52 protein-coding genes, 2 tRNA genes and 1 pseudogene (1 of these 55 running past the window's edge) are annotated in these 57,671 nt (G+C 55.6%); 24 read left to right on the forward strand and 31 right to left on the reverse strand.

What is annotated here, in order from left to right; all coding sequences use genetic code 11:
* Positions 1-462: 462 nt before the first annotated feature.
* The 4 genes from AC2FJ5_RS04930 to AC2FJ5_RS04945 all read left to right on the forward strand — a co-directional run bounded on the left by AC2FJ5_RS04930 (position 463) and on the right by AC2FJ5_RS04945 (position 4,382).
* On the forward strand, positions 463-1,218 hold the full coding sequence (locus tag AC2FJ5_RS04930; protein ID WP_496786136.1) for a 5-oxoprolinase subunit B family protein: 756 nt from the start codon (positions 463-465) through the stop codon (positions 1,216-1,218).
* On the forward strand, positions 1,215-2,213 hold the full coding sequence (locus AC2FJ5_RS04935) for a 5-oxoprolinase subunit C family protein (protein ID WP_496700650.1): 999 nt from the start codon (positions 1,215-1,217) through the stop codon (positions 2,211-2,213). Before AC2FJ5_RS04930 ends, AC2FJ5_RS04935 begins: the two co-directional genes overlap by 4 nt.
* Positions 2,214-2,224: 11 nt before the next feature.
* Positions 2,225-2,986, forward strand: a complete 762-nt coding sequence (locus AC2FJ5_RS04940) for a LamB/YcsF family protein (protein WP_496700652.1) — start codon at positions 2,225-2,227, stop codon at positions 2,984-2,986.
* Between the two features lie 148 nt (positions 2,987-3,134).
* Positions 3,135-4,382: a hypothetical protein gene (locus tag AC2FJ5_RS04945; protein ID WP_496792649.1), complete on the forward strand. Its 1,248-nt coding sequence runs from the start codon at positions 3,135-3,137 to the stop codon at positions 4,380-4,382.
* A 95-nt stretch (positions 4,383-4,477) separates the two neighbouring features.
* Here the strand turns inward: AC2FJ5_RS04945 and AC2FJ5_RS04950 are convergent, their stop codons facing one another.
* Positions 4,478-5,851 (reverse strand): D-alanyl-D-alanine carboxypeptidase family protein, encoded by a 1,374-nt coding sequence (locus AC2FJ5_RS04950; protein WP_496701861.1) that lies wholly within the window; start codon positions 5,849-5,851, stop codon positions 4,478-4,480.
* A gap of 281 nt (positions 5,852-6,132) precedes the next feature.
* Complete coding sequence (locus AC2FJ5_RS04955) at positions 6,133-6,834, reverse strand: HAD family hydrolase (RefSeq protein WP_496792650.1); 702 nt, start codon at positions 6,832-6,834, stop codon at positions 6,133-6,135.
* A 93-nt stretch (positions 6,835-6,927) separates the two neighbouring features.
* Between AC2FJ5_RS04955 and clpS the strand changes: the two genes are divergently transcribed.
* From clpS to hemF, 4 genes are read left to right on the forward strand one after another with little or no spacing between them, the layout of a single operon-like run.
* Complete coding sequence (clpS, locus tag AC2FJ5_RS04960; protein ID WP_142635917.1) at positions 6,928-7,269, forward strand: ATP-dependent Clp protease adapter ClpS; 342 nt, start codon at positions 6,928-6,930, stop codon at positions 7,267-7,269.
* A 31-nt stretch (positions 7,270-7,300) separates the two neighbouring features.
* On the forward strand, positions 7,301-8,266 hold the full coding sequence (locus AC2FJ5_RS04965) for a class I SAM-dependent methyltransferase (protein ID WP_496792651.1): 966 nt from the start codon (positions 7,301-7,303) through the stop codon (positions 8,264-8,266).
* 37 nt (positions 8,267-8,303) lie between these two features.
* A complete protein-coding gene (locus AC2FJ5_RS04970) occupies positions 8,304-9,107 on the forward strand; it encodes an SDR family NAD(P)-dependent oxidoreductase (protein ID WP_142635913.1) in 804 nt (267 codons plus the stop codon).
* A gap of 4 nt (positions 9,108-9,111) precedes the next feature.
* Positions 9,112-9,996, forward strand: coding sequence for an oxygen-dependent coproporphyrinogen oxidase (gene hemF / locus AC2FJ5_RS04975; protein ID WP_496792652.1), 885 nt, complete (start codon positions 9,112-9,114; stop codon positions 9,994-9,996).
* Positions 9,997-10,036: 40 nt separating this feature from the next.
* Here the strand turns inward: hemF and AC2FJ5_RS04980 are convergent, their stop codons facing one another.
* The 4 genes from AC2FJ5_RS04980 to modA form a co-directional block, all read right to left on the reverse strand.
* Complete coding sequence (locus tag AC2FJ5_RS04980; RefSeq protein WP_496792654.1) at positions 10,037-10,444, reverse strand: hypothetical protein; 408 nt, start codon at positions 10,442-10,444, stop codon at positions 10,037-10,039.
* A 72-nt stretch (positions 10,445-10,516) separates the two neighbouring features.
* Positions 10,517-11,617 (reverse strand): molybdenum ABC transporter ATP-binding protein, encoded by a 1,101-nt coding sequence (modC, locus tag AC2FJ5_RS04985; protein WP_496792655.1) that lies wholly within the window; start codon positions 11,615-11,617, stop codon positions 10,517-10,519.
* Positions 11,614-12,306, reverse strand: a complete 693-nt coding sequence (modB, locus tag AC2FJ5_RS04990) for a molybdate ABC transporter permease subunit (RefSeq protein WP_496792656.1) — start codon at positions 12,304-12,306, stop codon at positions 11,614-11,616. Before modB ends, modC begins: the two co-directional genes overlap by 4 nt.
* 3 nt (positions 12,307-12,309) lie before the next feature.
* Positions 12,310-13,089 carry a molybdate ABC transporter substrate-binding protein gene (gene modA, locus AC2FJ5_RS04995; protein ID WP_496792658.1) on the reverse strand — a complete coding sequence of 260 codons (780 nt, stop codon included), beginning with the start codon at positions 13,087-13,089 and terminating at the stop codon, positions 12,310-12,312.
* A gap of 318 nt (positions 13,090-13,407) precedes the next feature.
* On the opposite strand from modA, the gene AC2FJ5_RS05000 reads away from it, so the two are divergent.
* Positions 13,408-13,483 (forward strand) — tRNA-Val (locus tag AC2FJ5_RS05000).
* A gap of 186 nt (positions 13,484-13,669) precedes the next feature.
* Here AC2FJ5_RS05000 and AC2FJ5_RS05005 read toward each other — a convergent pair.
* The 3 genes from AC2FJ5_RS05005 to AC2FJ5_RS05015 are packed head-to-tail and all read right to left on the reverse strand — an operon-like array spanning position 13,670 to position 18,794.
* Complete coding sequence (locus AC2FJ5_RS05005) at positions 13,670-14,998, reverse strand: HlyD family type I secretion periplasmic adaptor subunit (RefSeq protein ID WP_496792659.1); 1,329 nt, start codon at positions 14,996-14,998, stop codon at positions 13,670-13,672.
* Between the two features lie 2 nt (positions 14,999-15,000).
* Positions 15,001-17,091: a peptidase domain-containing ABC transporter gene (locus AC2FJ5_RS05010; RefSeq protein ID WP_496792661.1), complete on the reverse strand. Its 2,091-nt coding sequence runs from the start codon at positions 17,089-17,091 to the stop codon at positions 15,001-15,003.
* Positions 17,088-18,794: an ABC transporter transmembrane domain-containing protein gene (locus AC2FJ5_RS05015; protein WP_496792662.1), complete on the reverse strand. Its 1,707-nt coding sequence runs from the start codon at positions 18,792-18,794 to the stop codon at positions 17,088-17,090. Before AC2FJ5_RS05015 ends, AC2FJ5_RS05010 begins: the two co-directional genes overlap by 4 nt.
* Positions 18,795-18,974: 180 nt before the next feature.
* Here AC2FJ5_RS05015 and AC2FJ5_RS05020 point away from each other — a divergent pair, with 180 nt between their 5' ends.
* Positions 18,975-21,977: a PA14 domain-containing protein gene (locus tag AC2FJ5_RS05020; RefSeq protein WP_496792664.1), complete on the forward strand. Its 3,003-nt coding sequence runs from the start codon at positions 18,975-18,977 to the stop codon at positions 21,975-21,977.
* A gap of 224 nt (positions 21,978-22,201) precedes the next feature.
* Complete coding sequence (locus AC2FJ5_RS05025; protein WP_142635900.1) at positions 22,202-22,537, forward strand: hypothetical protein; 336 nt, start codon at positions 22,202-22,204, stop codon at positions 22,535-22,537.
* Positions 22,538-22,712: 175 nt separating this feature from the next.
* On the opposite strand, the gene AC2FJ5_RS05030 is transcribed toward AC2FJ5_RS05025, so the two are convergent.
* Entirely contained in the window at positions 22,713-24,452 is a 1,740-nt protein-coding gene (locus AC2FJ5_RS05030; protein WP_496691663.1) for an arylsulfatase, read from the reverse strand.
* Positions 24,453-24,595: 143 nt separating this feature from the next.
* On the opposite strand from AC2FJ5_RS05030, the gene AC2FJ5_RS05035 reads away from it, so the two are divergent.
* The gene (locus AC2FJ5_RS05035; protein WP_496792665.1) at positions 24,596-25,504 is read left to right on the forward strand and encodes a LysR family transcriptional regulator; all 909 of its coding nucleotides are present in this window, start codon (positions 24,596-24,598) and stop codon (positions 25,502-25,504) included.
* A gap of 29 nt (positions 25,505-25,533) precedes the next feature.
* On the opposite strand, the gene AC2FJ5_RS05040 is transcribed toward AC2FJ5_RS05035, so the two are convergent.
* From AC2FJ5_RS05040 to AC2FJ5_RS05050, 3 genes are all read right to left on the reverse strand, one after another.
* Positions 25,534-26,532, reverse strand: coding sequence for a formylglycine-generating enzyme family protein (locus tag AC2FJ5_RS05040; protein WP_496792666.1), 999 nt, complete (start codon positions 26,530-26,532; stop codon positions 25,534-25,536).
* Positions 26,533-26,714: 182 nt separating this feature from the next.
* Entirely contained in the window at positions 26,715-27,221 is a 507-nt protein-coding gene (locus tag AC2FJ5_RS05045) for a hypothetical protein (RefSeq protein ID WP_496792667.1), read from the reverse strand.
* Between the two features lie 409 nt (positions 27,222-27,630).
* Positions 27,631-28,581, reverse strand: a complete 951-nt coding sequence (locus AC2FJ5_RS05050) for a GlxA family transcriptional regulator (RefSeq protein ID WP_271948134.1) — start codon at positions 28,579-28,581, stop codon at positions 27,631-27,633.
* 154 nt (positions 28,582-28,735) lie between these two features.
* Between AC2FJ5_RS05050 and AC2FJ5_RS05055 the strand changes: the two genes are divergently transcribed.
* The 4 genes from AC2FJ5_RS05055 to AC2FJ5_RS05070 are packed head-to-tail and all read left to right on the forward strand — an operon-like array spanning position 28,736 to position 33,208.
* Positions 28,736-29,446, forward strand: coding sequence for a GntR family transcriptional regulator (locus tag AC2FJ5_RS05055; protein WP_271948135.1), 711 nt, complete (start codon positions 28,736-28,738; stop codon positions 29,444-29,446).
* 7 nt (positions 29,447-29,453) lie between these two features.
* Positions 29,454-30,371, forward strand: a complete 918-nt coding sequence (locus AC2FJ5_RS05060) for a dihydrodipicolinate synthase family protein (protein WP_496786113.1) — start codon at positions 29,454-29,456, stop codon at positions 30,369-30,371.
* Positions 30,372-30,374: 3 nt separating this feature from the next.
* Entirely contained in the window at positions 30,375-31,871 is a 1,497-nt protein-coding gene (locus AC2FJ5_RS05065) for an aldehyde dehydrogenase (protein WP_496792669.1), read from the forward strand.
* The gene (locus AC2FJ5_RS05070) at positions 31,868-33,208 is read left to right on the forward strand and encodes an NAD(P)/FAD-dependent oxidoreductase (protein ID WP_496792670.1); all 1,341 of its coding nucleotides are present in this window, start codon (positions 31,868-31,870) and stop codon (positions 33,206-33,208) included. Before AC2FJ5_RS05065 ends, AC2FJ5_RS05070 begins: the two co-directional genes overlap by 4 nt.
* Here the strand turns inward: AC2FJ5_RS05070 and AC2FJ5_RS05075 are convergent, their stop codons facing one another.
* The 4 genes and pseudogenes from AC2FJ5_RS05075 to AC2FJ5_RS05090 form a co-directional block, all read right to left on the reverse strand.
* The gene (locus AC2FJ5_RS05075; RefSeq protein ID WP_496792671.1) at positions 33,209-33,943 is read right to left on the reverse strand and encodes an SDR family NAD(P)-dependent oxidoreductase; all 735 of its coding nucleotides are present in this window, start codon (positions 33,941-33,943) and stop codon (positions 33,209-33,211) included.
* Positions 33,940-34,671: an SDR family NAD(P)-dependent oxidoreductase gene (locus AC2FJ5_RS05080; protein WP_271948145.1), complete on the reverse strand. Its 732-nt coding sequence runs from the start codon at positions 34,669-34,671 to the stop codon at positions 33,940-33,942. Before AC2FJ5_RS05080 ends, AC2FJ5_RS05075 begins: the two co-directional genes overlap by 4 nt.
* Before the next feature lie 67 nt (positions 34,672-34,738).
* On the reverse strand, positions 34,739-36,280 hold the full coding sequence (locus AC2FJ5_RS05085; RefSeq protein WP_142635980.1) for a trimethylamine methyltransferase family protein: 1,542 nt from the start codon (positions 36,278-36,280) through the stop codon (positions 34,739-34,741).
* Positions 36,281-36,402: 122 nt separating this feature from the next.
* Positions 36,403-36,552: pseudogene (locus tag AC2FJ5_RS05090) on the reverse strand (BCCT family transporter); the annotation flags it as partial.
* Between the two features lie 143 nt (positions 36,553-36,695).
* Between AC2FJ5_RS05090 and AC2FJ5_RS05095 the strand changes: the two are divergent.
* From AC2FJ5_RS05095 to AC2FJ5_RS05130, 8 genes are all read left to right on the forward strand, one after another.
* The gene (locus AC2FJ5_RS05095; RefSeq protein WP_496792673.1) at positions 36,696-37,601 is read left to right on the forward strand and encodes a LysR substrate-binding domain-containing protein; all 906 of its coding nucleotides are present in this window, start codon (positions 36,696-36,698) and stop codon (positions 37,599-37,601) included.
* Positions 37,602-37,692: 91 nt separating this feature from the next.
* Positions 37,693-38,847, forward strand: a complete 1,155-nt coding sequence (locus AC2FJ5_RS05100) for an aromatic ring-hydroxylating oxygenase subunit alpha (protein WP_496691671.1) — start codon at positions 37,693-37,695, stop codon at positions 38,845-38,847.
* A gap of 47 nt (positions 38,848-38,894) precedes the next feature.
* Complete coding sequence (locus AC2FJ5_RS05105; RefSeq protein ID WP_496792674.1) at positions 38,895-39,119, forward strand: hypothetical protein; 225 nt, start codon at positions 38,895-38,897, stop codon at positions 39,117-39,119.
* Between the two features lie 125 nt (positions 39,120-39,244).
* Positions 39,245-41,665, forward strand: a complete 2,421-nt coding sequence (locus tag AC2FJ5_RS05110) for a GcvT family protein (RefSeq protein WP_496792675.1) — start codon at positions 39,245-39,247, stop codon at positions 41,663-41,665.
* A 102-nt stretch (positions 41,666-41,767) separates the two neighbouring features.
* The gene (locus AC2FJ5_RS05115) at positions 41,768-42,742 is read left to right on the forward strand and encodes an alpha/beta fold hydrolase (RefSeq protein WP_496792677.1); all 975 of its coding nucleotides are present in this window, start codon (positions 41,768-41,770) and stop codon (positions 42,740-42,742) included.
* A gap of 82 nt (positions 42,743-42,824) precedes the next feature.
* Positions 42,825-42,901: transfer RNA gene (locus AC2FJ5_RS05120), tRNA-Met, on the forward strand.
* 515 nt (positions 42,902-43,416) lie between these two features.
* Positions 43,417-44,169, forward strand: coding sequence for an MBL fold metallo-hydrolase (locus tag AC2FJ5_RS05125; RefSeq protein ID WP_496792679.1), 753 nt, complete (start codon positions 43,417-43,419; stop codon positions 44,167-44,169).
* Entirely contained in the window at positions 44,166-45,110 is a 945-nt protein-coding gene (locus AC2FJ5_RS05130; protein WP_496792680.1) for an MBL fold metallo-hydrolase, read from the forward strand. The genes AC2FJ5_RS05125 and AC2FJ5_RS05130 overlap by 4 nt, the downstream gene beginning before the upstream one ends.
* Before the next feature lies 1 nt (position 45,111).
* Here AC2FJ5_RS05130 and AC2FJ5_RS05135 read toward each other — a convergent pair whose 3' ends face one another.
* The 14 genes from AC2FJ5_RS05135 to AC2FJ5_RS05200 form a co-directional block, all read right to left on the reverse strand.
* Positions 45,112-46,170, reverse strand: coding sequence for a YeeE/YedE family protein (locus AC2FJ5_RS05135; protein WP_496792681.1), 1,059 nt, complete (start codon positions 46,168-46,170; stop codon positions 45,112-45,114).
* A gap of 52 nt (positions 46,171-46,222) precedes the next feature.
* Positions 46,223-47,446: a 5-aminolevulinate synthase gene (hemA, locus tag AC2FJ5_RS05140; protein ID WP_496792683.1), complete on the reverse strand. Its 1,224-nt coding sequence runs from the start codon at positions 47,444-47,446 to the stop codon at positions 46,223-46,225.
* 1 nt (position 47,447) lies between these two features.
* Positions 47,448-47,882, reverse strand: a complete 435-nt coding sequence (locus AC2FJ5_RS05145; RefSeq protein WP_142635862.1) for a DUF302 domain-containing protein — start codon at positions 47,880-47,882, stop codon at positions 47,448-47,450.
* Between the two features lie 80 nt (positions 47,883-47,962).
* Complete coding sequence (locus AC2FJ5_RS05150) at positions 47,963-49,225, reverse strand: FCSD flavin-binding domain-containing protein (protein ID WP_496792684.1); 1,263 nt, start codon at positions 49,223-49,225, stop codon at positions 47,963-47,965.
* A 27-nt stretch (positions 49,226-49,252) separates the two neighbouring features.
* Entirely contained in the window at positions 49,253-49,957 is a 705-nt protein-coding gene (locus AC2FJ5_RS05155) for a c-type cytochrome (RefSeq protein ID WP_496792685.1), read from the reverse strand.
* Positions 49,958-49,959: 2 nt separating this feature from the next.
* A complete protein-coding gene (locus AC2FJ5_RS05160) occupies positions 49,960-51,285 on the reverse strand; it encodes a c-type cytochrome (protein ID WP_496792687.1) in 1,326 nt (441 codons plus the stop codon).
* Positions 51,269-52,531, reverse strand: coding sequence for a sulfite dehydrogenase (gene soxC / locus AC2FJ5_RS05165; RefSeq protein ID WP_496696175.1), 1,263 nt, complete (start codon positions 52,529-52,531; stop codon positions 51,269-51,271). The genes AC2FJ5_RS05160 and soxC overlap by 17 nt, the downstream gene beginning before the upstream one ends.
* Positions 52,532-52,555: 24 nt before the next feature.
* A complete protein-coding gene (gene soxB / locus AC2FJ5_RS05170) occupies positions 52,556-54,253 on the reverse strand; it encodes a thiosulfohydrolase SoxB (protein ID WP_496792688.1) in 1,698 nt (565 codons plus the stop codon).
* Between the two features lie 87 nt (positions 54,254-54,340).
* Positions 54,341-55,186 carry a sulfur oxidation c-type cytochrome SoxA gene (gene soxA, locus AC2FJ5_RS05175; RefSeq protein WP_496792689.1) on the reverse strand — a complete coding sequence of 282 codons (846 nt, stop codon included), beginning with the start codon at positions 55,184-55,186 and terminating at the stop codon, positions 54,341-54,343.
* 70 nt (positions 55,187-55,256) lie between these two features.
* The gene (soxZ, locus tag AC2FJ5_RS05180; protein ID WP_142635848.1) at positions 55,257-55,586 is read right to left on the reverse strand and encodes a thiosulfate oxidation carrier complex protein SoxZ; all 330 of its coding nucleotides are present in this window, start codon (positions 55,584-55,586) and stop codon (positions 55,257-55,259) included.
* A gap of 34 nt (positions 55,587-55,620) precedes the next feature.
* Complete coding sequence (soxY, locus tag AC2FJ5_RS05185; RefSeq protein WP_142635846.1) at positions 55,621-56,037, reverse strand: thiosulfate oxidation carrier protein SoxY; 417 nt, start codon at positions 56,035-56,037, stop codon at positions 55,621-55,623.
* A 46-nt stretch (positions 56,038-56,083) separates the two neighbouring features.
* Positions 56,084-56,560 (reverse strand): sulfur oxidation c-type cytochrome SoxX, encoded by a 477-nt coding sequence (gene soxX, locus AC2FJ5_RS05190; protein WP_142635844.1) that lies wholly within the window; start codon positions 56,558-56,560, stop codon positions 56,084-56,086.
* Between the two features lie 131 nt (positions 56,561-56,691).
* On the reverse strand, positions 56,692-57,270 hold the full coding sequence (locus AC2FJ5_RS05195) for a thioredoxin family protein (RefSeq protein WP_496792690.1): 579 nt from the start codon (positions 57,268-57,270) through the stop codon (positions 56,692-56,694).
* Between the two features lie 14 nt (positions 57,271-57,284).
* On the reverse strand, positions 57,285-57,671 hold the 3' portion of the coding sequence (locus AC2FJ5_RS05200; protein ID WP_496792692.1) for a cytochrome c biogenesis CcdA family protein. The gene runs 354 nt beyond the window's last position; the window shows 387 of its 741 coding nt (coding positions 355-741); its start codon lies off the right edge, out of view — the gene reads right to left on this strand; it ends in the stop codon at positions 57,285-57,287.

Raw genomic sequence — 57,671 nt, forward strand, 5'->3', positions numbered from 1 at the left:
GCGTCCGGCCGTCTCTCCAACCCGTCCCACCGTCTCTCCAGTGTGTCACAAGCGCCTCAGCAGCGCCGGTGAAGGGGGTTCTAAGCATTACAAACATACACCGCAAGCAGAAAATCACGCCCTGAGAAACTTTTTTGCACTTTCTTATTTTACTCAATAAATTCAGATAATTAAGGTGATAAATTCGACCGATGCACCCAGGAAAGCCCATTATCACGCCTAAGGTATCCACACTGCTTTCCGTACGAGCTATGCCCGATATCAACATATTGTTGAGCTCCCCACGTCTACTACAAGACTCGTATGAGTCGCCGGGTATGAAACACACCCGCACCGAGTCGGAATTTGCCTGCACGCGGTCTGAAACGGCGATGCACCGGCAAATACTTTGCACCCTCTCTTGCGAAACGCTCTGGATTGCGTTCAGGTCACCTGACTAGTTACATACTGGCACGCAGCGAGATGACACGAACACACGCCGCCATCTTCCCACGCATATGCACCGTCGGCTTTGACGGCCTGCTGGTCTCTTTCGCCGAAACCATGGCCGAGCCATCGAACAGGGCAGCATTGGCGTTTCGAGCTGCGGTGGATTCTGAACGGTGGGAAGATGTCATTGAAACCTCAGCGACGCTGGCGTCGACTTATATCCGATTTGAACCATCCCAGTTTGCCCTCGCAAACCTTCGCGACCGGGTCGAGCAGCTGCTGCGGCGGCAGGATTGGTACAAAGCGCCCCTCCCCCAGGGGCGCAGGTTATGGCGTGTCCCCACGGTTTATGGCGGCGCGCTTGCCCCTCAATTAGATGAGGCAGCGGCTGCAGCCAGGCTGTCCCCCGATGAAGCCGTTTATCGATTGAGCGCCACAACCGTCCGCGTCCTGACGATCGGATTTGCTCCCGGTCAGCCATATCTTGGCCCGCTCGGCCCCGAGTTCAACATACCGCGCCTCAAGAAGTTGACCCCGATGGTGCCCGAGGGCGCTTTGGTATTGGCGATTTCGCAATTTGTCCTTTTCTCGGGACCCACACCAACCGGGTGGCGACATATCGGCCAAACCGCTTTTCGCTGTTTTCGCCCTGAAGCACAGAACAACTTTGCCCTGAAACCCGGCGACGAAATGCAGTTCGTATCAGTCACGCGTGAGGAACTAGAGGCGATACGCGCCAATGACGTTGATGGATCAGGCGGCGCAACCTGTCAGGAGATCGCGGTTTGAGCCTGTCTGTCCTGCGCATAGGGCCTGCTTGTACAATACAGGATCAAGGCCGCCACGGGTATCTGGATCAAGGGCTTTCCCGATCTGGCGCAGCAGATTTACTGGCCCTGCACGAAGGCGCTGCATTGCTGGGACAAAGCCCAAAACTTGCCGCGCTTGAAATGGTCGGAATGGGCGGTGAATTTGAGGCCACTCATCCCATACAGATTGCACTGACGGGCGCACCGATGCGGGCCAGTATTGATGGCACTGCCATTTCGTGGAATGCCTCTTACCGCCTTGAAACCGGACAGCGGGTGATGATCGGGGCCGCCACACGGGGAACCTATGGATATTTGCACCTGGGCGGCGGTATTGAGATGCAGGAGTTTCTGGGGTCCCGCTCAACTCACCTTACTGCCAAAATCGGGCGCGCCCTACAGGCCGGAGACAGCTTATCCGCCGGGGCAGCGTCACAGCAGGCAGGACAGAAGTTGCGGGCTGAAGATCGGTTCTCGGGCGGTTCGCTGCGGGTTGTGGCCAGTTTTCAGACCGAACTGTTCGACCGGCAAACGCTGGGCCGCTTTTTGCGCACGACATTCACTCGCGGGTCCCGCGCAAATCGCATGGGAATGCAGCTGGAAAGCGACGGAGAGGGCTTCGCCGCAAAGGGGCAGCTGAACATATTGTCCGAGGTCATCACCCCCGGCGACATTCAGATGACCGGCACTGGCAATCCCTTTATTCTGCTGCCCGAGTGTCAGACAACCGGCGGGTATCCCAGAATTGCGACCGTCCTTCCCTGTGACCTGCCGCGGGCTGCGCAAACCCCGGCGGGCGTACAGCTTCAGTTCAGGCTGGTCGAAATGGACGAGGCCATTTCCCTGCAGGCGGCTTTTCAAAAAGAACTGGCCAACCTGCCATCCAAGGTCGAACCGCTGATCCGTGATCCTCATGACATTGCTGACCTGCTATCTTATCAACTGGTCAGCGGAATGATCTCTGCCACAGATTAAGGAGTTTGCCGATGCTCAGCGTAGATCTTAATGCCGATATGGGGGAAAGCTTTGGCCCCTGGAGCATGGGCGATGACAAAAGCCTGTTGCGGATTATCACTTCGGCCAACATTGCCTGTGGCGTTCACGCGGGCGATCCGGACGTCATGGCGCAAACGATGACCCTGGCTGCGGAAAACGGTGTCGGCATTGGCGCGCATCCCGGCTTTCCTGACCTACAGGGATTTGGCCGTCGCAATATGAAAATACCCCACGATAGCCTGCGAAATCTTGTTCGGTATCAGTTGGGATCGGCGATCGGTATGGCAAACGCCGTTGGAACGCAGGTCCGGCATCTGAAGCTGCACGGTGCATTGTCCAACATGTGTTCGGTCGATATCGACATGGCGCGGGCCTGTTATCAGGGCGCGCTGGACGTGAACCCAGATATCATCATCATGGTGCTGGCCGTCACCAAGCAGGAAGAAGCCGTTCGAGAATTGGGCTGCAAGTGGGTCGGCGAGATCTTTGCCGACCGCGCCTATAACGACGATGGCACTCTGGTCGACCGAAGCTTGCCCGGCGCCGTCATCCACGACCCCGAAATTGCAGGGCCTCGAATTCTGGAAATGGTCAGCGAGGGGGCCATCATTACCGAAACCGGCAAAAGGCTTAATACCGCGATCGACACGATCTGCCTGCACGGGGATGGACCAACCGCCGTTCAGATTGCGCATTCGGTCCGCGAAAACCTGATCGCGGGCGGTGTCGAGGTGACAAAGTTCCTGCGTTAATCCCGCGAGTGCAATGCGTCCGCCCGTACTCAGACTGTTGCCGAGGTTGAATTCCCTCCCTAGCATGTCAGCAAGCATATGTTCTGAATACCACAATCCCGGCAACGAACCGCACCTGGTTTGCCTAGTCTGGGCAAGGAGTTACTTTATGTCTTTTGATTTAGCGTCTTACGAACCACGCGGCGACAAGAAGAATTCGGACTTCTTCAACGAGTATTTGCCAAAAATTTACGAACGCCGTGCCAGCTCTGGTGTCGCCCAGCAGGTTGGGTCCATGCGCGCTGTCGTGCTTCAGGTCGAAACTGACGTTCTTTTCGACACTCTGGTCGAGCTATATGTGATGTCGCCATACCGCCACACGGCCAGCTATCTTGGACGGACGCATAAATACTCGGTCCTGCATTCACACCTGGACTACCCGGCGCTCATCGTGATGGCTCCGCTTAGCCCGACATTCGAAGACTTCATCCCGCGCATCAACCGCATGTACCCGTTGGCACGAAACACGCCGCAAACGCGCTATGTTGGCGAAGTGTTTAGCGCCACTGACCTGAACACGCTGACCAAAACGCTGGAGGATCAGAATATCCGGTTCGAATATTCCGGCGACACCGAGAACCCGTTTTACACGCTAAAGGGCCTTCGGTTCACCACCCCTTCTGATTTCACCTGCAACCGGGTCGGTTATTCAACGCTGGATTTCAACGATACCGACAGTTTGGGTCTGGGCGACAGGGTATTGCTCAGCAGCGCAGAACAAGCGCGACTGGATGAGGCTGCTGCCTTTGGTGCCGATAGCAATATCTCTTCACTGATGTTGGGCATCGACCATCTGGCGACACGCGTTCTGGCTGGTGAGCGAGAGGATGCGATCCTCGAATTTCTGACGATGGTGCCCTACTATTTCTGGGGGGCGTACAACATTTTCGACATGAATTCGTCGACCAATGTGAACCGCAATGCCGGTGTGGATGATGACAAGAAATCCCCGGCCAAGGTATTTACAGCCAATAATACGCCTTCGTTTGTAAACTCTTTTGCCAAACGGCCCATGCCAACCGAGGATTTCGTCCGCAATTTCGGACGTCGGCTGCATCACATGGCGATCGAGATTCTGGACGGCGATCACGGTGCGGGCGAAAAGAATGTGGATTTCGTTGTGAACACTCTGAAAGACCAAGGGGTGCCATTCCTGGCCCATGTGGTTGGAGAGTGCAAAGATGATCCGAACCTCAAGCAGATCTTCTCAAAACACTCGAAGAACACTCTGCTGATCACCGAGTATATCGAGCGCTGTCATAAGTATGATGGGTTCTTTACCAAAGATAACGTCGCGGCCCTGACTGCGGCCGCCGGTCAGGATGAGCAATATCAGCACGGCCACGTATTCGACTGACCTGATCCCTGCCGCCTACTACGGCACGCTCGCTCAGCAAAAAAAGGCCACGGAATTCCGTGGCCAGACCCATCCAGGAGAGTATATGTCGGGTCTTATGACGGCCCGATCATGAAACAGGTGACATTGCGGGCCCGAAGTCTGCGGCAGGCCAGATCGGCTTGCTCTCGGGTCATGCCCTGGAACGTCGCATCGAACCCGCGTGAGTTTTGATTGACCTTGCGCAGCGTGCCTTCCAATGTGGTCATTTCCGACAGGGCCGTTTTCAGTAGAACCTTTTCAGCCTCGTACCGGGTCGTATAGCGCCCCACATTCACGCCCCACAAATGACCGCCAGAGGTCGACAAGCGTGTGACGATTTCCTGCTCTGGCTCGGGCTGTTCTGCCGAGGCCAGCACCAGATCATCCGTGCGTACCGTCGGGCGCGTCGTTCCTTCGGTCGGCGTCTCTACACCTGCCGAGGCGATGGCTGCGGCGATACCGTCCTGAATCCGCGCGTCGTTCTTGGCTGCGGTTGCGGCGACGTTGTTCGCCACTAGAACGGTACTCCCCCGCTGGGGTCGAAGAACCGGTCGCAGGCTTCTGGTGGGCGCGCCGCTTACGCTGGCGACTTTCGCATTCAAACCTGCATTACCGGCATAGGCCGGCCGGGCTGGTTTGCGGATCGGCGCGCGCGACGGGGCGCGGCGGAAACCCATGTCCAACAGCTCGGCTACTTTGGCATTGCGCGATGCGCCGGATTTGCCACCAAAGACAGTCGCGATGATCCGTTCGTCCTTGCGCTTGGCCGAGGCAACCAGATTGAACCCAGCTGCACGGGTATAGCCCGTCTTGATCCCATCCGCACCGCGATAGGCCGCTAGCAGGCGACGGTTCGTATTGGGAACGGTTTTGATCCCCGCATTCGTGGATTGGCGCGAAAACAGGTTGTAATATTGCGGGTAATCATACAGCAGATGCCGCCCCAGCGTGGTCATGTCCCGTGCGGTCGACAGATGTCCGGCCTCGGTCAGACCATGTGCGTTCTTAAAGGTTGTACGGCTCATTCCCATCGCCTTGGCGGTACGTGTCATGCGGCGCGCAAAGGCGGCCTCGGACCCGCTGAGGGCAACACCAATGGCAGTGGCTGCGTCATTGGCCGACTTCACCGCCGCCGCACGGATCAAATAGCGGAAAGCAATCTTCTGCCCCGAACGCAAACCCAGCTTTGAAGGCGGTTCAGAGGAAGCCTTTTTGGTGATGGTCACCTGCGTATCAAGAGTGATTTCGCCGTTCCGAACCGCTTCAAATGCGATGTACAGTGTCATCATTTTGGTTAACGAGGCCGGATGGAGGCGTGTATCGGCGTTTCGGGAATGCAGCACTTCGCCCGTTCGCGCGTCGATCACCATCGCCGCATATGGGGCAGCAATGCCCTGCGCCGGAGCGAAGGAAAACAACAACAGGAATGCTGCAAGGAATACGCCCATAGGGGCCGGAACTGTCCGCCGTACCTGCACGATTTTTGCCTCTGTCTACCTCAGGCCGCCGGGTTTTCCCGGTCAGCTACTATTTATTTTATTACCCATCAGCGTAGCACAGCACCCCCGCGAAAGAAACCGAAAGCTCATATCTTTAACGCTTTCAGCGTATGTCAAAGACCCACTAGATGTGGCGGTGCAAGCGGCGGTGCACCGCTAAACCTGCCATTTCGTCAAGACTGTGTCGTCGGCCGGCCCCTATTTTCGGAAACTGCGACCAAATGGCAACATCAACTCAAAGAGCGAACCAGCGCCGTCAATCCACTAAGATCGGGCAATTCGTGGTATCTGGAACTGTCGGCCGGCGCGTCGGCCTGCTCGATCTCCCAGACCAGCCCATGCGGCACGTATACGCCCCAGCATCCGGCCTGAATCGGAGCAACCACATCGGACCGCATCGAATTTCCGACCATCATAGCCGCAGCGGGCCCCTCGCCATGCTGCGCGAAGATCTGGCGATAGATTTCCGGGGTCTTTTCAGACACGATCTCGACCCCGTCGAAAAGATCGCCCAAACCGGATTGCGCAAGTTTGCGTTCCTGGTCTATCAGATCGCCCTTGGTGATAAGGATTACGCGGTGGGTGTCGGCAGCGCTTTCGATGGCCTGCCGGGCATAGGGCAACAGCTCGATCGGATGGGCCAACATCTCTTGCCCCGCTTCGATCAGTTGGCGAATGACCCCTGCAGGAACACGGTCTTCGGTCACTTCGATCGCCGTTTCGATCATGGAGAGGGTGAAGCCTTTGATTCCATACCCATAATGCCGGATATTGCGTTTTTCGGCAGCCAGCAATCGGTCCATCAGGTGATCCGATTCGGCATGATCTGATAGCAGGTCGACAAAATGTGCCTGCGTCAGCTGAAAGAACCGTTCGTTGTGCCACAGCGTGTCATCGGCATCGAACCCGATTGTGGTTAGTTTTTCGCCCATTTGGATAACGTCCTGCTGGCTCTTTTATCTGACGCATTGGACGTTATATAAGCGCACAGATAAACCGAAGCCTGAATCGGACGTTTGCGCCTAATGTTTGAGAACCAATGGATGATGTCTGACAAACCGGACGACGATGCAGATTCGTCGATCCTGGTACAGACACGCCCCAAGACCAAACGCCCGCCGCTGTACAAAGTGCTGCTTTTGAATGACGACTACACCCCGATGGAGTTTGTCGTTCACGTATTGGAACGTTTTTTCGGCATGACCCACGCAGAGGCGTTCGAGATCATGCTAACCGTCCACAAGAAGGGCGTCGCCGTTGTTGGTGTCTTCAGTCATGAGATTGCCGAAACCAAGGTCGGGCAAGTCATGGATTTTGCTCGCCGCCATCAACACCCCCTGCAGTGCACTATGGAACGCGAAGAGTAAGGCGACGCCTGACCTCTTTTCGGAAATGCCAATGTCCCCTCGCCTAGATCTTGCCTTGCAAAGCGGCCTTGAAATCGCGCAACCCCTGTCTGTGATTGGGCCAACGCCCGAGGAAGACCTCGCTGGGCTGGCCTCAGAGACGCAAGTGGTTCAGCCCTTCAAGCCGTTTCACGACCATTTTGCAGACCATGGGTTCACGGCCACGCCCGAGGCCGATGACCTGTGCCAGGACGCCATCCTTTTCCTGCCGCGTGCCAAGGCTTTGGCCCGCAGCCTCGTGTATCAGGCTTGCAAGCGTTCGGCCGGATTGATTGTGGTCGACGGCGCCAAGACAAATGGCGTCGACAGCCTGTTGAAGGATATTCGCAAACGCGTAACCGTGCAGGGGCCCATCGCGAAAGCACATGGCAAGATCTTTTGGTTCCAGTCCGACGTAAACGCGTTCGAGGACTGGGCCGCACCCGCCACCCAATCCGCCGACGGATTTCAGACAGCGCCCGGAGTATTTTCTGCAGACGGGGTCGACCCGGCCTCATTAATGCTGCTTGCCGCCCTGCCTGAAAAACTGGGCGGTCGGATCGCCGATCTGGGGGCTGGCTGGGGATACCTGTCCGCAGGGCTAATGGGTGCAAAGGGGCTGCAGGAATTGCATCTGGTCGAGGCCGATCACATCGCCCTGCAATGTGCTCGTGCAAATGTAAAAGACGACCGTGCACAGTTCCACTGGGCCGACGCGGTCACCTGGCGCGCGCCTGAGCCGCTGGATACGGTCATTATGAACCCGCCGTTTCACACATCGCGCAGTGCTGATCCCACGTTGGGTCAGGGATTCATCAAATCTGCTGCGCGCAGTCTGACACGGGGCGGTTCCCTTTGGATGGTCGCCAATCGACACCTACCCTATGAAATTACGCTGAACGAGGCCTTCGCCCAGGTGAAGGAAGTGACCGGGGACAATCGTTTCAAGGTCTTCCACGCCTCTCGCCCTCGGCGGTGATACCCGCTAACCTGCACCGCACATCAGGAGAACACGCATGTCCTTTTCCATAGCCGGCAAGACCGCGATCGTCACAGGTGGTGCAAATGGTGTCGGATTGGCCATCGGACGTCACTTCGCGGATGCCGGGGCCAATGTCATGTTCGCCGACATGGATGAAAAACGACTGGCCAATGAACTGGGCGAGCAGGCAGATGACAGCAACATCCGTTTCTTCGCCGGGGATCTGCGTGAAAAGCTGACGATTGCGAACCTGCTTTCGGCCACGATTGACGCTTTCGAACAGGTCGACATCCTGATAAATGGCTCGCGACAGGTTATTCCGTCTGATCCATTGGACATGGAAGACGACTCGGTCCGCACCTTGTTGAACCAGAACCTGATGCCTGCCTTGCGACTGAGCCAACTTGTTGCCAAACGGATGATCAAGCAATCCGGTGATGATGAAAACGAAAACCCTGCGGGATCCATCATCAATTTATCTTCGATTGCTGCCCGTCGCACCCATCCCGATCTGATGGCCTATTCGGTGTCTACAGCAGCGCTTGATCAGTTGACCCGATCCCTGGCCGTTGCCCTTGCCCCAAACCGCATCCGCGTGAACTCGATCGCGCTGGGATCGGTGATGAGCGCTTCGCTGCAATCCACGCTCAAGGAAAATCGCACATTTCGGGATGATATCGAAAAGCACACCCCCCTTTCCCGGATTGCCGCGCCAAACGAACTGGCCGAAACCGCACAGTACCTTGCCTCGGACGCCGCAGGTTTCATCACTGGACAAATCCTAACCATTGACGGTGGACGCACTTTGCTGGACCCCGTCGCAGCCCCGGCCCATTAAACAGATGTTCGATACTGAAAAAGCCACCGCCGCAGCCTGGTTTCGTGACTTGCGCAATGAAATCGTAAACGCTTTTGAGCAGCTTGAGGATTCCCACGACACCGGGCCTTTTTCCGATGCTCAACCCGGTCGTTTCGAAGTCAAAGAGACCAAACGGCATTCCGATGACGGGGCGGACGCTGGTGGCGGTTTGATGTCCGTGATGCGCGGCGGCCGCGTGTTCGAGAAAGTCGGCGTCAATGTCTCGACCGTATTCGGCCAGCTCGGGGAACGGGCGCAACAGGCAATGGCTGCCCGAAAAGGCATTCCCGGAATGACCGAGGACCCGCGGTTCTGGGCCTCGGGTATCAGCTTGGTTGCCCATATGCAGAACCCGCACGCTCCTGCTGTTCACATGAATACGCGCATGTTCTGGACACCTCACGCCTGGTGGTTCGGCGGCGGATCAGACCTGAATCCCTGTATCGAATATGACGAAGACACTGCCCATTTCCACGCAACCCAGAAGGCCCATCTGGATCCCCACGGACCGGGCCATTATCCGCGTTTGAAAGAGTGGGCCGACGAGTATTTCTTTATCCCGCACCGCAAGCGCGCCCGCGGTGTCGGCGGTATCTTTCTGGATGACTATTGCACCGGGGACTGGTCATCGGACTTTGCCCTGACACAGGATATCGGGCGGGCCTTCTTGCCAGCCTTTCTGCCTTTGGTTGAAAAGCGCAGGCATCAGAGCTTTGACGCCGCCGATAAGGATACCCAACTGATTCATCGCGGGCTCTATGCCGAATACAACCTTGTCTATGACCGCGGAACCAAATTCGGGCTAGAGACCGGGCACGACCCGGACGCAGTGCTTATGAGCCTGCCGCCCTTGGCCAAATGGGTCTAACGCCTGACCTGCCCCTGCGGTGCTTTTTACTTCCGGGGTTTCAGAACCCGAAATCCATGAAATTGTCAGAGCAATAGCGCTGCGCCGATGCCGCTGACATGTTCTCGCCAACGCGTTTGACAGTAACCGAATAGCCCGGCGTCGTATCAACCCCTTCGGGCGCAGTCAGCGAGAATTGCACCGTCCGTGTCTGTTTGTCATAGGCCCGGGTTATGTAAATACGCTGGTTCGATTTGGTTCTAAGCGTGCGCATCGCAAAATCCCCGATCCCGCACCAATAGGCCACTGGCGCAGAACTGCCGCTGGTTGAGACCTCGTAAACGCCATTGTCACGTGGTGTCACTGTCGTTCGGAATGCGGGGTTTATACCGACCCCGAACCCAACAGCCTGGGCCATGGCAGGCACCATCATCAGCGTTAGAATACATGTTGATACAAAGTATTTCATGGTGCTCGACCCCGGACAAAATGGTTTCCTTGGGAAATCATAGAACAGATGCGCTTTCCGTAAAGCGCCGTTTCAATTCTCAAAGTGCAGCCGCCCACCAACATCCTGCGGTGCCAGCGCCACGGTTTTGATCACCGCAAAGCAAGGTTTGCCCGCCACAAGCCCAAGGGTGTCAACCGAACGTCGCGTGATCCGAGCCAGAATCGTCCCCGCCGGTGTAATGACAGAGACGATCGCACCGGGGCCTTCCCCCGCTCGGATCGTATCAACCCTGCCCTCCAGTACATTCAGCGCTGACAGGCCCTCGGGCCGCTTACTGGCAAGGATCACCTCTTGTGCGGGGATCCGAATACGCAGGCTTTCACCGACCTTATGGGGAATACGCGGCAGAAATAGGCGCGCCTCTTCGGCTGCCAACTCGGTCAACCCGTCTGCATGGTGAGCTGATACCTGCACCTGAAGCACCGCACCAACGGCTCTGACACCGAGCGGGGCCACAGAAGGATCAGCCATCACTTCGGAAGCCGGGCCTTGCCGAACCACCTTGCCGTCCTGCAGGGCAACGACAGAAGTTGCCAGCCGCGCAACTTCGGCTGCCGAGTGGGTCACATAAAGGATCGGCACCGAAATCTCATCCCGAAGCCGTTCGAAATAGGGCAGTATCTCGGCCTTCCGCGCATCATCCAAAGCGGCCAGAGGCTCATCCGCGAGGATCAGACGCGGGCTGGCCAATAAGGCGCGGCCTATGGCGACACGCTGCTTCTCGCCACCTGACAAGCTCAGTGGACGACGGTCCAGAAGATGCCCGATCCCCAACATTTCAATCACCTTATCCGGGTCTTCGCGCAGCACGCTTTTGGGCGCAAACCAGCGCCCATAGGACAGGTTCTGGCGCACAGTCAGATGCGGGAACAGCCGGCCTTCCTGAAAAATATACCCCAAGCGGCGTTTATGCGGAGGCAGCCAAAGGCGCTTTTCCGTATCGAACAACGTCCACCCGTCCACGGATACGCGACCAGCTTTGGGCTCCAGCAATCCCGCCACAGCGTTAACGATTGTCGTCTTACCGGCGCCGGACCTTCCATACAGAACCGTCACCCCGGCAGGCGCATCAAATTTGGCATCCAACTGAATACCTGGCAGATCATGTTGCAGATTGACGGAAAGGCTCATGTCCCCGACACCCTTGCCGCGGCGCGACGACCGACAAACTCTGACAACAGCAGCGCCCCCATCGCGATGATGACCGATATCACCACTAGCCGCATCGCCGCCGCCTCACCACCCGGAACCTGCAGAAACGCATAAACGGCCGATGGCAACGTCTGTGTCTGTCCAGGTATGTTCGAAACAAAGGTGATCGTCGCGCCGAACTCACCCATGGCTTTTGCAAAGGCAAGGATGGTCCCGGCGATCACCCCCGGCAGAATCATCGGCAAGGTTACGGTGACAAAAACCCACAGACGCGAGGCTCCCAGCGTGGCTCCGGCCTGTTCGAGCTTAGGGTCGACGGCTTCGATCGAAAGGCGAATAGCACGGACCATCAGCGGAAACGCCATGATCCCAGCGGCCAGCGCCGCGCCGGTCCAGCGAAACGCAAAGACAATTCCAAGCCCCGCCAGAGGTCCACCAATCGGGCCCTGAATACCAAAGGTCAATAGCAGCAGATATCCCGTAACAACGGGCGGCAGGATCAATGGCAAATGCACCAACCCATTCAACACTTGTCGCCCGGGAAAGCGCCAGCGTGCCAGTGCATAGGCAACGAATACACCAAAGGGCAAAGTAAACAGCGTTGCCCAGAAAGAGACACGCAGCGACAATTTCAGCGCCTCAAGTTCTTCCGGTCCCAGCCAACCCATCGGCTAGTCGCCCGGCAGGGCAAATCCCTGCTCTGCAAAGACCGCCATCGCTGCGTCCGTCTGTAGGTAGCTTAGGAATGCATATGCCTCGGCTGAGGCTTGCGTTGTTACAGCGGCCGGGTAGACAATTTCCGGGTGAAGATTTGCAGAGAAAGAGGCCACAACCCGCACCCGATCCTCGGCCTGGGCATCCGATCGGTAGACAACACCCAAGGGGGCAGCCCCCGCGGCAACCAAAGCCAGAGCCGCGCGTACATTGTCGGTCTGCGCCACCTGCTGCTGAACACTATCCCAAAGACCTAGGTTTTGCAGCGCCGCTTTGCCGTAAATTCCTGCAGGCACGGCATCGACCAGGGCCATCGCAAGATGCCCACCTGACAAAGCGGCTGAGATGTCCGTCTGCGGGGAAAGCCCCTCAATTTCAACGGCCGTCGGCCCACCGATCAGGACAAGCCCATTTCCCAAAAGGTTAACCCGCGATCCAGCATCTATCAGCCCATTCTCCTGAAGGACATCCATCCAGTCAATGTTGGCTGAAATATATACATCCGCCGGGGCGCCCTGTTGAATTTGACGCGCCAGTATAGAAGACGCCGCATACGATATGACAACCTCCTGACCGCTTTCCCGTTCAAAACCCGGTACAAGTGAATCCAGAGCATTTTTCAGACTGGCAGCAGCAAAAACCAAAACATCGTCGGCCTCTGCACGCTGCGGAGTCGATATCAAACTACCCAAAACAATAGCAGCAGCCAGAAAACGGCTTGCGGATGACAGGGTCATATTGTTCCCGTCTCGTAGGTTAAGGTTCCATCAGGGGATATCTGAGGCGGCGGGGGGCGCGCAAGCATCGATAGGACGCATCGTGAATAAGAACCTTTGAAACGGGCAATCCATAGCCGCTACAACACCCAAGATATTTTGAAGGTGCCTGGTCCGAAACGACCGGTTCAGATTTCGTGATCCCTCAGAAAGCCTGATAAATCGGAGCCCGGTTGGCTGTGATATCACCCCAGATTCCCGCCTTGTCTAAATTCAGTGAAAGAAATTGTGCCGGACCCTCTTGCGCCCGCGCGCCGGCTTGGCTAAATGCAGCCTCACGGGTGATTAGCTCAGTTGGTAGAGCGCTTCGTTTACACCGAAGATGTCGGGAGTTCGAGTCTCTCATCACCCACCATTTCCCGCTAGTTTCTAATATCCTTTCTGTGGCCAAATCGACACTGAATGCCCAGTGTTTTGGATGTTTGTATGCTCTGTTTTACGAAACCGATGCTGTTGTAAGCCGGCCCTTGGGAAAACGAATTCAGGCAGGATTCCGGCAGTTACATCTTCATTTCCTCTGGCTCTGAGATGCGCCAAAAATCTAGCGCTCTTTGAATGCCCCCTCGATAGTCTGTTGAACCGGCTTCAATAGGTATGACAAAAGAGTCTGCTCTCCGGTTGTCATTTCGGCCACCACGGTCATGCCTGCACTCAAAGGACGTTGGAACGATCCCGATCCGATTTTGTCTTGGGACAGGGCAAAGGCTGCGCGGAAATAGGTCTCTCCGGTCTGCTCATCTGTCAACGGCAACGGATAGACCGATTGCAGACGCGCCGGGACTTTCCCAAATCGACGCACATCAAAAGTATCAATGCTGACGGCGACCGGCTGATCAGTGCTTACATGCCCAACTTCGGAATTGGGTATCCTCGCCTCGACAACCAGTTCCTGTCGTGTCGGCAATAGTTCAAATATCGCCTCTCCGGGGGCGATGACCTCACCGGGGCTAGGGTGTGTGACCGCCTGGATGATGCCACGAGCCGGAGCAGAAATGCGCAGGGCGTCCAGCTTGGAGGTTACCACGCCAACCGATACACGCAGGCGCGCATCTTCCTGTTCCAATTCGGAAAGCCGAATAAGCGTTTCTTCGCGTAACGAAAGGGTTTCCCGGGCCAGAGATGCCTTTGCCAAAGTCAGGGCGTTCCTGAGTTCCGCAACCCGGACCCGCGCGTCAGAGACGGCAGCGCGCAATGCATCAACCTCATCCTCTTCCTCCAGAAAATCGCTTAGGGATTTGAGGCCTTGTGACTGCAACTGCGCGTATCGCTGGAGGGCAATCTCTTTCTTGTCCACCCGTTCCTGAGCGACCGTGGCCGCCTTGGCCAGGATAGAAAGTGTCCCCTCCTGCTGGAAAATAGACAGGCGCTGGATACGCTGACTTTCGGCATACAGCTCCAGCGCCGCCGAAGCGCTTGTTAAACCGCTCAGGGCAAGAACCTCGATTTCCGACTGGGCCAACGGTTCTGAACTGCCCAGTTTTGTCAGCACGGCGCGCGCGTTCGCCAATTCCTGTCCGACCGCTGACATCTGCCCCGCAAGTACATCGCGCTCATGAAACAGGTCTGGGTGTTGAAGCTGAATCAGGACATCGCCCTCTTCGACAATCTGACCGTCATGGACATGCACAGACTGAACGACACCGCCCTGCAATGTCTCGATCTGTAAATAGTCTCCGAAAGGGATGATTGTACCCGGTGCGCGCGTGATTTGCGGGATCGCCGTTTGCGCTGACAGAGCAATCAGGCCAGCGATCATCCCCAAAGAGGTCAATGCCAAAAAGGCTGCCAGGCGCGGTTTCTGCCAGCTGCGATTTCGGCTGTTCACTTCCGACGCCTCTTGCGGGATTGGGTTATTCAAGAATATGGCCATGGCTATCCTCCGAGCGCTTTCAACACAGCTTGCAGCTTCTTCCGGCCAGCCTCTCCGGTGGCATTCACAGCAACCTTGTCGCCATTGAGAAATATGAAGCGGTCGGCGATCTGCATGAATGAGCGGTCGGCGGTTGCGATGACTACAGTGCATTTCCCCCGCTTGTCACCAACCCAGTGCTTAAACAGGTGACGCCGACGATCCGAAAGACCATTGGTCGGTTCGGAAAACAGAAAGAGCGAAGAAGGCCGCGCCATACAGCGAGCCAGAGTCAGCGCTTTGACCGCCTCTTCAGGCAACTGCGACAGCACTGTGTCGGTCAGTCGCGTTTCCTGGCCTTCTGGTAAAAGTTCGAGATCATGCAGCAGGTCCATCCTGTCCAGAGCCTCGGCAACCTGGTCCGGAGAAAGGCTGGGCACCGCCAGGCGGAAATTTTGCGCGACCGTGCCGTAAAACAAGGATTTCTCATAGGTTGCGTATGTGACAGATTTCCGTAATTCGTCACGGGCGATCTGGCGAATATCTATCCCATCATGCTCGATGGTGCCGCTCAGGGGGCTATACAGCCCGTCTATCAGGTCGAGAATGGCAGTGCGACTTGCCGTATCACTCCCCATGACCAGCACGACCTCACCCGGATTGCACTGGAAACTGACCTGCGAAAGGATCGGAGGATTCAACGGATCGGGACGGTACGTCACCCCCGAAAAACAGACCCAACCGCTAAGCGTCTTCTGATGCGATTGCTTGAGCCCCATTTCCAACTCTTCGGGCAGTCCAAGAACTCGATCGGCTTGTGTGCTGCTGGACCGGAACGACAGAATTTGAGGGAAGCTGGTGTACAGAGATTGAATCGGAGCCAGCACTTTGGACACCAACGCGATGGAGGCGATCATTGCGCCAAAGCTCAATGAGCCATTCAGGGCCCCATATGCGCTTAAAACGATTGCCCCGACCGTCGCCAATCCACAGATTGACTGTACAAGCGACTGGGTAAATGACTGAAACAAACGCGCACGTGCTGTCGCGCGTTCGCCGGCTTCAGCAAGGGGCAGACTGCGTGCCAGCCATTGTTTCTGCATTCCCAGATTGACCATCACCTGTTGATGCAGCACCGCGTCATGAATGGCGGTTTGACTGGCCGCATTAGCCTCGGCCGCCGACTTGTCCAATCGTTGTTGAAAGGCAGTGGTAAAGATACCAAGGCCGACAAGGAACAGGATCGAACCCAATGTCAACAGACCGACAGATGGCGCCAGATAGCACAAAACCGCAAAGAAAATCAGAACGAAGGGCAGGTCAAGAAAAGCTCCCATTACCGGACCGGTAAACATGTCGCGCAGGGATTCGAATTGTCTGAACCGGGACAGTTGCTGATTTATGTCAGACTTCTGAAGCTGGCTCAGTGGAAGGGACATCAACTTGCGAAACAATGCCTCCATCATCTGTCGTTCGCCATTCCAGCCAATGTAAGCAAGCGCTCGGGTGCGAGCGTGACGAAAACACAGGTCGGAGAGGCCGATTATGGCCACACCGAAAGCCAATGAAATTAGAAGATCGACTGATCCTGACGGAATCACGCGATCGTAAATGGCCATAACCAACAGGGGCGCGGTCAGCCCCAGCAGGTTAGTTAGAAACGACGAAATAATCAGCCATGGCATCATCGCCCGCAAGCCACCAAATGCTGCTCCTACAGTTATTGGGCGGTCGTCTTCGTGTTGATGATCAAACCGGTCGATCCTGATAACCCTGCAAAAACGATGTGTTGGCTGTAATAAACGCAGATCGGGATTGTGATCGTCGCTGACCTGGATGCCGCGCCCTGTTCGTCCTATTGCAAGATAGCAGCCTCCCTGATCTGGAAAGACCATGGCCGGGCATTGCCAATCAGATATCTCGTTTTCGCGGCACCTCAACTGCGTATGGGGAAGACCAAGGTTGCGGAGCGTCTGAAGAATATCCTCTACCCGAAACCATTCGGACATGTGTGGCGTAGCTTCGATGATCGCATCTGGACGGTTTCGCCATCCGCCCTGAACCAGAAGCTGCTGTAACAACTGCGCTGCAATTTCCGCGTTCAAAGCGATCATGCCGCCCCCTTTCTGATAAGCTTTGCCGCTGTTTGCTCTAAAGTCGTGTCGAGTTCCCATTCCGCATACACACCCTCGGCAGAGGACCTGAGGCGAACTGTCTCTTGTGTGAGATTCTTCATTCGGGGATCGGGGCTGGCAATAATCAGGGTCAGTCGCGGAGAAACAGACATTAGATAGTCAGCCAGCGCTTGCCTTTCGGCGGTGTCCAAAACTGCCGTTGGCTCATTCATAAGCAGGATGCGCGGCTGCAAGGCCAGAGCCCGTGTCAGGGCGATCATCTGCCTGTTCACCGGGTCTTTTTCAAATGCTGTCCCGGTGTTCAGCGGAGTGTTATAGCCCAGAGGAAGACGATCAATGCGTTTCTCCAGCCCTAATGCTGCAGCTACTGTTTTTGCTCGCTCGACCATCGCGGCATCGCCAAAAGCACTGAGGTTTTGCAACAGCGTGCCGGACAGGATCGCTGGCTGAGCCTCGAGCATGACCATGGCGTTCTGCCCACGCTGTGCCGCACGTTGGACTGCGGACCGTTCGTCGATCCAAACTTCCCCTTGATCGGGCATTCGTTGCCCGGACAAGGCATCGAAAAGCTCGTCTACCATCCAGCTTTTCTCAGCTTCAATCAAAACCCCAACAGAAGGCGCGCCCCGAAATCTGATAGGGCCGAAACTATGCCCAGAGCCATTCAACCGCTTCATCGAGACATCATTGATCTCGATCCTGCCGGTCAAGGCTGGCTGATCAGAGACCGCACTGGAAACCGTCTGCAGACTGTCCATTTCGCCGAGCCTGCTGCGCGAGATCGCGACATTCTCGGACTGGACCCAAAGCGCCATCAGCTTGGTTAACGGCTGCACAATCCGGCCGTTCAGCAACATGCAGGCAGCCATTTCAGCGATGCCAATCAGATTGCTGATTACCAGATAGGCTCCAAGCAGACCCATGGCCGCCACGGTCATTTGCGAAAAGATCGCTCCGAAGTTTTGGGCCAGACCGGAAAAATGAATCAACTTCCGGCTCATATCCACTGTCTGGCTTTCAAGCATCTCGAAACGGCGGGTCATTTGCGGCTCCATCCGGTTGGCCTTGACCGTCTGCATGCTGGTCAAAATCTCGGATAGAAACGCATAGCGGCGCGTGTCGATTGATTTGCGACGGCGGAACAAATGCCATTGCGCACGCTTCATGATGGCCGCGAAAATGGTGACCGTACAAAATGCTCCAAGCGGGACCAAAACAAGCCAACCCCCGATCAACCCGATCAGCACCGCAAACAACAGGGTGAATGGCAGATCAATCAAAAGAGTTTGCCCCTGCCCGGCCTGGTGATCTCTTAATTGGCCGATCGCCCCGAAACGTTCCGCGTAAGTGCTTGCCGGAACCTTGGAAAAGCTCAGCGTATTCGCTGTGATCACCGTGGTCATAAACCGCTGGAAATTCGATACAGCGGCATCCTCAGCTGCAGCCGAGAGCAAAATTGCACGGCATTGACGCAAAATCAGCTCCAACACTGCGCTGACCAATAACACAACTGTCAGGACCCGCAGGGTGTCGACCGACTGAAACGGAATGATCCGATCAAAGATCAGCAGGATCGAAATTGGCATCAGCAACGAAAGCACATTCAGCGAAATGGATGCGGCCCAGACAGGGATATCGCTTTGTCCTGCCGTCATTCGCCCGGATAACCCACGCGGTTTCATCGTTCTCTTCACCCAGTTGGTTGGCCTTCAGCTTTGGGGACGTAAAATTGAAGAACAGTAAATCTGAGCGCCGTGAGAGAGGATATTTTCTCCTAAAATTTAAAGGTTTAATTGACCTTCGCTGAACACCTGCATGGTAAAAGGTGACGTGAATCAACAAATTTCCTGAGGTGTCACGCGATGAGCGATATGAAAGACGATCCGGAGTTTCGGGCGAAAACACTGCAGGCCGAACACGACGAAACGCATGAAATCGCCGCTCATCTATCGCGCAATACCATCAACACCTCTGACGATCCCAGCCGCAGTACATTGCATACCGGCGAGCAACAATCCGGCGCGCTGGAAGACCGCGCGCGCTTTGAAGAGTCGATTGAAACGCTGAACGTAACCGCGCCAACCGCGGTTGAAAGTTTCGAGGCACCAACCGACCAGAGCCTATCCAATTTCAGCGAAACTGGATCCTCAGGTGCCGCGCAGCCTTTGCAGTCTGAGGACACAGCGGGCACACCTGCGGTGGATACCCCGCCTCTCGAAGGGAACATGCCCGCCCAAACTCCGTTCGAGCTGCAACAGGCCATTGAAATTGACCCACTGGCTCTGCAAGCGGCGGAAGCAAGTCAGCCGATTTCATTCCAGAAAACTGCCGGACAGTCTCCAGATTTTTCGGAGCCGGACGTGAACAACGCCCCCGAAGAAATCTTGTTGGACGGCACAACTATAGCTGAAAATGCAGTGGGCGGCGTGGTCGGAACCCTTTCGGTTGTGGACCCGAATGACGGGGACACACATACATTCGAAATATCGGACGACCGGTTCGAAGTTGTCGACGGTCAGCTACAACTAAAACCCGGCCTCTCGCTGGATCATGAGGAAGCGGCGCAGGTCGAGGTAGATGTCACAGTCACCGATGCCGGCGGGTTGAGCCTGACGGAAAGATTCACGGTTGATGTTCTCGACGTGAATGAAGGCCCAGTAGGTATCGCGCTGAACGATACCACAATATCGGAAAACGTCACCGGTGCGATTGTTGGCCGAATCGAGGCAATCGATCCGGACGCGGAAGATGCCCACGTATTCGAAGTGTCAGATGACCGGTTCGAGCTCTTCAATGGAGAGCTTCGCGTGAAACCCGAGATGCAGTTTGATCACGAAGAGACCGCTCAGATCGACCTGCAGGTCACCGCCACCGATTCTGAAGGGCTGAGCGTGACCGAGTCTTTTGTCATCAACATCAAAGACATCAACGAAGGACCCACAGATCTTAGCCTTGGCAATGACACCGAAAACCTGATCCGTAACGGTAGTTTCGAAGAGTTTGACCTTGATGAAGGTCGCTGGCGGGGATTTGACGGCGACGATAGCGGCGCTTGGACCGACGCAAATGGAATCGAAATCTGGGACCGTCTTGGCGGCACTCAGGCCTCTGAAGGGGACCAACTGATGGAAATGGACCATGCGCGCGGCGTGGACAGCATCTCTCAGGTCGTCGAAACCGAGGCAGGCCAGCTTTATGATCTTGGCATCGACCTGCGCGAACGCCTTGCAGGTGGAACGGACACGGTTGAGGTCTGCTGGAATGGCAATTTGGTCGCGGAGCTTGATCCTCAATCCGCCGAATGGCAAACATTCGACCTTCAGGTGGTTGGAACCGGTCAGGACAACCTGGAGTTGAGGGAAGCTGAAAACCAAAATGACAGCTATGGCGCGCTTGTCGACAACATTACTCTGACTGCGGCCGAGCTAACGGTGGCCGAGAATGTTGAAGGTGCCGTTGTTGGAAAAATCTCTTTTGACGACCCTGACCTTGGCGGCTCGCATCGGTTTGAAGTCTCTGATGACCGGTTCGAGGTTGTCGACAACCAGTTGCGGCTAAAACCTGATGTGGCGCTTGATCACGAAGAGGCCTCATCTGTAACGGTGGATGTAACTGTCATTGACGAGGGCGGTCTTACTCTGACCGAAAGCTTTACCGTCAATGTCGCGGACATGGTCGATCCCCGTATTTCCGCCGGCACAGATGGGGACCAGCCCCAAGTCACCGAGAGCGAGCCTGACGAGCCTGAACCAGATGCAAAACTCTCTGATGGGAGTGATGCCCAAGACCCCATTTCGGAAAAGGCAGAGTTTCAGCCAGATGGTCTCGGTCCGGTTCAGCCTGAATCGCCTGCTGATCCAAACCAACCTTCGGCACCATATGAGAGCGGAGCACAGCCCCCTGCCCCAAGCGCCGAGATGCAAACTGGTTTTCGTGCAAGTTACTACGATGTGGACCACAGACTGACCCGAATGGATCAAATCGACTGGAACTCAGCCCCGACTCATCAGGAAGTTGTTTCCGAAATCGACTACGAACTTGGAAAAGACTCATTCTGGGAAGGCGGATCCTCGGACACATTCGGTACCAGGTTGGAAGGGTCATTCACTGTCGAGGAAGGGGGCAGCTATACTTTCTTTGCCGGGGCAGATGATGGGATTGCTGTTTTCATCGATGGAACAAAGATCATCGAGTACGATAAGCCACATGGGTTTCGCGCGTATTCAGAAGAGGTCAACCTTGAGCCTGGGACTTATGGCATCGAAGTCCGATATGTCGAGAACCACGGCCATGCGGGGCTGAAGCTGGAATGGGACGGTCCGGATACCGATGGCCGTGAGGTGATGCAGGCCGATCCCGGTTTGTCGGTTCCCAAGGACGACGCGATCCAAGTTGGCATCCAGTTGTCGCATGCGTCTGATCAGGCGAATGTTACACTGGAGGGGTTACCGGCAAATACCCTGATAATCAGTGGTGAGCATGCGGTGATCACCAATGGTGATCCGGTGGATTTGTCGGGTTGTAACCTGAACCACCTGGAGCTTTCCCCGCCAGTAGGTTTCGAGGGCGTAATTCATGGTCAGATCGTTGTGTCAGACATAGACAGCGCCGGCACTCTCATCACTTCGGAAAACCCATTTGCCCTGACCGTCGGTGACGACCCTGTCAGCCCAGGGAATTCTTTGGACGAAGAACTGGCTTACGAAGCGCTGTACTCGAGTACTCCTGGAACCCTGCCTTGGGATGCTATCCATTCGACCGACAATGCCCCAGAGGTGGATGTTCTGGACGAGCCGATCTCAACCCTCGGAGATGCAAATATTACTTGTATTGAAACAGATACTTATGAGAGATTTGATTGGTAGTGAATGCAATGCTCAGTGGAGCCGACCTGCATTCTGTTCTGGGATGCGATCTTTGCCACAGGCTTCTTGCCGAGACGCTAGAATCTTGATTTTGCAGACGGTCCAACACCTATATTTTCTTTGGTTGTGCCCAAGGCACAGTCTGGCCAGAATTTCAGCAAATTTATGACAGAAATCGCACCTAGCTGCGGCGTTCGAAACGAATCTGCTCTAGGTGAGATCAAATGAAAAAGTTGGCCATTCTTCTTATATTTATGCCCTTCACGGCGCTTGCAGAAGAGCGGGTGTTTGAATGTCAGTCGCCAGACGAACAGCATCCCGAAATGGCTGCGAAACTGATCAAATATGAAGATCAAAACAAAGGTCGTATCAAGATCGGTGACATCGACAAAGAGGTCGATGTTTTCCCGGGGCTCGATACCTTGACCTACCTGTATATCGGCGAGGATCACACGCTGAGTTATAACGTCCACCCCCAGAAAGGCACGTTCGATTTCTCTGCCTCTGGTAGTAGAACCGGTTGGGGCAAAGGAACTTGCACGGAAATCACAGGGCAATAACCCGCATCTCCTCCTAACAATGCACCGGCCTGTTCCATGGGCGTGTGCTTGCGGCAAACAGTGGCTGCACCCGCAGTAGCGCCACATATCTATCGGCGGACCAACCAGCACTGTGCCTTTTTCAAATATACGCATCGCGCCGTTTCCGTCCCGAAACGGCGCGATGACATTTCAGTTAATGCGCGCCACTGCGCTTGGCGTTGACGACCGTCTGCTCCAGAGGGTTATAGCCTTCTGGAACAGGCACAAGATTTACCCTTTTTGCATAGTCCTCAAAATAGGCCTGCATCGCTGCGACACGCTCGGGCATCTGGTCCGCCAGATTGTGTAATTCCGACGGATCAGCTTCGATATCAAACAGCTCCCATTCGCCTGTGCCTTTAGGGGCCAGATTCTGCATCAGTTTATATTTTCCCTGGAATACTGCCGAGGACCCTGCAAGCTCATATCCGACCGGGTTGTTATCGTCGCGCACGGTTTCCGTCTCACCCTTCAGGACCGGCATCATACTGATACCGTCTGGCGTATAAATTTCGCGACCGTCATAGACCGGTCCGGGAACGTCTACGCCGGCAACGTCAAGAAGTGTTGGAACGATATCGCGAACAAAGGCAAATTTATCGACTTGCGATCCGGGCTCGACAACACCCGGGAATTTCACGATCAAAGGGACACGCAAACCACCCTCGGTCGAGAATGTCTTAAAGTAGCTGCCCGGAACCGCTGCGGCTGCCGCCCAGCCTGGGCCGTAATCAGCATAGACACCCTGCTGCCCCATATCCGAATAATCGCCGTCAAAATCCTCGATATAGACCTTGTCGTAATGGGCTTTGTACCAATCACGATAGGCTTCAGACAGCGGCAACTGGTTCGGATCCGGGCCGTTATCCGCAAGGAAAATGACGATGGTGTTGTCCGCAATACCTTTTTCATCCAGATAGCTCAGAATCCTGCCGATATTGACATCCATATTGTCCAGCATTCCGGCATAGGTCTGCATCCGTCGCGCGTTGAATGCTTTTTCTTCGTCGTTAAGCTTTTCCCAATCCGGCATCTGCCACGGTTCATAAGAGGTTTTCGCAAACTCCGGGTCCAATTCCACATCCGGAGAGATCAGCCCAAGTTCCTTCTGCTTTTTCAGACGCGAAACCCGCAGGGCCTCGAACCCTTCGTCATAAACGCCGTCATATTTGTCGATGAATTCTTTTGGCGCCTGATGAGGATAATGGACGGCCTGATACCCGACCCAGGCCAAAAATGGCTTACCGTCATCCAGGTTGCTGTCGATGTAATCGATCATCGTTTGGGTATAAAAATCGGACGAGAAGTAGTCGTCCGTTGGCAGGCTGACAAGCTTGTCGTCCTCGTAATAGTGCACCCGCGTATAGAACGGGGCATAGGGCTGCTCGACCCAGTTATCCGCACCGCTTTCGCCCAGCATAAAGGATTTCTCAAATCCGCGGTCATAAGCGATCGTGCCAGGCTCATGACCTAGGTGCCATTTGCCGGTCATATAGGTGTGGTATCCTGCGTCGCGCAACAGACGCGGCAACGCAACAACTTTGTCGTTCAAATGACCTTCATAGCCAGGCTTGCCGAATTGGTTATCGGCCTGAATCTCTAACATATTGCCGAGGCCTGCGAGATGGTTGTCGACACCGCTGATCAGCATAGTCCGAGTGGGCGAGCAAGACGCTCCGACGTGGAAATTGGTGAACAGCATACCGTCATCTGCCAGTTGGTCGATCGAGGGCGTTTCGATTTCACTGCCAAATGCGCCAACATCGGAAAACCCCATGTCATCTGCGATTAGAATAAGAACGTTTGGGCGTGTATCCTCAGAATCGGCAAGTGCTGCAGTCGTTGATAACGCCGAAGCGCCAAGCACAGCTAATATATTCCTTAAAGGAACCATTGAATCCTCCGTTATGTGGGAAGTCCGGGGCGTCGTGCCACGGTCGACAATAATGTCGCAGGAAACGACAATTCCGGCTACAGAAAGAGACGACCATTCCATCATTTGGTATGAGCGTTCTGAATATTGGAACGAGGGTGTAAATGATTGATTCCAAAGCCATAGATGCGGTGCGCTCATTGGCCAGACACGGCAACTTTCGCGTGGCAGCGGATGCAATCGGAACCTCTCCGGCAAGTTTCTCACGCTATATCGGCCAGGCAGAAACTTATGCCGGTCAGGCGCTATTCGAACGGACAGGCCGCGGCGCAACCATCAGACCGGCGGGAAAACGCTTTCTGCAACTTCTGGACGCGTTGCACAATGCGACCAGCCAGTTTGAAGCAGGAGTCGAACGGCTGCGTTCGGTCGGCCCGGAGGTGCTGAATATCGGCTGCGGCCCCCTGACGACCCGGACGATCATCACGCCGCTTCTGGCAGAGCTACTTGATACCTGGCCAGATCTTCGCGTCCGCGTTGATGTGCGGGCCACCAAGGAACCCCTCGAAGCATTGCGGATAGGGCGTCTGGACGTGGCGGTTTGCGATCTGACACACACGCCCAACCTAAGCGATCTGGACATTCAGGTCGTTCGAAAGGAACCCGTTTTCTTCTGCGCTCGCCCCGACCATCCCATTCATCAGGCTACTCCGGTCTCAATCGCTGAGGTGTTTCGGCATCCGTTTATAACCGCGCATATGCATCGCCACTGGCGCTCTGCCATTGCCGCCACTTTGGGGAATGACGAGAAAGCCTGGCATATTGTTGACCGATTGCCCCAGATCGAAAGTGACGATTTCTCTTTAGTTGCCGATATGGCCTGCAGAGCAGACCTGATTGCCGGAGGAATGAAGGAAGATTTTGATCAGCACCTGAAATTGGGGATGTTGAAAGAGATACGAACCACGCAACCTCTGACCTGGAACATATGCGCTGCCCGTCGCAAGGGCGTTAAATTTGCCGCGCTTGATATGTTCTGGAATCGATTGTGCCACCAGTACGGGGCGGAATAAGCCCGCCGCATGACCGGAATGCCCGGCGGTTAGTCTACATCGCGGACAACGCGAAATCCGACATGATTGCTGCCCAACGACATCTCAACCGGCTGCCGCGCTGCAGGTCGGTAACGCAGACAGAAATTCGGTGCGCAAAGCAATGAGCCCCCTTTGACCAACCGCATTGCACCCATCGATGCGCTACCGAACTGGGCGGCAAAGGCCTTTTCCGGGCCGGTAGGATCAATTTGGTCGCCAGGAATGTGCCCCGGCACCCACCAGTCGGCCACGTGCTCCCAGACATTGCCCGCCATGTCATACAGGCCGTAGCCATTGGCCACATATGAAGCTACGGGTGCGGTTCCGACATGGCCATCGTCAGCCAGGTTTTCGCTTGGGAACTGTCCTTGCCAGGTGTTTGCCTTCCACCCATTGCTGGGATCATAGCTGTCACCCCAGGTGTAGTCGGCGCCTTCGATCCCGCCGCGAGCTGCAAATTCCCATTCGGCCTCGGTCGGCAGACGACCTCCGATCCACTCTGCAAATTCTGCGGCATCCTCGGGTGACACATGCACCACCGGATGGTCGCCCAGTTCCGCAATCGAACTGCCCGGTCCTGCCGGGTGTTGCCAGCTTGCACCTTTGACATAGCGCCACCATGCGTTGGGATTATTCAGCGACACCGCTTCCTTAGGCTGGGCGAAGACCATCGATCCAGGCTCAAGCAAATCTGCAGGCAGACCCGGGAAATCCTCCGCCGACAAGCCACGCTCTGCCGTTGTCTGATACCCGGTTTCTTCGACAAATTTCGCAAATTGGTCGTTGGTAATTTCTGTCCGCGTAATGTCAAAGGACCCGACATTCACTGGATGGACCGGAGTCTCTTCCGCTTGAAAGTTTTGCGAACCCATCAGGAATTCTCCACCATCCAGCCGGACAAACTCAGGACCTGGTTTGGAACCGATACTGGTATACCAAACGGCAAAGCATACAATCGCAACCACGGGAACCGAGCCATAGGCTAGCAATCTTCTTGAAAGGGGCATGTAGCATTAACCTGTTGGATCTATCAGGGGTGAATGTAGTGATTTGGTACGGTTTTCAATCCCCTACTGTGAATGGGCAGCATTTCCCCCTTCGACCTGAGCTTCAACGAAAGGCGCGCGCCTGCCTGCTGCGAAGCAAATCCACCTACACTTGTAAATTCATGTCAAATTGGGACCGCTGTTCAATTCAAACGATCCACAGCCGCCAAAGCACCTGACAGAGCGACTTTGATCTCTGAGGGCATGCCTCTGCCCTGTTTATGTTGATTGGCCGCGATCCAACCTGCCTTGTGACCCCGCGCGCCGATCGCCTTCATCCGTGCATCAGCCGCAGAATCCGGCATTTTTTCAACCAGGTTTCTCGAATACTCGATCTCATCGCGGGACAAAATCATACCAACCGCACTGTATACATCCATGCCAACTTGCATCGTCAAATGATCCAGCCGATGCGTTGCCCCAGACAACATGCGCGTGCAAAAGGCCGCCAGAAAATACCAGCGAAAGATCGCAAGTATGCGCTTCTGAGTATCAGTGACTGTATCCACCTCAAATAATACCGTGGCGGAGATCTTTTCAAATGCTGCACTGGCCGCCTGTGAGGCCTGAATAATCTGATCCTCGCGCACGTCTACGGGTATGACTGGCGGGACAGGTGTCACGACCGGCTGGTAAGTTTCGAAATTCATGCATGGCCTCCGGCTTTGGTTGCTGAAGGGAACATGGGGGTTCGAAAATGCATCCCGATGTGAATCTCTGCCATAGTTTGTAAGTATACCCGGTATTTTGGCTAAACTTAAAAGCCATTTTTCATATGTAACGCAAACTCAAGGACAAACTTGGCTAATTGAGTTATTAATTGTGTAGGATTTGGGCCGCATTTTTTGCTGAAATCCGGGCCTTTATATCGCCCTAAACCCCCTTACATCTGACACGATCTTGCAGAATTTGTGCCCTTTTTACCAAATACAAACAGTCAATCCTGCTGATCAGTTTACGAGTTTGAATTTAACGAGGGGGTACAAGCGGGACTAGGGGGTGAGCGCCTGCCGGGCCGGGCTCGCCCTAGGGCAGAGCAGCTCCCCCCGCCGCCTTCCGTCAGTCGATTTTGCTTTTTTGCGAATGCGGTGTGACACCAAAACTGGATCGATAAACCCGCGAGAAATGACCGGGATTTTCAAAGCCACAAGCCAAGGCGACCTCAGTGACGGATGCTTCGGTCTGAAGCAAAAGCTTTTGCGCGCGTTCCAGGCGTAATTCCATAAAGTATTTTTTGGGCGAAGTGTTGAGATACTTACCAAATAACCGCTCTAACTGGCGCGTGGATATGCCAAGATCATCCGCGATCTTTGACGGAGAAACCGGTGCTTCAAGGCATTCGCGCATGGTATGGATAGCCCGAGCCAGATGTGCGTTACGCATCCCGTTGCGCGATTGCAATGATACCCTTTGTTTGGCCGTTGCGTTGCGGGCAGCATTATACACCATCTGATCTGCAACCGCGATCGCCAGCTCCTCGCCGTGATCGCGTCCGATCAGATGCAGCATAAGATCGGCAGTTGCCGTCCCACCCGATGCCGTGATGTGTTTCGCGTCTGCCACGAAGACACTGCGCACAAGGTTCACCTCTGGGAACGCTTCCATAAACGCATCGTGATATTCCCAGTGGATCGCAGCCTGAGAGCCATCCAGAAATCCAGCCTCTGCTAGAAGCCAAGCACCAGAACACAATGCCCCGATCGGCGTGCCCCGCGCACGTTCGCGTCGCAACGTCGCCAGAAGGTCGCGTGAGACATGGTTGCGCATGTGGATGCCCGACAAGACAAACAGCTGATCAGTCTTTGGAATATCGCCCAACCCGCCATGCACAAGTGTCACCACCTTATTGGAACATACTGCACGCTCTGCGTCCTCCGATATCAGCGTCCAATCATATAGCGTTTCCTCACTGACCAGATTGGCGATCCGCAGTGGTTCGACGGCGCAGGAAAAGGCGAGATGCGAGAACTCCTCGATCAGAACAATGGTGATGTGCCGCATCTGAGGCATAGGGCTTTCCACTTTGTTCGGCCGGATTGGCTGAGTCTTTGTCGTTGGATTATGCTGCACGAAATTTCTATGTATACAATATGTATTTTGTTCGGATACAAAAAGGAGGCAATCGAACCCAATCGATTCTTGCTGGCTGGGCTGGAGGATCCGGATGAAGGACGTCGCAAAAACCCGCAAAACGCAGCTGGCCGAGCACTTGAAGGTCTCGATCCTGACTTTGCGCCTGCAACCCGGCACCGATCTGGACGAGGTGCATCTGTCCGATGCGTTTGGCCTGTCGAGAACGCCTTTACGCGAAGTGTTCCGACAACTCGCCGGAGAAGGGTATCTGGACCTGCGCACAAACCGCAGCGCGCGCGTGTCTGAAATGTCGTATACCACCTTGCGCGATTTCTTTCTGGCCGCGCCGATGATTTATGGAGCAATCCTGCGACTGGCAGCGGCGAATGCAAAGCCTGTGCAGATTGAAGCCCTGAAAACCGCACAGCAGGCATTCAAGGCCGCGCTGCGGGATGGGGCAGCCGAAGAGCGCGCCCTGGCCAATAACCGCTTTCACGAAGTGACCGGCGAAATGTCGGGCAATGTCTATCTATTGCCCTCTTTCAACCGTTTGCTGATTGACCATGCCCGTATCGGCATGACCTTCTACCGGCCACAGTCGGGCAGGATGGTCGAAAACCTGTCCGAGGCAAGCCAGCAACACGACGCCATCATCGACGCCATAGAGGCACGCGATGAAACGGCTGCTGCGCAGCTGGCCGAAGATCACTGGAACCTGTCACGCGATCAGATCGAACTGTTCGTGATGCCCGATGCGCTGGATGTCCCAATGGGCCTCCCACCGCTTTCGAAACCTGCATGAGGACGGAATGAACCCAATTTTCCGATTTGAGGGGGTCTATACCCCGGTGGTCACGCCCTATCAGGCCGACGACAGCGTGAACTGGGACGCGCTGGCGCAGGTGATCGAGCTTCTGATCAAGAACGGCGTGCATGGTCTAATCTCGGGCGGGTCGACAGGTGAGAATTATGCGCAGACCGTGGAGGAACGGCTCGAATTGGCGCGGTTCACCCATGTGCGTCTGAAAGGCCGTTTGCCTCTGGTTGTTGGCACGGGCGCGATGTTGACGTCGGACTCGGTTGCGCTGGCGTCGGGTGCAAAGGAAATTGGGGCGGACGCGATCCTGTTGGCCAGCCCGCCCTATTCGGTGCCCACCGACCGCGAAAATGCGCTGAATGCGCTGGCCATCGACAAGGCCGCCGACCTGCCGGTAATGCTGTACAATTATCCTCACCGCACAGGCACGATGATGGGCGAAGAATTCCTGGACCGCGTCGGACGCAGCAGGAATTTCTGCGGCATCAAGGAAAGCTCGGGCGATATCAATCGGGTGCATCTTTTGGCGCGGGACTATCCGCATATCCAACTGGGATGCGGTATGGACGATCAGGCGCTGGAATTCTTTGCCTGGGGCGCGCCGTTCTGGGTCTGTGGCGGCTCGAACTTTCTGCCTGCCGAGCATGTGGCGCTATACCAGGCCTGTGTAATCGAGGGCGATTTTGCCAAGGGCCGCCGGATCATGTCGGCGCTGATGCCCTTGATGCGAGTATTAGAACAGGGTGGCAAATTCATCCAGACCATCAAGCATGGTGTCACAATGAATGGGATTGACGCGGGCACCGTTCGACCGCCGCTGAAATCTTTGAACAAAGATGACAAACGCGCGCTAGAGCAAGTGACGCGCGTGCTGAAACAGAAAATCGCTGACATCATGGCAGAGGGGTAAGGTATGACATTGCTGACGCAGGACGAATACGACTCCATCGCCGCGGGTCTGACCTTGCCAACCGGCGCCTTTATTGATGGCGCGTACCGCCCGGCGATTTCCGGGCAGTCCTTCACAACGGTTAACCCGGCGACCAACAAGAAATTGGCCAACATTGCCGCCTGCGGTGTAGCGGACGTGGATTTTGCCGTCGAGAAGGCGCGCGAAGCGTTCGAAGATGGCCGCTGGTCGAGGCTGCACCCATCCGAGCGCAAAAATGTGCTGATCCGGTTGACCAAACTGATCACACGCAATGCACGTGAACTGGCGGTGATGGAAAGTCTCGACAGTGGCAAGACCATCTTTGACTGCGAGACCGTCGACCTGCCCGAGACCATTCATTGCCTGAAATGGCACGCCGAGGCGATCGACAAGATCTATGATCAGGTCTCGCCCGCCAGTGACGACCACATCGCTTTGGTCGTGCGCGAGCCGATTGGCGTTGTCGGGTTAGTCCTGCCCTGGAATTTCCCATTGCTGATGCTGGCATGGAAGATCGGGCCCGCTCTGGCTGCGGGCTGCTCGGTGGTGGTGAAGCCGGCCGAGGAAACTTCACTGACGGCATTGCGGCTGGCCGAACTGGCGATGGAGGCCGGTCTGCCACGCGGCGTCCTAAACATCGTCCCCGGCGCAGGTGCCGAGGTGGGCGAACCTATCGGACGGCACATGGATATCGATATGGTGTCCTTCACCGGTTCAACCGTGACTGGCAAACGGTTTCTGAGCTATTCGGCGGAAAGCAACGCCAAAGAGGTGGTGCTTGAAATGGGCGGCAAGAATCCGGCCATTGTGATGGAAGATGCGGAAAATCTGGACCGCGTGGCGGCACATATCGTCAATGGTGCGTTCTGGAACATGGGTGAGAACTGCTCGGCCACGTCCCGCCTGATTGTCCACAAGGCCGTAAAGGCCGAGTTGCTCGACCGCATCGCCCATCATGTAAAGCAATGGAATGTCGGCGAGCCTCTGAACCCGGAAACACGATTGGGCGCAATGGTCAGCGAAGCTCATTTCGATAAGATCTGCGGATATCTGGATCAGGCCGAAAACGTGGTGATCGGAGGCAAAGCGGACAATGGCTTTGTCGAGGCCACCGTAGTCGAACTCCCTGGCAATGAGGCCATCCTGGCACGTGACGAAATCTTTGGTCCTATTCTTTCGGTGATCACGGTTTCCAGCTTTGATGAGGCCATCAAGATCGCCAACGATACCGAGTATGGTTTGTGTGCGTCGATCTTCACAGCCAATGCGAAACGCGCCATTCGCGGGGCGCGGATGATCCGGGCGGGAACGGTGACTGTAAACAGTTTTGGAGAGGGCGATATCACTACGCCCTTTGGCGGTTATAAACAGTCTGGCTTTGGTGGGCGCGACAACTCGATCCATGCGCATGACCAGTATACCCAGCTAAAAACCATCTGGGTCGACCTGTCCGACGATGCGGATGAGGCCGTGGATTGAGCAGCTATGCCACCCGAACCCTGCCAGTCCATCGCGGACCTGCGGCCTGGAGCGTCATATTAGGCGATCCACCCCCAGCCCAAGAACTGGATGGTGATCTGACGGCGGATGTCGTGATTGTTGGTGCCGGTTTCGCAGGCCTGTCAGCGGCACAGCGTTTGAGGCAGCTGCAAAGCGACGCAAAGATCATCGTGCTTGAGGCTGGCCGCGTGGCCGAAGGGGCTGCTGGGCGCAATACGGGTTTTATGATCGATCTGCCACATGACCTCGCCTCGGACAATTATTCCGGGCCGGGGGATGATCGCACCATGATCACACTAAACCGACTTGCAATTGATTTTGCCCGATCGGCGGTCGAGCAATATCAGATCGACCCGAATTTCTTTGATCCGGCTGGCAAGGTTAACGGAGCGGTGAGCGCGGCGGGACATGCACATAATATCAGCTATGCGCATCATCTCAGCACTTTGGGTCAGACCAGTGAAATGCTCGACCAACAGCAGATGCACGCCCTGACAGGGTCGCGCCACTATCGGTCGGGGCTATACACACCCGGCACGGTTATGTTGCAACCAGCAGGCTATATTCGCGGTCTGGCTGCGGGACTGATCAAGGATGGCATTGCATTGTACGAGGGCTCTGGCGTGACCGGGTTTGAGAAGCAAGGCGGTGCGTGGCTGGTAAAAACCGCGCGCGGTACCGTCAGCACTGGTACAGTCATCCTGACGGTGAACGGGCATCTGGAAAGCTTTGGGATCGAGCGCGATCGACTGATGCAACTGTTCCTTTTTGCGGCAATGACCCCTGAGCTGGACGCCGAAGTGCTGTCGCGGCTTGGGGGGCAACCCCGCTGGAGTGTCACACCATCTGATCCGTTGGGTACAACGATGCGGCGCATTGATACGGCGCAGGGCGGCAATCGGATCATAACCCGTACCTGCGCGGCCCTGCGCCCGGGCATGACCTCAACTGCTGGTGATCTGGCGCGCGCCTCGCGGGTGATGCAGCGCAAATTCGACCAGCGATTTCCGCAGTTGGCGGGGCTGGACATGCAATATCACTGGGCCGGTCATCTCTGCCTCAGCCTGAACGGCGTTTCCGTCGCGCGAGAGGTCGAACAGGGCGTGATTTCCGGCTGCGTCCAGAATGGGCTAGGCACGGCGCGCGGCACCCTGACCGGTATCGCGGCAGCAGAACGCACCTGCGGCCACAGCTCGAATATCACCCGGTATTTCGACGCCCAGGATCAACCCAAACGCCTGCCCCCAAAACCATTCCGCGAGATCGGTGCCAATGCAGTGCTGCGCTGGAAAGAATGGCGCGCGCGGGACGAGTGATCAGGGCAGGCTCAGCTTGGCCATGCGGCCTCCGTCGACTGTGTAGACCTGCCCGGTGATAAAGCTGGCATCATCCGACGCCAGGAAGGCGACCAGCGCCGCAACCTCTTGCGGGCTTCCGGTTCGCGCAACGGGGTGTATGCGCTTGATAACCTCGTGAAATGTCTCAGGGTCCGGCATTGAGGCGATGAAATCCACGTTCAACTCGGTGTCGATCCAGCCAGGGGCCACGGCGTTGCAACGAATGCCCTCTGCCCCATGATCCACGGCCACCGCTCGTGTCAGGCCATGCAACCCGGCTTTGGATGCGCAATAGGCAGCATGGCCGGGATTGCTGCCCAGCCCCTCAATCGAGCCGATATTGACAATCGCCCCGCCCGCCCGCCGTAGATGGGGCAGCGCCGCCTTGATCAGCAGGAACGGGGCCGTGAGGTTGACTGTTAGCGTGCGCTGCCAGTCTGCAAGGCTCATCTGCTCGACGCCGGCTTCCTGCATCATGCCTGCATTATTGACCAGAATGTCCAATCGCCCGGACAGATCAACGACCTGATTGACTACCGTTTGCGGGCTGAGGGGATCTCTGAAATCGGCCTCGAACCCTTCGAATTCCGGATCGCTCCCACGTTGCGCAGTAAAGACCCGTGCACCTTCGTGTTGCAAACGTTCCGCGATGGCGCGTCCGATACCGCTGCGCCCGCCCGTGACCAGCGCGGTTTTGCCGGTAAATCGCGTCATGAAACCGGTTTTCCTCCGTTCACTTCCAGCAATGCCCCGCACACATAGCGCGCGGCGTCCGAGGCAAGAAACATCACCACATCAGCAATATCCTCGGGCTCGGCGATACGCCCCAAGGGCACCGTCCGGCCCAGCTCGGCCACGGCAGTATCCGGATCGAAGCCGCGTTTTTCAAACCCCGACCGCAGCATCGGCGTGTTTACTTCATTCGGGCAGACGGCGTTAATGCGGATGCCCTGATGCGCGTGGTCCATACCCATGCATTGTGTCAACGACGCAATAGCTGCCTTGGTCATGCAATAGACCGCGTGGTTCGGCCCAGGGCGCAGCCCCCAGCATGACGCGGTGTTCACGATCGCGCCACCACCACGCGCCGCCATGATCGGGATTGCGGCGCGACAGATGCGAAAGGGCGCCTCGACATTCACGCCCAGCGACAATGCCCAGTCGGTATCCGAGGTCTCGGTCACCGCTCCGCGGGTGATGACCCCCGCATTGTTAACAACGATATCCAGCCCGCCCAGCGCATCCGCCGCATGTTGCGGCAATGCATCTGCATAAGCACTCTCGCGCAAATCGCCGGGCAAATGGGCGTCGGCTTCGATACCCTCAACCGAAACGTCCGCAACCGCAACTCGTGCCCCTGCCTGCCGCATCCGCTGTGCAATAGCAGATCCGATGCCGCCCGCAGCCCCTGTGATGAGCGCTGTTTTGCCCGTCAGCTCCATTTTCCCTCCGAGTGCTAAATAGAAACCCACCCGACAATGCAGTCGGGATAGGTCCAAGGCGAAATCTTTAATAGGTTTGGTTCAGCTCGTCAGCGGCGGGAATTTCCCGTTCACGCCGGGCAATATAGTCCAGCAGGGCCTCGTTTTTGGCCACGTCCAGTGTCGGTTCCTGGTATTCGGCCAGCAACTTGCGCGCGTGCTTCAACGCGCGCTCAGTGATCTCAACCCCGCCTTCTGCCACCCATTGCTCAATCGAGTTATTGTCGAACATCTCGGGCATGAAAAACGCCGTTTGAAAATTGTCCTGCGTGTGCGGATGACCCAGATAGTGCCCGCCTGGACCGACCTCTGGAATGGCGGCAAGAGCTTGGTCGAAATCATCCCATTGCGGGCCTTCTGCCATGCGATAAGCCATCGCACATTGTTCAGCATCGACAATGAACTTGGCGGTGGAACAATGCATCCCGGCCTCATTCCAGCCGGCCGAATGCCAAATATAGTTCGCACCGGAATGAAGAACGGCCTGTAGCGTCGTGGCGGATTCGTACCCGGCCTGCGCATCAAATGTCTTGGCCCCACCCAGCGTATTCGAGGTGCGCCATGGAACGTCGTAGAACCGGGCCATCTGCCCGATCATAAAGTTCATCAGGCTGATCTCGGGCGTGCCGGCCATCGGGGCACCTGATTTCATCGACACCGTCGACAGGTAGTGCCCGTAAATCGCCGGAGCACCTTTGCGAATGACTTGGGTATAGGCCAGCGCGCTCAGTGCTTCGGCGTTCAACTGCGCCACTGTGGCGGGAACCGATGCGGGCGTATTGGCCCCGCCCAGCACAAAGGGCGAGCACAAGACAGGCTGATTGCGGCGAGAAAAGGCCCGCATCGCGCCCAGCATCGTTTCATCCCAGACCAGCGGAGAGTTTCCGTTGCAGTTTCCCGTGGTGACCGGGTGATCTTCAATGAAATCTTCCCCGAACAGGATCGCACACATCTCAATGACGTCTTCGGCGTTTCTGGGCGAGGTGGTCATACCCATGAACGTCTTGTCCGAATGTTTCATCGACGAATAGGTAATGCGCAAATGTCGCTGACTGATCGGGTGGTCGTAAGGTTCGACAATGTGATGCGCCGAGGAATGCATCGCCGGCAGCATGTGGCTTAGTTTGTGGAACATTGCCAGATCATCGAGCGTCGGATTACGCCTCACGTCATCGAGATCGCGCAGAAAGGGCGCGCCGGTCATCGGCACAAAGATCGAGTGCCTTCCGCCCAGTCGCACGTTCTTGTTCGGATCGCGTGCATGATAAGTGAAGGTGCTGGGAATGGTGGCGATCAGCTCTCGGACCAGGCCCCGGTCCAGATAGACCAGTTCGCCCTCGACCTTTGCACCAGCTTTTTTCCAATCCTCCAGTGCGATTGCATCGCGAAACTGAACACCGACATTCTCGAGAATATCCATTGAGGCGCTGTCGATCCGGTCGATCTGGCTGCCATCCATCACCTCGCATAGTGGGATGCCTCGGGTCAGGCCGGGCAACATCTCGAAATTCGGAGCAGAGCGCAGCGCGCGCCGGGCCGCACGGCCACCGGTTCGGGTCATGGTACGCATATTCACAGGGCGATCCTCCAATCCTCCCCAAAAGATTGCGGTATTTGGTCAAAGCAAGCCTCACCAATTGCGATACATGTTTGCAGGAAGCGACCCACACCCGAAACCGCCGAAATGATCTACAGACCCATGATGACGAGCAGACCTGCTATCAGTTCAACCATGCTTGGCGCGGGATCATCTCCGCCCATATCCATGATCCACTCCATGTCCGTGATGGCATAAGAACCGTCAATGAACTGGCTGACACCAAACCCGGTCGTCACAGAAACATTACCTGATTTTGACGGCACGCATCGGAAACACGGCACTCGACATCATCGTTTTTGAAAATTTCTTCTGGCGCACAATCTTAAAAAGTCCAATATTTGAGTGAGAATAATTAACCTGAAGACCGCCAACGGCTACACCTGTCATGTCCAGACGTCACTATAATCTGCCGCCACTCACCACGCTGTCGGCCTTCGAAGCCGCTGCGCGCCATCTAAGCTTCAAGAATGCGGCTGAAGAACTGTCAGTGACGCCGGGCGCGGTCAGTCATCAGATCAAAGCGTTGGAAGGTGATCTTGGCACCGCCTTGTTCCAGCGCAAACACCGGGGGGTCGAACTGACGGAAGACGGCAAAGCGCTGTATGACGCGCTGGCTTCTTCGTTTACCCGCATCTCAAAAACACTGGCAACAATCCGCGACCGTGCCACCGTCGAAAAGGTAACCGTAGGATCAACCACTGCAGTGGCTGCTCTTTGGTTGTCGCCATCGGTAATCCGGTTCTGGCGCGAAATGCCTGAAGTAAATGTTGACCAGCTTTCACAGGATCGACCATTTCGGGATCGGCCGGATATCGATTTCTTTATTCGCTACGGCCGGGACGGCAACGGTGACCTGTCGCACACCCCTCTGTTTCGGGATTGCCTAGTCCCCGTCGCCTGCCCAGAGGTGGCGGATCGGTTGGCCGGTGCAAGCCTTGAAGATCTCGCAGCTGAACGACTGATACATCTGGACTCTGAAGACCGCAGCTGGACCACTTGGCCCGAATGGTTTCAACAACTCGGGTACACGGGAACCATTCCGATCGATTCTCGTGTGAACAGCTATTCGGTAGCCCTCCAGCGGGCGCGTAAGGGGGCCGGGCTGGTTCTTGGATGGCAACGCTTGATCCAACCCATGCTGAAATCGGGAAAGCTGGTGGCGATCGGGCCCCACCTCCAGATCGCTCCAAACCAGTTTTATCTGGTTGGCCGCTCGGATGAAGACTTGTCCGAAAGTGCCCGGGCGCTGAAAGATTGGATCATTCAAGAGGTTCAGGACGGTTCGGTTTAGGTGAAATCACTCTGTGATGAGGTTTTCTGATATTGAGTGGATGCCAGCGTATCCGCCAATAGAGACCAAACAACACCTGCAGGAGAGCCCGATGAACAAGCATACTGCGCTGTCTTCCGTTCTGGTCGATGTGAATGTCGCAAACGGCCTGCCAAACGAACACTATATCGACCCGGCACTTTTCGCCGAAGAGCGTAGATCGGTTTTGTACGCCAACTGGTCTGGGATCGGCTTTGGCAAAGACGTGCCCGAGGAAGGCGATGCCATGCCGGTCGATTTCCTAGGCATGCCTTTACTAATCGTGCGGGATCGGGATGGTGAGGTTGGCGTATTTCAAAATACCTGCCGTCACCGCGGGATGATCCTTGTCGATACCCCTCGCAAGATAAGTGGCGCGATCCGTTGCCCCTATCACAGCTGGTGCTACAGCCTGAAGGGAGAGCTGCGTGCGACGCCACATGTTGGCGGCGCCGGTCACAACACCCATGAGGACGTGGATCGCAAATCTCTAGGCCTTATCCGTATTCGCTCTTATGTCTGGCGGGACGTGGTCTTTGTTAATGTGGACGGCAATGCACCCGAATTCGAAGAGGCGCACGCCGCCTTATTGGAACGCTGGAAAGAGTTTGATCAACCAGTACATCACGGCGGTGAGGCCTCTTCGTTCAAGTTGGAGGTCAAGACCAACTGGAAGCTGGCGGTTGAGAACTATTGCGAAAGCTATCACCTGCCCTGGGTGCATCCCGGCCTGAACAGTTATTCGCGACTTGAAGATCACTATAACATCGAAATGCGCGGGCATTATTCCGGTCAAGGCACGCTGGTCTATCGACAACTCACTGACCATGACGGCACCACATTCGCCGATTTCGACGGGCTAAGCGATCAATGGAATGAGGGCGCAGAGTATGTGGCCGTGTATCCAAATGTTCTTTTGGGTGTGCAGCGTGACCATGCCTTTGCCATTGTCCTGGAACCGGTTGATCACGAAAATACCGTTGAGCATATCGAGCTTTATTATGCCAAAAGCATCGAAGACACACCTGAACATGATGGCCTGAGGGCGGCAAACGCCCAGCAATGGAAAACTGTGTTTGAAGAGGATGTGTTCGTTGTTGAAGGGATGCAAAAGGGTCGGCACGGAATGTTGTTCGACGGCGGTCGGTTCTCTCCGGTGATGGATGGTCCGACCCATAATTTCCATCACTGGGTTGCGACGCAGATTGAAAGCGGTCGCGCCGACTGAACCAGCTGTCTGGCCATGCTTGACTGGCCAGATGCGACGGAGACCCGATGGACAGAACAGAATTGGATCGCTTGCTACTTGAGGCGCATGATCATGATGATCCTGCCGCGTTGGTCCGCTATTACACTATTGCAGCAGATGAATGCGAAGCGGTGCAAGATATCGACGCGGCCTGTTTTTACCTGACCCACGCCTTTGTATTCGCCCTGGAAGCCGGGGCCTCTGAAACAGATGAATTGAACCACAGACTGGTCGAGTATGGACGTGCATAGTGGTGGGCATCGGAGACTAACCTTGGTTTATATCTGTTCAATCCCACGTGAAATTTAAACCCGTTGTCTTGGGTTCAGTACTGGTAACACATGACGACAAGACCAAAATTTTGGATGACAGACTCATGAAGACAAATGCACAGGCAGTGGTAATCGGCGGGGGTGTGATTGGGTGCTCGATCCTGTATCACCTGACCAAATCGGGGTGGTCAGACGTGGTGCTGTTGGAACGGGATGAACTGACATCCGGCTCGACCTGGCACGCGGCGGCGAACATCCACGGACTGCATGACAGCACCAATATCAGCCGCATCCAACACTATACGATGACGCTGTACAAAGAGCTTGAGGCTGAAACCGGCCAAAGCTGCGGCGTGTTCCAGCCCGGCTCGTTATATCTGGCCCAAACCGAAGAGCGCGAACACCAGCTGAGGCTACAGGCCGCCAAGGCCAAGCTGTACGGGATGAATTTCTATGAGATCAGTATCGAAGAGGCGCAGCGTCTGAACCCGCTGGTCAATTACGATGGCATCCGATGTGTCATGTACGAACCTGATGGCGGTAATGTTGATCCCTCGGGGGTCACCAACGCCTACGCTGTCGGAGCGCGCCAGCGTGGGGCCGAAATCCACCGCTTTACGCCGGTCACTGCGACAGATCAGCAAGAAGACGGCACCTGGATCGTGCGCACCCCTAAGGGGGACATCCAAACGCCGTGGGTTGTGAATGCCGCCGGTCTGTGGGGCCGCGAAGTTGCCATGTTGGCCGGGATCGAGCTACCCCTGCAACCGACCGAGCATCAGTATTTTGTCACCGAAACCATGGCTGACGTCGCGGCGCATGATACCCGCCTGCCCTCGGTCAGTGACCGCGATGGCGAGTACTATTTGCGGCAGGAAGGTCAGGGCCTTTTGGTGGGGGCTTATGAAAAGGATATGAAATTCTGGGCCGAGGACGGCACACCCCTGGATTTTGCCCATGATCTGTTTCCCGACGATCTGGAGCGGATCGAAGAGAATATGATGAACGCCATCGAACGCGTACCTGCCGTGGGCGACGCTGGGATCAAACGGGTCATCAACGGACCGATGATCTGGTCACCGGATGCCAACGTTCTGATGGGGCCAGTGCCCGAGGTCGACGGCTATTTCTGCTGCAACGGCATCATCCCGGGTTTCTCGCAATCGGGTGGCATGGGCCTGATGGCGGCGCAGTGGATCATCGAAGGCGAAACCCAATACGACATGTTCGCCTGGGACGTGGCGCGGTTCGACACATGGGCTACGAAAGATTTCACCAAGGCCCGCGTGCAGGATCAGTACGCACACCGCTTTGCCATCCACTTCCCAAATGAAGAACGCAGCGCAGGACGCCCTGCCCGGACCCGCCCGATTTATGACAGGCAAAAGGACATGGGTGCCGTCTTTGGCCTGAATGTCGGATGGGAACACCCGCTGTGGTTCGCAGAGGCGCCCGGCGCCACGGACACCAACGGATTCACCCGCCAGAACTGGTGGGAACCGGTGGGCGCGGAATGCCGGATGCTGCGCGATCGGGCCGGGATCATCGACATCTCAAACTTTGCCAAATATGTTTGCAAAGGTCCGGGAGCCGAGGGTTGGCTTAATGCCGTATTCGCAAATTCCATGCCGAGATCGGTTGGTCGATCCTGCCTGACCCCGCTGATCTCAAAACGTGGTGGTATTGCTGGCGATTTCACCGTGACGCGCTTGGCCGACGACGAATTCTGGATCATCGGCTCGGGCATGGCCGAACGCTATCACAAACGGTTCTTCAAACAGGTTCCTCTGCCCGACGGCACCCGTTTCGAAAGCCGCACCGAAGAGACTTGCGGCTTTAACGTGGCTGGACCGAAATCGCGGGAAATCCTGCAACGGCTTACGAATACCTCGCTCAGCCCCGAGGATTTCCCCTTCATGCGCTCGCAACAGATCGAGATCGCCGGAATTGCGGTCCTGGCGCTGCGTGTCTCCTTCACCGGCGATCTGGGCTGGGAGGTGCATTGCGCCGCGAAAGATCAGCTCCGCCTGTATGAGGCGCTGATCGAGACCGGAAAAGAGTTCGGCGCAGGCCCAGTTGGCAGCCGCGCACTGATGTCGCTGAGGATCGAAAAGGGCTATGGGTCTTGGGGGCGCGAATACAGCCCCGAATACTGGCCACACGAGGTCGGGTTGGACCGGTTGTGCAAATTCGACAAATCGTTCCTGAACAAAGATGCCGCAAATACTGCCATGACCTCTCCGGCCAGAGAGCAGCTTGTCCTGCTGCACCTGGACGAAGCCGACACCGCAGCTTCGAACGCTGACGCGACCGGAGGCGAACCCATTTTCATGGACGGGCGCGGAATTGGTCGGGTGACATCGGGCGCTTATGGCTATTCCGTGGGTATGTCGCTGGCCTTGGGCTATGTTTCGGGTGCCGAGGCAGGCGATAGGGTCGAGGTCATGGTATTAGGGCGCCCGCATAGGGCAACGATCCTGAAAGAACCGCCCTTTGATCCAACTGGGACGATCTTGCGCGGCTAACCCAGTCCGCATTAGATCCTTCAAGCGAGCTGTGGACATTGCCTTCGGGTTGTGGCGCTATCCGGCCAGTAATCTGATCTGCTCCATCCAGAGGATAGGCTGATGACAATCTTCCTGACTATTGCGCTGTTCATTGCACTGTTTCTTTTTGCGATGAATCTTTGGACCCGCAAGCTGACCCGTGACGGCCGGATGCGTGTCCCACAACAGGGGGTTATCATTTCCGTGCGCGGCGGCGATATCCACTATGTGGAAAAGGGCGACCCTTCCAATCAGACGGTTGTGCTCATTCATGGGCTGGCCGGGCAGTTGCAACATTTCACCTACGCCATGATGGATAAACTGGCCGAGGATTTTCACGTCATTGCCGTGGATCGCCCCGGTTGCGGATACTCAACTCGTGAGACGGCAGAGCTTGGGCGGTTGCCCGAACAGGGCCGCATGATACATGAATTTCTAGAGGCAAAGGGGGTCAGCAACCCAATTCTGGTCGGCCATTCGCTGGGTGGCGCGGTTTCTCTGGCGATGGCGCTGGATTACCCGGACAAGATCAAAGCGCTGGCCCTGCTAGCTCCGCTTACTCAGGCGATGCCCGGGCCGCCCGCCGTGTTCAAACCGCTTGAAATCCGGACGGCATGGCTGCGCAGTCTGATCGGCAACACGATTGCCGTCCCGCTGGCCGCAAAAACCGCACCGCACACCCTTAGCGCGGCATTTGCGCCAGAACCCGCGCCCCAAGACTTTCTGGACCGCGCCGGCGGCGCTTTGGGGATGCGTCCATCCGCGTTTATCAGCGCCTCACAGGATGTGATCGGGATTGAACAGAGCATGCCGGCCCAGGTCGCCCGTTATGGCGACCTGAAAGTGCCTGGCTCCATATTGTTTGGAGCACAGGATGCGCTCTTGTCAGCCACGCAACACGGTGAATCAATGCAGGCGTTTGGTCTGAGTTTTGAACAGATCGAAGGGCTGGGCCATATGATCCCCCTGACAGTCCCGGACATCTGCAACAACTTCATTCGCGGCGTGGTACAAAATACAGAACCCAGGGCGACGGTTGTGCCGAATTCGGATTAGTCCCAGCTAAAATATTCCCAACAAAGGCGCCATTTCCCTCTTGACCCTCCCCAACCCCTCCCTTAAATCGCCATTCACTCATGGCGGAGTAGCTCAGTTGGTTAGAGCAGCGGAATCATAATCCGCGTGTCGGGGGTTCAAGTCCCTCCTCCGCTACCAAATTCCCATAACATATCAGTTAGAAACGTGAACTCAGCGTTGCTCTCACGTACCGCAAACATGGTTTGGGTGGCATTTTGGGTAACAGCAGACGAATTTTGTGTTCAAAAAGAACTGGGAATCGTCACGAAAAAGCGGGAAACGCCACACGCCGCAACCAGTCCCATTTCGCTCCAAGAGTTGAGATGCAGGCTCTCAGGGGCACCGGTGTAATCGCTAACTTACCCGCCGGTACCGAAGAAGTTGAGTAGACTTCTTAGTGATCAAGACGAAAGCAGCTTTGCACACACAGCCTTTCTTTCTCCATTTACAAATAATAACATTCATTTTATTGATTGTGTATGGATGGAAATACATTTTCTCGCCGCACTTTCTTGTACAGCGCCGCTTGCCTTGGGATGCTTGGTACTCAATCCAGGATCGTGAGGGCCGAGTTGCAACTCGGCTCTTCAGCTCGGATTTCAACCGTATCAGACGGGTACCTGTCATTGCCACCGGAAATGATCTTTGGGTCCATGCCGAAAGAAGAACTCGAACAGCTTCTGAATCGCAATCGAGTGGACGCGACCAAGTACGAGCCAGAGTGCAACGTGGCGCTCTATCGTGATGGTATAAACACGGTGCTATTCGATGTCGGAGCTGGGCCGGATTTCATGCCCACGTCTGGCAAACTTATGGAAACTGTTGAAACAATCGGCCTGTCGCCCGAAGACGTTTCGCACGTGATTTTCACCCATGCGCACCCGGATCACATCTGGGGCATTTTGGATGACTTCGACGACCTGCTTTTCCCCAACGCGACGCATCACTTTGGCCGTAAAGAGTGGGACTATTGGTGGAACCCTTCAACGGTAGATTCAATAGGAGAAGATCGCGCTGCGTTCGCTGTAGGCGCGAAGCGCCGGATGGCAGAAATTGAGGATCAGGTGGCGTTCTTTGACGACGGACAAGAGATCCTTCCAGGCATTGCCGCCCGTGCAAGCTTTGGGCACACACCCGGCCACATGGCGTTTGAAATCCGCAGCGGCAGTGAATCCGTGATGATTGTCGGCGATGCGTTGGGAAATCCACACGTGGCTTTTGAACGGCCTGATTGGCACAGTGGCACCGATCAGGATCCACAGGCAGCTGCAGCAACTCGTAGTTTGCTGCTAGATCAGATTTCTCGCGAGCAAATGAAGATAATTGGCTTCCACCTGCCGAATGGTGGAATCGGCCGGGTCGAAAAAACTGGCTCTGCGTATAAGTTCATTGGAGAACCAACATGATACGAACGCTTGCGATTGCCTTGGCCTTGGCCGCACCAGCTTGGGCAAGCGAGGAAATTGCAGACCAATATCCGCAAAGCGTGCTGTATTCCAAACCGGTCGAGTATATCCCTGGCGTCTATTCCGCCATTGGCGCAACCGCACCACCAACCTACGAGAACTCTGGTCACAACAACAACCTCAGCTTCATTGTAACCGGTGAAGGTGTGGTCGTCATAAACGGCGGTGCAGCCTATGTCCTTGCCGAAGCGCTTCACAAGGAAATTCAGGCCATCACGGATCAGCCGGTCAGACTTGTCTTCAACGAGAATGGCCAGGGGCACGCGATGCTTGGCAACGCTTACTGGTCAGAACTCGGCATTCCGATCATCGCACATTCAGAAGCAGCGGCCGAATTCGAGGAATATGGCCCGCAAATTCTGCAGGGAATGCAGCGATACAATCAGGACAAGGCAGACGGAACATTCCTGGCCGGCCCAACCGAGACATTCGATGATGAATACGTGGTTGAGATGGGTGAATTCCGGATTGAGGCAAAGTACCTCGGCCCTGCCCATAGTCCCGGCGATATCTCGATCTGGTTGCCGAACCAAAGCCTTGTCATTGCGGGCGACATGGCGTTTCACGAACGCATGCTGCCAATCTTTCAAGACACCTATACAGCGGATTGGCTTGAAACTTGGGACACCGAATTCGAGGCTTTAGATGCCACTTATGTTATACCGGGACACGGCCATCCTACGAACATGGGTCAGGTGCGCCGCTATACACGCGACTATCTGGTATATCTGCGTGGCAAAATTCAAGAGCATATGGATGCAGGAGGTGATCTGGCTGAGGCTTACTACGTCGATCAGTCACCTTATGCCAACCTGGACACGTTTGAAGAACTGGCCACGAAAAATGCAGGGCGCGTTTTCGAACAGATGGAATTCGAGTAGCTCAGGAATGTTGCGAAACAGGGATTAGCATCAATAGTCTATGCGTGCTGATCGCCCCGACCCACATGAAAAATACGGCAACCCATGCGGTCAATGACAGAGCGGACCCTCCTGAAAGCCCGGCACCCACCGCGCAACCTCCCGCCAGCATGGCCCCAAACCCCATGAGAACAGCCCCTACGAGGTAGCGTTCCATCGGAGTATCCGAGCCAAATCGTTCGATCCTCCACTCCCCTGCAGTCAAGGCTGAGCCTGCCGCGCCAATTACTACGCCTGGGACAAGGCCGATACCGAAGGACAACACAACGTTTCGACTTGCAACCAACGCCATTAGTGTGTCCGTGGCCGGTCCGGTAAACGTGACAGAAGACACAGGCACGACTTCAAAAGATGCTTGTGCGATGGCAAATGTTATCAACCAGCCGAGCGCCACAGCCAGGCCAACTCCTGCGGCCGCTATGATCCTTATAGGCGCGACTTTCCGGTGGGACGCAAAGACAATGGCCGACACCAATCCCAACGCTGCAACGGCTGTATAAACCGTTGGCGAGAACCCAAGTATTTCTGAAAGATCACGCGGCGCGCCTCCTGGGACAGCCCAGATACCAGACAGCAACTCGCGGGCGGGACTAAGAACACCTGTGTAGGCGGCTTGAGCCACTAAGGTCAAAACCAACCCCGTAACCAAGGCGCGCAGATTACCGCAGGAGGCTAATACCAAAAGGCGAGATGCACATCCACGCGCCAGAACCATGCCTGCGCCAAACATCGCTCCACCAATTACCGCGCCGCTCAGGCTACCTGTCGACGCGATTGCACGTGTCTCGGAAAGGTCTAGCCACTCAAACGCGATAAGCGCCTGTACCAAGGCGAGCGCAGTGGTGAAGGCGATCAGCCAAACCGCCAAGCGGGGACCTAACTCGCCTTCAGCGACTTCGACTGCCGACGCTCTTAAACAAAAGTGAGACTTCTGAGCCGTCACGCCAAACAAGATACCGACGAGCACTCCGGCAAATGCCAAAGCGCCAGAGTCTCCCAACAGATCGATGAGTCTCTCCATCAACAGAAACTCTCACTTCGTAACGTGTGCATCCTTGTCTTCGGTCAAGTTGTCATTGCGCGACCATTGGCCTGCGCGCCAACTGGCATTGCGTCCACAACTCACCCAATGCAGATACCAGTCGATCCACGTCTTCAGTTGAATGCACCGGCGACGGTGTAATCCGTAGACGCTCCGTTCCCTTGGGAACGGTTGGATAGTTGATCGGCTGGATGTAAATTCCATAGTCACGCATCAGTACATCAGAGATGAAGCGACACTTAACCGGATCGCCGACCATGACCGGAATGATGTGACTTGGGTTCGGAGTATGGGGAATACTCAGTTCGTCCAGCCTGTCTCGAACTTCGCGCACTCGCTGCTGGTGCAGATATCGTTCCGCATTGCTTCGCTTCAGGTGCCGAACCGAGGCTGCCGCACCTGCGGCTACGGTCGGAGGCAATGCAGTGGTAAAGATAAACCCGCTGGCAAAGGACCGGACGAAGTCCACAAGCTCTTTCGACGCCGCGATGTATCCACCGACGACACCGAAGGCTTTGCCTAATGTCCCCTCGATAACGGTTAGGCGATCCATCAGGCCTTCACGTTCGGCGATGCCACCGCCGCGCGGTCCATAAAGCCCTACGGCGTGAACCTCATCCAAATAGGTCATCGCGCCATAGCGATCCGCCAAATCACAGATCTCGGCAACTGGCGCTATATCACCATCCATGGAATAGACGCTTTCGAACGCGATGAGCTTTGGTGCGTTGGCTGGTATGTCAGCAAGTTGCCTTTCAAGGTCTGCAATATCATTGTGCTTCCAGATCCGCTTTTGACAACGGCTGTGGCGAATTCCCTCTATCATCGAGGCATGGTTCAACTCGTCTGACAGTACAGTGATGCCAGGAATGCGGGAGGCCAAAGTTCCCAAAGCCGCCCAGTTTGAGACGTAGCCGGACGTAAATAGCAATGCCGCCTCTTTGCAGTGCAAGTCGGCAAGTTCCTGTTCCAGCAAAACGTGCTCATGAGTGGTTCCAGAGATATTCCGCGCACCACCCGCCCCGGCACCACACTCATCAATCGCATGGTGCATTGCTGCAAGAATGCAGGGGTGTTGACCCATGCCAAGATAATCATTTGAGCACCAGACAGTGACTTTTTCGGGACCGTCTTCTGCGTAATTGCGCGCGGTCGGGAATGCACCGCACTGCCTTCCGAGATCCGCAAAGACCCTATAGTTCCCTTCCTCTTGAAGCTGGTCCAGTTGATCACGAAAAAACTGCTGATAGTTCATTTCAATTCCCTACGGCCTCTTCGACGATCTCGGATAACAGGGTCTGAACCTTTTGCATTGGCCCGTCAGGGTAGCCTCGATATCCCACCATCACGCCACTGTCGTCCTCGGCTACAAAAATCCCGTAGGGGCAGAAGCCGATATTCATAGGGTCGGCTTCCATCACCTCGCGCGAGATTTTTGCCGAGCAGAAAATGAAGATGTCTGCGGCCGCAAATATCTGCTTGTCACTGCCGACATCAGCGCCCGTGCGATTCAACATGTCGCCTACGTGGCTTACATGGTCGATGACCAGTCCCTGTCCAACAATCGCGGACTCGACGGCGAAGGTTGCATCATCAAAACTGCCGTCAAATGGGGCGGTGATGATCTCTTCCGCAAACGCATGGCTCACCAGAACAGTGGAAAACGCGGCTACAGCGATAAAGTGTTTCATGATTTTAATCCTCCTCTTGAGCCGCATCTTCTCAGATTGCTCATCAGGGTCTTTGACACCAGTCAAAGCCCCTGAATACCTTAACCGAACATGTCTGAAGTGATACCAGCGTACCAACCCAGCGACTCTTCATAAGTTGCTTTTCTCAAGTCCGCATCTTCGCCGGTCTGGCTGATAAAGCCGTCCACTTTGGCAATCTTTTCGGGAGTCGCTTCGTAAGTTGCGCCAACCTTGACGCCATCATCGGTGTCGATGAGCGACCAGCACGTGTTGGAGAACTTGGCCGGAAACACTTTGGACCCGGTCAACGCACCTCGCACGGCATTCGCACAGACTTTCGCCTGACTGTTGGCCGAGAAGCCGGATTTGGGCATGTCACCCTGTTGGCTGGCGTCACCAAGAACGTAGACATCCAGGTCGGCTTTGGAGGACATATCCGCGGCGTTCACGGGTGCCCAGTTGCCATCGGTCACCCCTGCCATTTCCGCAATGCGTCCGGCTTTCATCGCTGGGATCACGTTGCAGACATCGACCTTGGTTTCTTCGCCGTCGATAGTAACGGTCATTGCATCCGGGTTTACGGCGACATTGCCGCCGCCGAAATCTTCGCCGATCCAGTCAACCATTCCTTCGTAGTGGTTGGCCCAACCTTCTTGGAACAATGACATCTTGGAAAACTTCGGTTTCGGGTCAGCAACGATGATCTTTGCTGTCGGGTTGTTCGCCTTAAGAACATGCGCAACCATTGAAACCCGCTCATACGGTCCGGGTGGGCAACGGTACGGATTCGGTGGCGCGACCATTGCAAAGGTACCGCCTTCGGGCATTGCCATGATCTGCGCCTTGAGAAGCTCGGTCTGAGATCCAGCCTTGTACGCATGCGGCATTTTATTTTGCGCCGAGACGTCCCAGCCCTCGACCGCACCATCAACAAAGTCGATACCCGGGCTCAGGATCAGCTTGTCATATGGAACAGACCCGCCACCTGCCAAGGACACCGTCTTGGCATCGCGATCCACCCCTGTGGCCCAATCATGCACCACGTTGATGCCGTAGTTCGCGGCAAGCGTGCCATAGCTGTGGGCAATGTCCGAAAGCTCCTGAAACCCTCCCAGATACAGGTTTGAGAAGAAACAGGTGTAATAGGTCCGCGACGGCTCGATCAACGTTACGTCGATCTCACCATTGCTGTCTTTTGCGATGTAGCGCGCAGCAGTTGCACCGCCCGCACCGCCGCCGACAATTACCACGCGTGGTTTGCCTTGCGCCAACACCATCGGTGCCGATAACCCGGCTGCTACCACCCCGGCGGCTCCAAGAAATACTCGTCTATTTAGCGTCATCGCGTTTCCTCCTCTTGGACACAGTCACTATGGATTATTGAAGTAGGCAGCCAATGCCGCGATCTCGTCATTGCTCAGCCGTCCGGCAATCATTCGCATGACCGGGTGTGGCCGCTGTTTGTCTTTATATGCGTGCATGGCGACCACGAAGTCTTCGTCAGGCCAGTACACGATCGAGGGAATGCCCTCATCGCCTCCGTCGATCTGATGGCACGTTGTACATTCGCTGCTGAGATATGCGCCGTACTCCGGATCTCCTTGAATCGCCAAGATCGCGGGGTCGATAGAATGATCCGTGCCCTTCGCCGTCGGGTCCGCTTCTGGGATGTCCTGAGGATTGTCGGAAAAATCCCGCAAATAGGCGATCACGTTGGCGCGGTCTTCCGGGTCTTTCAGGCCACCAAAACTCATCCTGGTGCCTGACGCGAATGCACGTGGGTTTTCGATGTACGCAGACAGTGTGTCAGCGTGCCACTCCAGACCCGAGCTACCCGCGCGCGCAAGGCTTTTGGAATAGCTAAAGCCATCCAGACCAGCTGCCCTGCGCCCAAAAATCCCATTCAGATGCGGACCGATTTTGTTTTCGGCCCCCTTTCCAACCTGATGACAGCCTTTGCATTTGGCAAACACAGCTTTCCCTGCCTCAGCATCGCCAAGGTCTTCTGCAGCGTAGGTCGATGAAGCAGCAGCCCCAAAGAACGCGGCACAGACAAGCGCGTTCGACAAACGCATCGTCAACTTCCAAACGTCTTTAGATAGATGATCAAAGCTTCGATATCGTCCTGTTTTCTGAGACCTGCAAAAGACATCCTTGTGCCTTTCATGTATTCCTTGGGCTTCGTAAGAAAGGCAGTCATTTCTTCATCGGTCCAGACTAGTCCTGCCTCCGCAGACGCCTGCATCGCTTTGGAGTATTTGAAGCCCTCGACCGATCCAGCATTAGCTCCGATTACCCCGTTCAGAGCAGGCCCAGTGCTGTGCTTTGCACCTTCACCAATTTGATGGCAGGATTTACACTTCTTAAAGACTTTCTCTCCGGCAGCAGCCAGTTCTGTAACCTCGTCTGTCACTTCGGTTTCTTGAGCGGCCGGTATGACTGCGGCCTCTTCATCAGGCTTTGGCGCTGCAGTTGGAATGAACGAGGGGCCTTTCGCCGAAAACGCCGGCAACTCATCCGGGCTGGCATTATTCATGACCGAGTTCGAACCACCCTCCGCGGGAGTCTCAACCAGAAAAACAGAACGCATCGTGACGGCGGTCTCTGCCTTGCAGTTCTCCATGCAAGGCTCTTCGCGCCATTCAGTGTATTCGGTCTCGGGTCGTACATCGACTACGAAACCGTCCATATTGTACATTTTGAACTCGGAGAAGTTTTCGTTGTTTAGCTCGAAATCGTCATCCACCAAATCATTGGAGTAGAGGATGTATGCGACAATTGCGTAGGTCTCATCCGCTGTCAGCGTGCCCGCTTCACCAAAGGGCATTGAGCGGGAAATGTAATCCCAGGCAGTCGACAAATGTGGCCAATATGACCCAACGGTTTTTACAGGATCTTCGTCTGCAAGCGTGTCAAACCCACCGGCCAGAACAGGCCAGTTATCGGCACCTTCGGCAAATTCACCGTGGCACGACGCACAGCGGGCCACAAACACCTCTTCTCCGGTCCAGACGTCGCCTGAACCTACGGGTAGGCCACGCCCATCAGGCAAGACGTCAACGTCCCAGGCCGCGATCTCTTCCTTCAGTGCCGACCGCCCAAGCCCAAGGCTGCTCTCGCGGATGGGCGCGGTAGCCGTCAAGTTCGCACCATTGGCGACCCGTTCTGCCGCCGCAGCCTGGATTTCTTCGACTTTGATCTCCAGTTCGGCTGCTCGTTTGGATTCTGCTTCCGCATTCTCCTGGGCAACTGCTGCATGCGCCTCAACCTGCCCTATCCGGGTCTCCAATGTCTCAATCTTCGAGTGGCCGTAGTTCCGGTTCGCGAAAGACACAGCTACCGCAAGCACCAACGCCGTACCGCCAAATACAGGCAGGAAAACATGACTAAGAGACTTCAACATTCTCGGCGATCCCTTCTGCGCTCACGTACCAAGTCTGGATACAGTTGTTGTGGTAGACCGAGTTTTCTCCGCGTTTTTCACGCAACTGGTCTTTGGTTGGTTGCACATAACCGGTCTCGTCTATCGCCCGGGCCTGCAAGAGCATTGGCGCCCCGTCCCAGTTCGTATCGAGATAGAAACGTGTAAGAGCCTTGGTGTCGCCCTGCTTACCAAGACGCGCTGTCTCCCATGTGATTCCACCGTCCTTTGACACATCGACCCGTGTAATTTGTCCGTGGCCTGACCAGGCAAGCCCGGAAATGACCAGCGGACCCGGTCCGTGTTTGATCGGCATTTGCGGGCTGGGTGAGGTGATGACAGATTTAGCATCCATCACCCAAGTCCATTTCTGGGCCGTGCCATCGACGTAAACATCGGTGTATTTTGATGTTTCTTCGCGGCTTTCGACCGCCATATCGACAACCTCGATCCGGCGCAGCCACTTGACCCACATGTTGCCTTCCCAACCCGGCACCACGAGACGCACAGGGTACCCATGCTCCATCCGCAGCGCTTCGCCATTCGCCTTGAAGGCAACCAACACGTCATCCAGCGCTTTTTCCATCGGGATAGAGCGGCCATTGGACGACGCATCTGCGCCCTCAACATAGACCCATTTGTCAGGTGAGATGTCGGCACCTGCTTCCTGCAACAGCGCGCGCAGCGGAACACCGGTGTATTCCATGTTGTGAATCATGCCATGAGTAAATTGGACGCCGTTGAGTTGCGCACCAGCCCACTCCATGCCCGTGTTCGCCGCACATTCGCAGAAATACACGTGGTTTTCGCGCGGGAACCGCTCAATGTCTTCGTATGTAAAGACAAGCGGGTGATCAACCAGCCCGTTGATCATCAGGCGGTAGTCCTCCTTGCGCAGCTCAATCGCACCTGAATGGTGACGCTCAAAGGCGCATCCCTGCGGAGTGATCGTGCCATCGAGCGCGTGGATCGGCGTGAAGTTGATCGACGAAATCGGAGAGGCGGTCAGCCATTCCACATTGCGGCGCACGACATGGGATTCAAAGCTGATCGGCATGCCATAAGGCGTCTCATCAACACCTGCCCCCGTATAAGATGCCCAATCCTGAAGCTCTGTTATCAGTGGGTCGGGTGTTTCTGCCGCTGCCGCACCTGCAACGGATCCTGCGGCAACCGCGGCACTGCCTTTCAGGAAGGCCCGGCGGGACGGTTTGAACGCGTCATCCATATCTCTTAGGTCTCCATCGGTTTCTTAAGCGCCGATTACTTCGACACTGGTGTTCTCTTGCACCGTTACGGTGCCAAGGTTGCGAACATGGTTTTCGACGACATCCCAAATCGGCGGACCCTCGGTGCCTTCGTTGACGCTGGCCCAACCGGCCACGACATAGGACTTGGCCGGGTCGATCGCCTCACCGGTTTTCAACAGCGTCATGTCGCTGATCCTCTGCCCCTGCGGCTTGGTTACGTCAATCCGATAGCCCAGCCCGCCAACGCGGACCATGTCGCCACCCTGCTGGTAATAGGGGTCGGGATTGAACAGATTGTCGCCGACATCTTCCAGGATGACATGGATGAACTCCCCGGTCATTTCTGTGCGATAGGCGTTCGGATAGGACATCGAGGTGACGTTCCAAATATCCTCGCGCGTTATTTCCTGTCCCGGCAGGATTGACGGCCCCCAACGGACGCCGGGCGACATTGCGATATCTGCCTCACGCTCATTGATCAGAGCATCGCAGATCAGGTCATCCCAAGTGCCGTTGAAGTTGCCGCGGCGGTACAGCAACGAGTCCGTTTTGCCGATCACCGCACTCAGCGCCGCCTCATAAGGCGCGCGCTGATCATTTATCAGAGCAGTGATCGCAGGATCTGGTGCAATAACATCAGAGAAAATCGGGATAAGCTTGTGCTTTAGCCCCATCATCTGCCCATCCCGCACGTCGAGGTCCACACGGCTGACGAATTTGCCGTTCGATCCAGAGGCGATGATATGCGTTTTACCCACCAGAACCGGCTCGGGCAGCGCGTCATGGGTGTGGCCACTGAGGATAACGTCTATCCCCTGAACGCGACCCGCCATCTTCTTATCCACATCAAAGCCGTTATGGCTTAGGACAACAACGACATCGGCGCCGGCATCGCGAACTTCGTCCACCATTGCCTGCATGTTCTCATCCCGGATCCCAAACGAGTATTCGGGGAACATCCATCCCGGATTTGCAATCGGCATGTAAGGGAAGGCCTGTCCGATCACCGCAATCTTGGAACCGCCCCGATCAAAGAACTTGTAGGGTTTGAACATCTCTGCGGGTTCATCCCATTCCGCATCAAAAATGTTCTGCCCCAAGGCGGCAAAAGGCAAACCTTCGACAATCTCATTGACCCGATCACTGCCCAACGTGAACTCCCAATGGAAAGTCATCGCATCGGGTTTCAACGCATTCATGACGTTAACCATGTCCTGACCGGCCGTCTGATAGCAGGTGTAAGAACCGTGCCAAGTATCACCCCCGTCAAGAAGCAACGCATCAGGACGGTCCGCTCGAATGGCGTTGATGACAGTTGAGACCCGATCCAAGCCACCCACCCGACCGTAGGTCTTGGCCAGTGACTCAAAATCAGTGTAGGTCAGCGCATAGGCCGACGGGCTTCCATCTTCTATCCCGTATGCCTTGCGGAACGCGGCGCCAGTAACATGCGGCATCTGTCCTCTTGCATCGCCAATACCAAGATTGACTTCGGGTTCACGGAAATAAATTGGTTTGAGTTGCGCGTGAATGTCGGTGACATGAATCAGGCTGATATTGCCAAAGGTCTCGAACTCTAACAGTTGATCCTGCGTTAGACTTTGCTGCGCAGCAAGTCTGGCCCAGTTGCCAAACCCGGACGCTCCGAACAGAGCCGAGGCCGCCATTGAAACCTGCAAGAAGTCACGTCGAGAAATCATCTATCAACTTTCCTATTACACATATAAATGTGTGAATGTTATATAAGTGAAAAACCCGCTCCGGGCATTGCCCAAGCGGGTCATTCGTTATTGACGTACAGCTGGGGTTTCGACTGAAAGCCCGTTGCCACGCGAAGCGACATAGAGCTCCAGTGCCCGGAACTCGTCCGACCCTTCGGCAAAGGTTTCCGCACGCGTATCGCGAATACAACCGCGGAACCGATTGTGGCGCGAGATCAGTTTGGCCTGCTTCAAACGATAGGTAGGGAATCCATTTATCATACCCTGGCTCAGGTGATCCGCTCGGATCATATTGCCCCAGTTTTCTTCATGACAGTTGGCGCAGCTCAGTTCCAACTGACCGTAGCGGGTATAATAGATTTCCTTGCCCTCTTCCCAGAATGGCGCGGCATCACCATCAATAGCAACGTTCATGGGCATCCCGCGTGACTGCAGACCGATCAATGCGACCATACCCTGCATGTCACCACCAGACCATTTCCAGGCATCGGCCTCCATGCGATCGGTACGGCACTTGTTGATCAGATCTTCCATAACCATTAGCTCGCCGCTTTCAGCATCGACCTTGGGCATGGACGCCTGCAGTCCTTTGAAGCTTTCCACTCCATCATGGCACGAGGCACAACTTTCACCTGCAGCACCATCAACTGTCTCATAGAGGTCGGCTGCCTGATCGACGAAGATCATTGCCGGATTGTCAAAATCATCAATCTGCAGTGCCTGAGTTTCATCTGTGCGGAAATGCCAACCCGAATAGATCGTGTCCAAATTCTCCAGATGCGCCGCGGCCTCGGTGACCGAGGTCATATTCAGCTCGTCATTGATCACAAGATTATCTTCGTCCGGTCCAGCCATTGCTGCCATTGGGAAAGCCAGAACAGCCGCGATCGCCGTAAGTGCCTTGGTATTCATTACGTTCCTCCCTTGGTGGGCCAGCGCCAGAAATCACAACCAGCGCTAACCTTCCTTAGTGGTCGAGCCGTCAGGCGATCTCGATCGTTTTCTTCTCGTCGTAAACTGAGCCATCATCATCGTACCAGGTGAAGACAAACTCACCAGCCTCGGGCACGGTTGCTTCGAACTGGAAGTACGGATTTGTCGAAATCGCTGGCTCCATAGTCACATCAATCACCATTTCACCGTTAAACTCGCAAGTGAAACGGTTGATGATCGAGCGCGGGATGACGTTGCCTTCTTTATCCTTGCGCTGGCCGCTTTCCATCTTGTGGCTGATTAGTGTCTTGATCGTAACAGCTTCGCCAGCAGCGGCTGTCTTTGGAACCTTGACGCGGGGCTTTACACCGGATGCCATTGGTTAATCTCCTGTTCTTCAGGGCGCGTGGCGATTAACCGCCGCAACCGCCGATTGTCACTTTTACGGTCGCGGACGCTTTGGCAAAACTGCCATCTGCCATCTTCGCCACGGCAATGACATCCTGCGTTCCGGCAAGACGGATGCGGGTTGAAGCGGCTTGTTCAGCAGCCAGCGGGCCGAAATTGAACGTTGCCACACCCGGTTCGGGGTTGCCTGCGGCCACGATCAGAATTGCAGCTGCGCCCGGAGCACTGACTTCGATTGGTACGGTGTTTCCGTTTTCCGCGATTTCCGGTGCCGTCAGTGTAACACCGCCATCAGCCACATCTGCCCCGCCTGAAAATGCAGAGATCGCATCTTCAGCAGCTGCATTCGCTCGTAGCGGCATAATTGTCAGGAACGCGGCGCCCAGCCCAAGGGCCAGAGTCTCGCGGCGAGAGAGTTCCATTTTCAATCTCCTTTGAATCTTCGAAAAGCCACGCCAGAAGGCGAGATTATTCCTCTTTCAGTGTCGCTAGAAACGCGACCACGTCCTCAATTTCCTGTGCAGTCAGGATCGTCGTTAGAGGCGCCGTTGGCGCTTTGCCCGTATAGGCATCGCCTGGCCGGATATAACCGTCATCCTTGTAGAACGCCGGCATTACCGTGCCTTCGAACGTCATTTTTGCGTTTGCGACTAAACCGCGAAGCTCTGCTTCGGTCCAACGATCACCGGCGCCATCCAGCATCGGGCCAACCTCACCATGGAACGGAATGTCCGCCAAAGCTGAGACCGCGTGGCATGCCACGCAATTGCCTTTGGACTTGTCGCCAACGATGAGTGCACCGTTTGCCGCGTCACCATTAACATCGGTCAGAGAGACCTCGATTGCACCATAGTCGTCATAGGGTACGTCTTTCGGACTTGTCTCTTCGGCAAATGCGGCAACGCCCATCATAGCGGATGCCAGTGTTAAGAGTCTCAGCTTCATGATCCCTCCCATTTGCTACCGCGCCTGTGGCGCTTTGCGACCCAAAGACTTTGTGCACCGTAGTCGACGAACATGGTTCATCGCAACATCAAATTCATCATAATGAATTTTTTTATCTGTAACGTCCAATCTCACTCCTGCGAAATATTGTTTCGCTCCTGAATGCGCCGCGCGTGATACCTTTGGAAATCTTCGCCATTATCAAGTTCATATCGCTTCTGATCGACCCAGGTGAAAAGGTCTAAGGTTGTTCCCTTGGAGAATGCTCCCGGCATTACAGCAACGGCAGCATCGATGGCTGAGGCAGCCTCGGGCACCTCTTCCGGCAGAAAAACAAGCGTTGGGGTAAACAGAATCCCCCATTTGCGCATCAGCGCTCTTTGCTCACTCTCTTCTCCGTCAAAATCAGTGGCAGTGGCGCTTCCATGCAAATCCAGCTGGACGACAAAAAAGTTCTCTTCGATAAACGCCGCCAGGTCGGGCTGTGGGAAAACCTCTTCGTGCATCTTTTTACAGTAGATGCAGCCCCGTTGTTCAATGAACAAAACCAACCGCTTACCTTCACCTGACGCCTCTTCAAGATCCTCGCGAAGATCTTTGAACGTATCACGCATCCACGGTGTTTTATGCAATCCATCGTCGCCCAGATCAGCAGCGGAGACTGCAGCCCCTATCATGCATGCGATCAAAACTGACAAAGTGCGTTTCATGTCTTCCTCCCGGATTAACCAATGGCCGCAAGCCAGGGCATATAGTCCAGCATCCATTGTGCGATGTGATTGATCGAGTTGGTTGCGATCAGGACCCCGAACAGGATCAATAGCCCCCCCATTGCCATTTCGATCTGCGGAAAGTGCTTCCTGAACCGCACCATCCATTGCATGAAGGGGCGAACCAAAAAGGCTGCCAGAACAAACGGTGCTGTCATTCCAACCCCGTAAACGAACAGAAGCCCCGCGCCCCGCCAAGCCGTTTCAGTTCCGGCCGCTGTAAACAGAATTGCAGCGAGCACCGGCCCAACACAGGGCGTCCAGCCGAAAGCAAATGCCAATCCAAGTACATATGCCCCAGTGAGGCTCACGTTTGATGTCTCGCCAATATCTGCACGAAA

This window comes from Ruegeria sp. CDSA221, from assembly GCF_059611825.1.

Coding starts and splice junctions, on each gene's coding strand:
- AC2FJ5_RS04930 (WP_496786136.1), top strand. CDS start 463: ATGACACGAACACACGCCGCCATCTTCCCACGCATATGCACCGTCGGC.
- AC2FJ5_RS04940 (WP_496700652.1), top strand. CDS start 2,225: ATGCTCAGCGTAGATCTTAATGCCGATATGGGGGAAAGCTTTGGCCCC.
- AC2FJ5_RS04945 (WP_496792649.1), top strand. CDS start 3,135: ATGTCTTTTGATTTAGCGTCTTACGAACCACGCGGCGACAAGAAGAAT.
- AC2FJ5_RS04950 (WP_496701861.1), bottom strand. CDS start 5,851: ATGGGCGTATTCCTTGCAGCATTCCTGTTGTTGTTTTCCTTCGCTCCG.
- AC2FJ5_RS04955 (WP_496792650.1), bottom strand. CDS start 6,834: ATGGGCGAAAAACTAACCACAATCGGGTTCGATGCCGATGACACGCTG.
- clpS (WP_142635917.1), top strand. CDS start 6,928: ATGTTTGAGAACCAATGGATGATGTCTGACAAACCGGACGACGATGCA.
- AC2FJ5_RS04965 (WP_496792651.1), top strand. CDS start 7,301: ATGTCCCCTCGCCTAGATCTTGCCTTGCAAAGCGGCCTTGAAATCGCG.
- AC2FJ5_RS04970 (WP_142635913.1), top strand. CDS start 8,304: ATGTCCTTTTCCATAGCCGGCAAGACCGCGATCGTCACAGGTGGTGCA.
- hemF (WP_496792652.1), top strand. CDS start 9,112: ATGTTCGATACTGAAAAAGCCACCGCCGCAGCCTGGTTTCGTGACTTG.
- AC2FJ5_RS04980 (WP_496792654.1), bottom strand. CDS start 10,444: ATGAAATACTTTGTATCAACATGTATTCTAACGCTGATGATGGTGCCT.
- modC (WP_496792655.1), bottom strand. CDS start 11,617: ATGAGCCTTTCCGTCAATCTGCAACATGATCTGCCAGGTATTCAGTTG.
- modB (WP_496792656.1), bottom strand. CDS start 12,306: ATGGGTTGGCTGGGACCGGAAGAACTTGAGGCGCTGAAATTGTCGCTG.
- modA (WP_496792658.1), bottom strand. CDS start 13,089: ATGACCCTGTCATCCGCAAGCCGTTTTCTGGCTGCTGCTATTGTTTTG.
- AC2FJ5_RS05005 (WP_496792659.1), bottom strand. CDS start 14,998: ATGGCCATATTCTTGAATAACCCAATCCCGCAAGAGGCGTCGGAAGTG.
- AC2FJ5_RS05010 (WP_496792661.1), bottom strand. CDS start 17,091: ATGATCGCTTTGAACGCGGAAATTGCAGCGCAGTTGTTACAGCAGCTT.
- AC2FJ5_RS05015 (WP_496792662.1), bottom strand. CDS start 18,794: ATGAAACCGCGTGGGTTATCCGGGCGAATGACGGCAGGACAAAGCGAT.
- AC2FJ5_RS05020 (WP_496792664.1), top strand. CDS start 18,975: ATGAGCGATATGAAAGACGATCCGGAGTTTCGGGCGAAAACACTGCAG.
- AC2FJ5_RS05025 (WP_142635900.1), top strand. CDS start 22,202: ATGAAAAAGTTGGCCATTCTTCTTATATTTATGCCCTTCACGGCGCTT.
- AC2FJ5_RS05030 (WP_496691663.1), bottom strand. CDS start 24,452: ATGGTTCCTTTAAGGAATATATTAGCTGTGCTTGGCGCTTCGGCGTTA.
- AC2FJ5_RS05035 (WP_496792665.1), top strand. CDS start 24,596: ATGATTGATTCCAAAGCCATAGATGCGGTGCGCTCATTGGCCAGACAC.
- AC2FJ5_RS05040 (WP_496792666.1), bottom strand. CDS start 26,532: ATGCCCCTTTCAAGAAGATTGCTAGCCTATGGCTCGGTTCCCGTGGTT.
- AC2FJ5_RS05045 (WP_496792667.1), bottom strand. CDS start 27,221: ATGAATTTCGAAACTTACCAGCCGGTCGTGACACCTGTCCCGCCAGTC.
- AC2FJ5_RS05050 (WP_271948134.1), bottom strand. CDS start 28,581: ATGCCTCAGATGCGGCACATCACCATTGTTCTGATCGAGGAGTTCTCG.
- AC2FJ5_RS05055 (WP_271948135.1), top strand. CDS start 28,736: ATGAAGGACGTCGCAAAAACCCGCAAAACGCAGCTGGCCGAGCACTTG.
- AC2FJ5_RS05060 (WP_496786113.1), top strand. CDS start 29,454: ATGAACCCAATTTTCCGATTTGAGGGGGTCTATACCCCGGTGGTCACG.
- AC2FJ5_RS05065 (WP_496792669.1), top strand. CDS start 30,375: ATGACATTGCTGACGCAGGACGAATACGACTCCATCGCCGCGGGTCTG.
- AC2FJ5_RS05075 (WP_496792671.1), bottom strand. CDS start 33,943: ATGACGCGATTTACCGGCAAAACCGCGCTGGTCACGGGCGGGCGCAGC.
- AC2FJ5_RS05080 (WP_271948145.1), bottom strand. CDS start 34,671: ATGGAGCTGACGGGCAAAACAGCGCTCATCACAGGGGCTGCGGGCGGC.
- AC2FJ5_RS05085 (WP_142635980.1), bottom strand. CDS start 36,280: ATGCGTACCATGACCCGAACCGGTGGCCGTGCGGCCCGGCGCGCGCTG.
- AC2FJ5_RS05095 (WP_496792673.1), top strand. CDS start 36,696: ATGTCCAGACGTCACTATAATCTGCCGCCACTCACCACGCTGTCGGCC.
- AC2FJ5_RS05100 (WP_496691671.1), top strand. CDS start 37,693: ATGAACAAGCATACTGCGCTGTCTTCCGTTCTGGTCGATGTGAATGTC.
- AC2FJ5_RS05105 (WP_496792674.1), top strand. CDS start 38,895: ATGGACAGAACAGAATTGGATCGCTTGCTACTTGAGGCGCATGATCAT.
- AC2FJ5_RS05110 (WP_496792675.1), top strand. CDS start 39,245: ATGAAGACAAATGCACAGGCAGTGGTAATCGGCGGGGGTGTGATTGGG.
- AC2FJ5_RS05115 (WP_496792677.1), top strand. CDS start 41,768: ATGACAATCTTCCTGACTATTGCGCTGTTCATTGCACTGTTTCTTTTT.
- AC2FJ5_RS05125 (WP_496792679.1), top strand. CDS start 43,417: ATGCCGAAAGAAGAACTCGAACAGCTTCTGAATCGCAATCGAGTGGAC.
- AC2FJ5_RS05130 (WP_496792680.1), top strand. CDS start 44,166: ATGATACGAACGCTTGCGATTGCCTTGGCCTTGGCCGCACCAGCTTGG.
- AC2FJ5_RS05135 (WP_496792681.1), bottom strand. CDS start 46,170: ATGGAGAGACTCATCGATCTGTTGGGAGACTCTGGCGCTTTGGCATTT.
- hemA (WP_496792683.1), bottom strand. CDS start 47,446: ATGAACTATCAGCAGTTTTTTCGTGATCAACTGGACCAGCTTCAAGAG.
- AC2FJ5_RS05145 (WP_142635862.1), bottom strand. CDS start 47,882: ATGAAACACTTTATCGCTGTAGCCGCGTTTTCCACTGTTCTGGTGAGC.
- AC2FJ5_RS05150 (WP_496792684.1), bottom strand. CDS start 49,225: ATGACGCTAAATAGACGAGTATTTCTTGGAGCCGCCGGGGTGGTAGCA.
- AC2FJ5_RS05155 (WP_496792685.1), bottom strand. CDS start 49,957: ATGCGTTTGTCGAACGCGCTTGTCTGTGCCGCGTTCTTTGGGGCTGCT.
- AC2FJ5_RS05160 (WP_496792687.1), bottom strand. CDS start 51,285: ATGTTGAAGTCTCTTAGTCATGTTTTCCTGCCTGTATTTGGCGGTACG.
- soxC (WP_496696175.1), bottom strand. CDS start 52,531: ATGGATGACGCGTTCAAACCGTCCCGCCGGGCCTTCCTGAAAGGCAGT.
- soxB (WP_496792688.1), bottom strand. CDS start 54,253: ATGATTTCTCGACGTGACTTCTTGCAGGTTTCAATGGCGGCCTCGGCT.
- soxA (WP_496792689.1), bottom strand. CDS start 55,186: ATGAATACCAAGGCACTTACGGCGATCGCGGCTGTTCTGGCTTTCCCA.
- soxZ (WP_142635848.1), bottom strand. CDS start 55,586: ATGGCATCCGGTGTAAAGCCCCGCGTCAAGGTTCCAAAGACAGCCGCT.
- soxY (WP_142635846.1), bottom strand. CDS start 56,037: ATGGAACTCTCTCGCCGCGAGACTCTGGCCCTTGGGCTGGGCGCCGCG.
- soxX (WP_142635844.1), bottom strand. CDS start 56,560: ATGAAGCTGAGACTCTTAACACTGGCATCCGCTATGATGGGCGTTGCC.
- AC2FJ5_RS05195 (WP_496792690.1), bottom strand. CDS start 57,270: ATGAAACGCACTTTGTCAGTTTTGATCGCATGCATGATAGGGGCTGCA.